Here is a 56,563-nt window from a genome sequence, read left to right as displayed (position 1 = left end):
CGCACCCTGTTCCAGGGTGCGGGCTCAGCGCCGCTGTGGGTTCCCGCCCGGTCCAGTACTATTCGCGGCCGGGAGGAGTTGAATTTCGTGGCTTTATTTCTGTGGATCGCCATGCTCGTGGTGGCGGTCCTGGCGTTCGCTGTCGTGTTGTGGCTGCTGATTCGCGCTTCGCGCAGGGGCAGTGCCCGGGGGATAGGGCTGGCGCTGGCGGGTCTGCTCGTCGCTGTCCTCGCCGGGGGAGCCGCCATCGCCGGCATGGTGAACACGCTCAACGTCGACGACCCGCGCCCGTACATCCAGAAGCACTACCAGCGTGCCGCGCAGTTGGACGACAAGCTGGGCGGGCAGGTCTACACCACCGCGCAGACTCCAGACCGCGTGCGCAAGGACATCGCCGCCAAGACCGACGAGACCGCGCAGTACAGCAGCGGGACATTGAGCTTCCTGCGCTATCCCGAATGGCTGGTCGTCGTCGCCCCGAACGGCGGCGGCGCCAAGATCGACGTCGACAGCTACGACAACGGCTACAAGCGCTACCGCGAACAACTCGCCGGCTCCGGCTGGCCGGCCAATGCCACCACCGGCAACGGCGGCAACAACTCGGGCAAGTAGTACAAGAGATTTCGAGGAGAAACACATGCTCGCCGATCTGGCCCACGACGGCGGTGCGGCCCTGGCCTACAGCGCCGTCGGCATCGTGCTGATGGTGCTGGGATTCGTCCTGGTCGACGTGATCACCCCGGGCAATCTGCGGCAGCAGATCTGGATCGATCGCAATCCGAACTGCGCGCTGCTGGCCGCGTCCAACGTGCTGTCCATGGGCATCATCGTGGCCATGGCGATCTGGACCTCCGAGGGCAGCATCGGCCGCGGTCTGACCGCCAGCGTGGTGTACGGCCTGATCGGCCTGTTCGTCATGGCGATCGCCTTCGTCCTGCTCGACCTGCTGACCCCGGGCAAGCTGGGCGAGCTGCTCGTCTCGGGCGAGGGTCTCAATCCCGCCGTATGGGTTTCGGCGGCAACGCATATCGCGGTCGCACTGGTCGTCGCGGCCGGCTTGTCGTAGATGGCGTTCCGGCGGCGAGCGGCGCGCCTGGGACTGCTGCTCACCGTATTCGTCTGCGCCTCCTGCGGATTGGTCTACGAACTCGCGCTGGTGACCCTGGGCAGCTTCCTCATCGGCGACACCGCCGTGCAGGCGTCCATCGTGCTCAGCGTGATGATCTTCGCGATGGGGATCGGGGCGCTGGCGGCCAAGCCGCTACAGCGCTGGGCCGCACCGGCTTTCGCCGCCATCGAGCTGCTGCTCGCGCTGATCGGCGGCTTCTCGGTGCTCATGCTGTACGCGGCCTTCGCCTGGCTGAAGATCTACACCGGCGCGCTCATCGGCGTCGCCCTGATTCTGGGAATGCTGGTGGGCGCGGAGATTCCGCTGCTCATGGTGCTGTTGCAGCGCATCCGCCGGCAGGCGGCGGGCTCGGCGGTCGCCGATCTGTTCGCCGCCGACTACATCGGCGCGCTGCTGGGCGGATTGGCGTTCCCGTTCTTCCTGCTGCCGGTCTTCGGCCAATTGCGCGGCGCCCTGGTGGTCGGCGCGGTCAACGCGCTCGCCGGAATCATCCTGGTGTTCACCGTCTTTCCCCGGGACCTGCGCCCACTGGTCCGCGCCGGACTCGGCGCGGCCACCCTGCTGGTGTCGCTGGCGCTGGGCGCGAGCTACCTCTACGCCGATCGCTTCGAGGCCACCGCCGAACAGGCGCTGTTCGCGAGTCCGATCGTGCGCAGCGTGCAGACGCCCTATCAGCGCATAGTCGTCACCGAGGCGGCCTCGCCGTTCCGCACCCGCGATACGCGCCTGTTCCTGAACGGCGATCTGCAATTCGCCTCGGTGGACGAGTACCGCTACCACGAGGCGCTGGTGCATCCCGCGCTGGCGCAGGCCCGCCGCAACGTGCTGGTGCTCGGCGGCGGGGACGGCCTGGCCCTGCGTGAGATCCTCACCTATCCGGACGTGGAATCGGTGACCCTGGTCGAATTGGACTCCGCCATGGTCGATTTGGCGCGTTCGTTCGAGACCCTCGCCGACCTCAACCGGCACGCCTTCGACGACCCGCGCGTCACGGTGGTGAACGACGACGCCTTCGGCTGGTTGCGCGAGTGCGAGTGCCGCTTCGACGCGGTGATCGTGGACTTCCCCGATCCCGATCAGACTTCGGTCGCCAAGCTGTACTCGCGCGAGTTCTACGGCCTGCTCGCGCGCACGCTGACGCCCGGCGGAACGGCGGTGGTGCAGTCGGGTTCGCCGTTCTACGCCCCGCATTCGTTCTGGTGCATCGAGTCCACGATCCGCGCGGCCGGGCTGTCGACCCTGCCGTACCACGTGAACGTGCCCAGCTTCGGGGACTGGGGCTTCGTGCTGGCGACGGGGGAACCGGCGCGGCTCGAGCTCGCACCGCACGCCCGTACGCGATCGCTGGACGCGGCGACGCTGGCGGCCGCGTCGGTGTTCCCGCCGGATCGCCGGGCGTCGGGGGAGGAGATCTCCACCCTGCTGCATCCGGTCATCCTCGATTACAACCGGAAGGAATGGTCAACGCGCTGAGGCGATCCCGGGCGACTCGGTCCGGCGCAGCGCGGGATCGAGTCCGTCGAGCATGCGGTCCAACTGGACCTCGAACGCGGTCATCCGGATCTGCTGCACGTCCAGGGTCGGCTGCTCGGCTTCGGCGGTGAACGCCGCGTAGCGCTTGTGCAGCACGGGGTATGCGGCGGTGGCGGCGGTGGCCGCGGGGGAGATCCGGCGGAACCATTCCTCCTCGGTGAGCCCGCTGCGCCGAATGGTCTGCTGCGACGCGGCGTCGGTGATGGCCAGTCCCAGGCAGTAGGCCCACAGCACGGTCAGCGTGATGTCTGCCTCGTCATCGGGAAAACCGGATTGCTCGAGCAGCGTCAGGGTGTCGTTGTTGAGTCGCAGCATGCTCGGCGCGAGGTAGAGCAGACCGACCTCGCCGACCACGGTCGCCAGCCACGGGTGCCGCATGAACGTGGCGTGCAGCCCCTTGGCCAGGGCCATCAGGCCGGCGCGCCACGGTCCGGGGGTGGGTGAGGGAACCTCGTCGAAGGCGGCGTCGGTGACCAGCTCCATGATCTCTTCCTTGTTCGTGACATGGGTGTAGAGCGAGGTGGCTCCGGCGCCCAGCTTGGTCCCGAGCTTGCGCATGCTCAGCGCCTCGACGCCTTCGGTGTCCAGCAGTTCCAGGGCGGCGGCGACGATCTGTTCGCGGCTCAGCGCCGGCTGATCGCGGCGGCGACCCCGCGGCTCTTCCCGGGTCCACACCGACTGAAAGGGCTGGTCCTGCTCGGCCACGGCTGTCTCCTTCTTCGACTGCGGCCAGCATAACGACTGCTAGAACGCTGTTCGCGCCGCCGAACACTGTGCTGTATTGCGAACAGTGTACGGAGACCGTACAGTGTGCGCTAACCCCGAACAGTGTTCGGTGACAGGCTTCGTAAGGGGATCGAATTGACTGCCAACCATCCGACCGCGGCTCCGGAAGAGCCTGCGGCCCAGCGCGATCCGAAGCGCTGGCTCATCCTGATCGTGCTCTGCCTGAGCTCGCTGGTGCTGGTGATCGACAACATGGTCCTCACCGTCGCCATTCCGCAGATCTCCACCGATCTCGGCGCGGGCGCCCAGGACATCCAGTGGATCATCGACTCGTACATCCTGGTCTTCGCGGGCCTGCTGCTGACCTCGGGCAGCCTGTCCGACCGGTTCGGCCGGCGGCTGGTCATGGTGCTTGGCCTGGTGCTCTTCGGCGCGGCCTCGCTGCTCGCGGCCTACGCGAGCTCGCCCGAACTGCTGATCGCCGGCCGTGTCGTGATGGGCATCGGCGGCGCGCTCATCATGCCGAGCACCCTGTCCATCCTCATCACCGTGTTCGACGAGCGGGAACGTCCCCGGGCCATCGCGGCCTGGAGCGCGGTCGCGATGATCGGCATGGTGGGCGGTCCGGTCATGGGCGGTGTACTGCTGCAGCACTTCTGGTGGGGTTCGGTCTTCCTGCTGAACGTCCCGATCGCCGTCGTCGCCATCGTGGCCGCGCTCGCGCTGATGCCGGAGTCCAAGGGGCCCTGGACGAAGCCGGACCTGTCCGGCATGACGCTCTCGATCATCGGCACGACCGCGCTGGTGTGGACCATCATCGAACTGCCGCACCGCGGGATCGGCGGCGTCTGGCCCGGAATCCTGGTGGCCGCAGCCGGTTCGGCCGCATTCGTGGTGCGCGAGCTGAAGGCCGAGCACCCGATGGTGCCGCTGCACCTGTTCCGCAATCGCGTGTTCACCGGTTCCAGCTTCTCCCTGGTGCTGGTGACCTTCGCCAATGCCGGTCTGCTGCTGGTGCTCACCCAGTACCTGCAGTTCGTGCTCGGCTACTCGCCCATGAAGACCGCCCTGGCCCTGACCCCGATGGCGTTGAGCGCCTTGGTCTTCAACGGCGTCGGCGCGGGCCTGGTGCCCAAGCTCGGGGTCCGGGTCGTCACGATCGCGGGCCTGCTGGTGCTGGCCGCCGGTACGGGCCTGCTGTGCACGCTCACCGCCGAGTCGGGGTTCTGGCTGCCCGCGGTGGCGATGACCCTGGTGGGCGCCGGCGCCGGCCTGGCCATGCCCGCCGCGATCGGCGCGCTCATGGGCGCGGTGCCACCCGAACAGGCCGGCGTCGGCTCCGCACTGAACGACACCATTCAGCAGACCGGCGGTGCGCTGGGCGTGGCGATGCTGGGCGCGGTGCTGGCGCACACCTATACCGCCTCCATGCCGGACTCCGCCCCCACGGCGGCCCGCGAGAGCGTCGCCCCGGCCATCGCGAGCGGGGACGGCGCGCTGGTCGAGGCGGCCCGCGAGTCGTTCACCACGGCCATGTCCGCCACCTTCGGCGCGGGCGCGGTCTGTGTGCTGGTCGCCGCCGCGCTCGCGTTCGTTCTCATGCGTGGCGCGAAAGGCGCTGCCCCCGAGCAGCTTCCGTCGGACGAGGCCGGCGCGGCCGAACTCGAACCGGCCCGCTGAGCGGCGGCCCCGCAAACGAACTCCGCCCCCGGCCTCAGGTGCCGGGGGCGGAGTTCGTGGCGCCGCGGTCAAGCGTTGCGATTGGAACTGGGTAGTGCCGCGCCGACCAGGGCGATGATCAGTCCGAGCGTGCCTATGGCCAGCCCGGTCACGGGCTGGGCATCATCCGCCCAGGTCAAAACAACGAAATTCAAATCGAGTACCTGGAGTAACACCGAGCCGAAACCCAGGACTATGAGCCATAAACCAATGCGAATCATTCGTGTCCCCCGTGGTTTACCTTCTGTTGCCGCGCAAGAGCGTATAGAGGGTTGCGCGTACTCGCGCGTAACAGGTGACGGATCACGAAAACTTGGCCACCGGAGTCGGTTTCGAGCACACCGGGGCCCGGGGAGAGCTCGCCGCGGTGCGAGCGGGACGAGCGGGAGTAGCGGTGGCGGCCGTCGCGGCCGCGCGTCAGCGTATGAGACCGAACCAGTAGATCACGCAGGCGAGTACGAAGACGACCACGCTTTCCATCGTCTACTCCAATCTCCTTGGCGCACTTACCTCCATGATGCTCCGTCGGGGGCGAAATCGACCAGGATTGGCAGAACAAGATCGCCGATCGTTAGCTCGCCAAGACAAAGAACCCGCCGGACCTGACACCCCTCGTGGTCAGGTCCGGCGGGTTCTTCGCGGCCTGCCGCCCCCTTCGCGGCAGGACATCTTCCTCGTGACCGGGCGGCTGTTCGCCGAACCCGGCCCGTCACCCCTCGTGGACGGGCCGGGTGCGGCGTGTCCCACCCCGGCGGTGGTTCCTACTTGCAGACCGAGAGCGTGGCCAGCAGCGTGCGGCCGTCCTTGATCGCGTAGCTGGTCGCCTCCACGTTCAGCTCGGCCAGCGGGTTCTCCTGGTCGGCGGAGAGCCATTCGATCTGCTGGTAGACGTGGTACTGGTTCGGGTCGTTACGCAGGACCTTGACCTTCGCGTCGTCCAGTTTCGCGGCGTCGGTGGCGGTGGCCTTGCCCGTCGAGTACTCGGTCACGGCGGCGACGGTGCCCTGGGCCTCGTCGATGACCACGGTGCGGTACCGGATGGTCTGGTGCTCGCCGGGCAGGTAGCCGGGCTGGGCGTAGACCTTCGGCGCGTCCATGGTGATCTCGATGTCGTTGTTCTTGTGCTTGCAGGTCGCCGCGGCGACCACCGTCTGACCCGGGGCGCCGAAGTCGGCGGCGGCGGCCGCGCCGGTCGTGCCGAGCGCGAGTGCGGCGGTCGCGGCGGTGAGGGCGATTCCGGCGGTGAGTTTCGCGATCATCGTCGTGTCTTCCTTCGGTTCCGGGTTTTTTTCCGGTGGGTTCCGGTGTTGACGACAACGATGTCGGTCGGTGCTTGGCACGGCCTTAACAAGATCTTGCGGTGCTCGACGGGAGATACCGGCCGCCGTGCCGGGACGCCAGGGCCGCGCCGTGATCATCTGGCGCGGAACAGGTTTCGGCCCGGGCGGGCAACCCGCCCGGGCCGGAGCCGGGATGTGCGGTGCGCCGGCGGTCAGGTCCGGATCTCGCGGCCCAATTTCAGCGTGTAGGCGAACGCGGCCAGCGCGGTGAGCGCCAGCAGCCAGTAGCCCAGGGTGTAGTCCGAGCGCGAGCTGTACACCAGGCCCATGACCAGGGGTGGGAAGTAGCCGCCGAGGCCGCCCGCCGCGCCGACCACGCCGGTGACCGAACCGACCTTGGCCGGATCGACCAGTTTGGCGATGAGCGCGAAGACGCCGCCGGTGCCCAGGCCGAGGAAGAACGCCATCAGGATCAGGCTCGCTCCGGCCGGAATCTCCGGCGCCGGTTCGAATCCCAGCACCACGGCCATGATCGCGGTGCCCGCGAACGACACCGCCAGTACCCGGTCCGGCCCGACGCGATCGGACAGCGTGCCGCCGATCGGGCGGGCCAGCACGCCCGCGATCGAGAAGCCCGCGGTGCGCAGCCCCGCGTCGGACTGCGCGAAGTCGTACACGTTGCGCAGCACGGTCGGCAGGTAGGTGGAGAAGGCGACGAAGCCGCCGAAGGCCACCGCGTACAGGAACGATCCCTGCCAGGTTGCCTTGAGCCCCAGCGCATGCCGGATGCGCGGCAGGGCCGGCTCGGTGGCCGGGGACCAGTCGGGGGAGTTGCGGCTGAACACCAGCATGACCACGCCCATGACGGCCAGCGCGACGGCCATCAGGATGTGCGTCTGCGCCCGTCCGAGGTGGTCGACCAGGCGCGGGGTGAGCAGCGCCGACAGCGCGGTGCCGCCCATGCCGGCGCCGAACACGCCGGTGGCGAAGCCGCGCCGGGCCGGTTCGTACCAGGCGCTGACGAAGGGCACGCCGATCGCGAACGAGGTGCCCGCGATACCCAGGAAGAACCCCCAGAAGATCAGTGCGCCATAGGAATTCGACCACCCGACGAGCAATGTCGGAATGATCGAGATGAAGCAGACGACGGCGAACATGAGGCGTCCGCCGAACTTGTCGGCCAACACGCCGACGGGAATGCGACCCAGCGAGCCGACCAGGACCGGCGTGGCCACCAGCATCGACGTCTGCCCGGGCGAAAGTCCGAGATCGTCTGTGTAACTACTGGATAGCGGTCCAATGAGGTTCCACGCCCAGAAGGTCAGGGCGAAGGCCAGCGTAGCGAGCGTGAGGTTTCTCGCATTCATCCCATTTGTCTAGCAGAAACGCCGGTAAAAGTGACTAAATTCGGCCAGCTCGGCGAGCCTTTCGTGTGTCGCGCGGCCTCCGTTCACTATGTCTGCTGTTGAGTTGCGGAATTCCAGGAGGTGCGTTGTGAGGTTGTGGCGATCGCGCTGGTACCGGGCTGCGATACTGCCCGGGCTGGCGGGTGCGGTGGTGCTGGGCGGGCCGGTGGCCCGGGCCGACGCACGCACCGACTATCCGCTCATCATCGACGTGAGCACCCCCGCCGATCGACAGTGCGACGGCCCGCTGCGCGGCACCACGGCGGTGTTCTATCCGCCGGGCGTGCCCGCCGGGGCCGATGTCGAATGGCGCATCCTGGCCGGTGAGCAACCCATCCGCAGCGGCATCACCCCGGCCAGCAGCGAGGTGGTGACCGTCGGGTTCGATATCCGCCCCGAGGAGCTACCCGCCGACGGCCTGCTCCGGATCGATGCCCGCGCCCGGATCCCCGGCGGGCAGGTCGGCGGCTACGGCAAGCCGTGGAACTTCCGGGTGAGCCGCGAATGCAGCCCGCTGCACGTGGTGTCGATCGGCGACGCGGTCACCTGGGGGCAGGGCCTGGGCGGGGACCGCAAGTTCGCGCACCTGACCGCCGAGACCCTGGGCAGCAGAACCGGGCGCGGGGCGCAGGTCCACGACTACTCGGTCCCGGGCGCGGTGCTGGACGCTCCCGGACTACCCGCGGGCAATGACGACAGCGCCTGCCCGCCCGCCGGCGCCGACCTCATGCCGGACGTGTTCTGCCAGCTGAACCAGGCCGCCGCCGACGCGAGAGCGCACGACTACACCGTCGATCTCGTGCTGCTGACCGGCTGCATCAACGATCTGGACCCGCTCTTCGGCATTCCGGTCGGCGTCACCCCCGGCACCCAGGATCTGGACGCGGCCGTGCGCCGCGAATGCGGGGGCGAAGGCGCCGAACCCGAGAACCCGGCCGCACACGTGCCCTACTTCAGTGGCGCCAAGGACGGCTACGGCGGACGCGGCATGGCCGCCGCCATCACCGCCGCGCATCAGCTGCCCGGCAGCCCGAAGGTCATGGTGGGCAACTACTTTCACGGACACGACACCGAGGACGCCCCGGACGGGCTGCGGCAGCGCTGGTCCGAGTTCGTGCGTTCGTCGGCGGAGGTCTTCCGCCGGGCCGCGGCGCGGGCCAACGCGGAGGCGGGCCGGACGTTCGCGGTCGCCGCGGACGGGCTGTCCACCGCGGACACCGATCTGCGCGGCGGCGCGCCGTGGATGAATCCGCTCGGCGACGAGGCCGTATCACTGCGCCTGCTGGCCTGCCCGCAATGGAGCGAACTTCCGCCGCAGTGCCGCACCGACGCGGGGAAACGGCGTGATGTGCGCGGCGCGCAACAGTACGCCGACGCCTTCCTCATGAATCCGCGCGTGCGCGACTGGTTCGGCGGCGGCGGGCCCGGCGGCGAAGGCTTCCTGGCCTCGCGGGAATCCGGCCCGGCCGGGGTCACCGTGGATTTCGACGCCGCACTCGCGGGCGGCGCGATACGTCAGTACGAATGGCATTTCGGCGACGGCGATCGGGTGGTCACCACCGCGCCGGTGGTCGCGCACGTCTATCGCGGGCACGGGCCGCATCTGCCGCGGCTGGTGGTCACCGATATGACCGGGCATCGCAGCCTCTACGAACTGCCCCGTCCGATAGTCATCGGCTGAGGGGCGGGTGTGACGAGGTAGCCGCGTGATGTCGTTCGAAATCCTCTGGCACGGAACGAGAGACAGCCCCGGGCTCGCGAATTCTGCGGGTCCGGGGCACCTGTTTGCAGACCCTCTTTCAGTCCCGATGCAGCAGTGCGGCCAGCTCGGCGACGGACTCGTCGCGGACCGAGTAGCCCGGGAAGTAGCAGCACACGCGCGCGATGTGGTCGCCGTAGCGTGCGCGGATCTGCCCGGCGCATTCGGCCGGGGTGCCGGAAATGGTGAGAGCGTCGACCATCTCGTCGTCGATCAAGCCCGACATCTCTTGCCAGCGGCCCTGTTTGGAGAGCGCGTTCAGTTCGGGCTGCAACTTCGCCCAGCCCTGTACCTCGAGCACCGGCCGATAGGCGGGGGTGGAACCGTAGAACGCCAGCAGGTTTCGCACGGCGCGGCGCGCGGTGTCGATCTCGGCCGCGGAATCACCCATGGCGCAGATGGCTTCGGCGATGATCTGGAAGGGCCGCTCCGAGCCCGCCCGGCCGCGCGCCACCGCGGGCAGGGTGCGCTCGTGGAAGTGCCGCTCGGTGTTGAACGGCATGACCAGCAGCCCGTCGGCAACCTGCGCGGTCATCTCGGTCATGCGCGGCCCGAGCGCGCCGACCAGCACCGGCGGCGGTCCGTACTCGTTGGGACCCGGGTCGAACTGCGGCGGCATGAGGGTGTGCCGCCAGAACCTGCCCTCGTGGCGCAGGCGCTCGCCGCTCTGCCAAGCGTGCAGGATCGCCTGCACGGCCGCGACCGTATCGCGCATGCGCTCCACCGGTTCGGACCACACGCTGCCGTAGCGCCGTTCGATGTGGGTGCGGATCTGACTGCCGAGCCCGAGCCGGAAGCGGCCCCGCGACAGCGTGTGCAGATCCCACGCGGCGTGCGCCAGGTGCACCGGGCTGCGCGGGAACGCCATGGCCACATTCGTCATGACGTCCAGGCCGGGCACGGCGGCCGCGGCCAGGGTCAGCGGCGCGAAGACGTCGTGCGCGCCCTCGAAGGTGAAGACGCCGTCCACCCCGAGCTCGCGCAATCGGGCCGCGCGCGTGGCGGATTCGGCCAGTGGGGCGTTGAGCCACACGTCGATGGGCAGGGCAGCCATCGTTCCTCCGGGGGAAAGGCCGCGCCCCCGCGCCCGGAATGGGCGCGAGGGCGCGGCGGAGCGATGTCGTGGTGGCAAGGGAAGAAACGGCACCACGGCACCGCGGTTTCAGCGCCGCGGGCCGGCGCCCGTTTCTACACCTCGATGAACTCGGCGCACTTCTCGCCGATCATGTAGCTCGGAGCGTTGGTGTTGCCGCCGGTGATGCTCGGCATGATCGAGGCGTCGGCGACCCGCAGGCCCTCGATGCCGATGACCTTGAGCGTCGGATCGACCACGGCGCGCTCGTCCACGCCCATGCGGCAGGTGCCGACCGGGTGGTAGATCGAGTGCACGCGGTTGGGCAGTTCGGCGCGCAGGGCGGTCTCGTCCTGCAGGGCGGGTCCGGGGGCGAGCTCCTCGGTCCAGTCCTTGGCGATGGACTCGTGCGCCATGATCTCGCGGATGATCCGGATGCCCTCGACGAGGAATTCGGTGTCGCGCGGATCGCTCAGGTAGCCCGGGTCGATGTACGGCGCGGCGAACGGGTCGTTCGACAGCAGCTTCATCTCGCCGCGGCTCTTGGGGTAGATCAGGCTCGGGAAGATGGTGAAGCCGGGACGGCGGTCCACCAGGTGCAGCTTGTCCTCGTCCTGGTTCGGGATCGGGTAGCTCCACGGCAGGGTGTGGATCTGCATGTCCGGGTAGTCGCCCTCGGCGAACTTGGTCTTGATGAACCCGCACGCCTCGAAGACGGTCCGGCCCATCCAGGAGCTGCCCGGACGGCGCAGTTCCTGCAGGATGCCGCTGGCGAAGTGGGTCGGAATGCCGCGGTGGATGGCCTTTTTCGAGATGTAGGTCATCGGCACGAACAGGTGATCGTGCAGGTTCTGGCCCACGGGCAGGTCCGCGACGACCTCGATGCCGTGCTCGCGCAGATGCGCGGCCGGGCCGATGCCCGAGAGCATGAGGATCTGCGGGGAGCCGATGACGCCGGCCGAGACGATGACTTCCTTGTTCGCCTTGACGATGCTGCGGCTGCCGTTCTTGGCCGCGATCTCGACGCCGGTGGCGCGGCCGTTCTCGATGACCACGCGGGTGACGTGGACGCCGGTGCGCACGATCAGGCCCGAGTCCGGGCGATCGGTGATGAAGCCGCGCGAGGAGCTGTAGCGCAGGCCGTTCTTGACGGACTGCTGGAAGATCGAGATGCCTTCCTGCGACTCGCCGTTGTAGTCCTCGATGATCGGCGCGCCGGTGGTCTCGGACGCGGCGACCATGAAGGCCTGGGCGATCGGGGTCAGCTCCTGCTGGCGGGTGACCTCGATGGGGCCGCCCGCGCCGCGCACGTCGCTCGCGCCGTCCTGCCAGTTCTCCAGGCGCTTGTAGGCCGGCAGGACGTCCTCGTAGCTCCAGCCCGTATTGCCTTCCGCGGCCCAGGAATCAAAGTTCGCCTTGTTGCCGCGCACGTAGAGCATGCCGTTGACGGAACTGGATCCGCCGAGCACCTTGCCGCGCGTCATGGGGATCTTGCGATCGTTGGCGTGCTTCTGCGGGGTGGAGAACTGCTTCCAGGTCACGCGCTTCTTCAGCTGCGGGACGGTGTGCACCATGCTGATCGCGCCGGGCATGGTGACCAGGCGGGTGTTGTCCTTGCCACCGGCCTCGAGCAGGATCACGCTGGCGCCACGCTCGGCGAGACGTCCGGCCACCACGGCGCCGGCGCTGCCCGCGCCTATGACCACGTAGTCGGCTTCGGTTGCGGCGTCCGCGCTGCGTGGAGAAGCGGTCATTGTTCGTTACCTCATCTTCGAGAGTGCCTGCGGTCACTGTAGAACAAGTTCTAGTCTGTGCCCAGACTGGACATGATGTCCAGCCACAAGATCGACCTCAGGGCACGAAATATCCCAGTACGTGCGTCCGGTAACAGGTTCTAGGAGTGCTGGGAGATAACTGGCTGGTGGGGGTGGGTGCGACGGCAGATCGCCCCGTCGAAAGCGTGTCCCACGTCACGATGCGCGTGGTTCAATCACTGTGAAACACGTTACAATTTCGTGCGCATTGCGGCAAGATGCCCGAGGAGGAACAGTGTCTGTTCCATCGCTACCGGCCGGCTTCGATTTCACCGATCCCGCACTCTGGGCCGATCACAGCCCCGTCGAGGAGTTCGCGGCCCTGCGGCGCACCGCGCCGGTCTGGTGGAACGCCCAGACCCCCGAACAGGCGGCCCCCTTCGACGATTCCGGTTACTGGGCGATCACCAGGCACGAGGACGTGAAGGAGATATCGCGCCGGCCGGACATCTGGTCCTCGCACGAAAAGGGCGCGATCATTCGAATGCCCGCGGATTCGCTACCCGAACAGCTGCAGCTGTCGCGGAATGCGTTGCTGGTCAATATGGATCCGCCCAAGCACACCAAGATTCGGCGAATCATCTCGCAGGGTTTCACCCCGCGCGCGGTCGAGGGATTGCGCCGCGCGCTCACCGAACGCGCCGCGGCCATCGTGGCCGAGGCGAAATCGGCCGGCGGCGGTGATTTCGTGGAGCAGGTCGCCTCGGAACTGCCGTTGCAGGCCATCGCCGAATTGCTCGGGGTGCCGCAGCACGATCGGCACAAGCTCTTCGCCTGGTCGAATCAGCTGCTGAACTACGACGATCCGGAGTTCGCCGGGGCGAACATGACCGCCAACGCCGAACTGCTCGGCTATGCCTACAACCTGGCCGAACAGCGCCGGGCCCGGCCCATGGACGATATCGTCACCCAGCTCGTCACCGCCGACATCGACGGCGAGGCGCTGGGTTCGGACGAATTCGGATTCTTCGTCATTCTGCTGTCGGTGGCGGGCAACGAAACCACCCGCAACGCGATCACGCACGGCATGAAGGCCTTCGTCGACCATCCCGAGCAGTGGGCGCTCTATCGCGAACGCCGACCGCGCACCGCGCCGGACGAGATCGTGCGCTGGGCGACCCCGGTCACCTCGTTCCAGCGCACCGCGCTGTGCGACACCGAACTGGGCGGGCAGCGCATTCGCGCCGGGGACCGGGCCGGATTGTTCTACAGCTCCGCCAATTTCGACGAGGCGGTGTTCGCCGACCCGTTCACCTTCGATGTGCTGCGTGATCCCAATCCGCATGTCGGATTCGGCGGCACCGGCGCGCATTTCTGCGTCGGCGCGAATCTCGCGCGGCTGGAGATCGACCTCATGTTCAATGCCATCGCCGACGTCATGCCCGAACTGCGCGAGGTCGCGCCGCCGGAACGACTGCGGGCGGGCTGGATCAACGGGATCAAGCATTGGCGGGTGCACTATGGCTGAGCGCCCGCTCGCGACGGCGGAACCGGTGTGGTCACCGAACTCGTTCTACTATTCGTTCTCGTGACCAATCTTCGCGAAATTCCATTGCGCACACTGTCCGACAAGCCCACCACGCTGGCCGAGTTGGCCGGTGACAAGGTCGTGCTGCTGGTCAACGTGGCCTCCAAGTGCGGACTGACCCCGCAGTACACCGGCCTGGTCGAACTGCAGCACGCCTACGGCGGCCGCGGTTTCACCGTCGTCGGGGTACCCAGCAATCAGTTCCTCGGCCAGGAGCCCGGCACCGCCGAGGAGATCGCCGAATTCTGCTCCACCACCTACGGCGTCGACTTCCCGCTGCTGGAGAAGACCGAGGTCAACGGTGAGGGGCGGCACCCGCTGTACACCGAGCTGACCGCCGCCGCCGATGCCGAGGGCGCCGCGGGGGACGTGCAGTGGAACTTCGAGAAGTTCCTCATCGGGCGCGACGGCGCGGTGCTGGCGCGCATTCGCCCGCGCACCGAGCCCAAGGACCCGAGCGTCGTCGCGGCCATCGAAGCGGCGCTCTGAGCCGATCGCTCCGAGTCGATCGCTTCGAGTCGACTTCGCCCGCCGGACGGCGCGCTCGTAACGCGCTGTCCGGCGGAAACTCTCGCACGCCCGGCGCGAACGCGCGGACCTCGCGTCCGGCCGGGACTCAGCCGGCCAGGATGCGCGCGCCGGCCTGTTCGAGCCGCTCCGCGATCTCCGCGTACGAGGCGTAGCCCATGCCCGCGCGCACCAGCGCGCCCGCGTAGAGCAGTTCCAGCGTCTCCACGATCTCCATGTCCGGCGCGCCGCCGAGGGCGTCGATGAGCCGGCGGCGGATCTCGTTGCCGATGCGCAGGCGCAGGTGCGCCACGTCCGGGTCGGTGCCCAGCAGCGCACTGGTGACCGCGCCCGCCAGCGCCGGTTCGTCGGCGACGAGCATGGCGATCTGCCGCAGCACCGCCAGGGTGCGCGCGGTGCTGTCCTCCTCGGTTCCGTCCGGGGCCGGGGTCGCGGCCAGGCGTCGCCAGAACATCTCGGCGACCAGGTGTTCCTTGGAGGAGAAGTAGGTGTAGGCGGTGGCCGTGCCGACCCCGGCGGCCGCGGCCACCATGCGCACGGTGAGCCCGGCGAAACCCTCGCGGGCGAGCACGTCCATGGCGGCCCGGGTGAGGCGGTCGACGGTATCGGCCTGTTTCTCGGTGAGCCGGCGCCGGGTCGCCTCCATGCTGACAGGTTCCATGTTCACGGCCTCCATGTTCGCCGACTACCGGGCGGAAGGGTAATCAGACACGTGTCCGGATGCTATTATCGGGCAGCTCGCCGGGCAACCCGCTGATGTGTGTTGCGCATCGATCCGGTTGTCCCAGAAAGGTTTTCGAATGACGCAGGCCGAAACATCCGCCGCGACCGGCGAATTGCTCACCTTCGCGGACGAGGCGCGCGGATTCATGCCGCCGCACGAGGGCCGGGCGCTCTACGAAGCCGCCCGCGCCTACGCGGGGGACGGGGTGATCCTGGAGATCGGCACGTACTGCGGCAAATCCGCCGTCTATCTGGGCGCGGCCGCTCGCGAGACCGGGGCCGTCGTGTACACCGTCGATCACCACGGTGGTTCGGAGGAGCATCAGCCGGGCTGGGAGTACCACGACACCACCCTCGTCGATCCCGAGACCGGGGTCTTCGACACGGTGACGGAGTTCCGCCGCACCATCGTCCGCGCCGGGCTGACCGACACGGTCGTCGGCGTGATCGGCTCCTCGGCGACGGTCGCCCGGACCTGGCGCACCCCGCTGCGCCTGCTGTTCATCGACGGCGGGCACACCGAGGAAGCGGCCCAGCGCGACTACGACAACTGGGCGCACTGGGTGGCGGGCGGCGGGCTGCTGGCCATTCACGACGTGTTCCCCGACCCCGCCGACGGCGGGCAGGCGCCGTACAACATCTATCGCCGGGCCATGGACAGCGGGAAGTTCCGCGAGCTGTCGGTCACCGGTTCGCTGCGCATCCTGCAGCGCACCGCCGCCTGCAACTGATCGCGGTGCGCCCGCGGGTGTGAGGTTGCTGCCGGCAGCCGGGCCGATCGGCTTCGCCGCCGCGGAATCACATGCGCACGCGGCGTTTTCGCTCGGGGTGCGGGCGCATGGCGTCGAGGTGGGCCAGGGTCGGGGGCGGGAACAGCTGGCGGGGGAAGCTCTGCGACAGGGTGCTGTCGATGCGCACGACGCTGTCGAGCACGGCCACGTTGCCGAGCCAGTCGTAGCGGAAGCGGGTGCGGCTGGGGCCGATGTGGATGTCGAAGGCGTCGGGACCGAAGCGGGTGGCCATGCTCGTTCCCGGGGGCATGTCGCGTTCGAGATCCGCCGTCACGCGGCGAATCGTGTAGCGGGAGCGCAGCATCTGCGCCGGAACGAGCACCGCGATGACGCCGAGCGCGATGGCGACCGCGGTCCAGCCGCGCAGGAACCACAGCAGCGGCAGATACGGCGCGGCCACGATGAGCAGCAGACCGCGCAGGCCGAGGGAGTTCTCCTTCTCGAGGGTCTCCGCGATGCGCCGCGCGGTGCCGGGCCGGACCGTGAAGGTGGCGGTGGGACCGTCGAGCGGGGGGATGGGCGGCAGCGGCGGGCGGGGCAGGGTGGCCTGGTCGGGGGCGCCGGCGGACACCATCTCGAGCAGGTCGATCACCTCCTGCGGGAACAACTCTCGCGGATAGGCGTGCAGCAGATCGTCCCGGGTGAACAGCACCGTGCGATCGTCGACGCGCAACCGTGAGATGCCCGCGTACCGCACTCGCCGATGATGACCGTCGCCGATCTGCACGTCGAACGATTCGGGTCCGAAACGGGTGGCCATGACGGTGCCGGGCCCGGCCAGGGTCCGCCAGAACGCCTCGGACTCGGCGCGCCGCCGCTTGCGGCCCGGGAGCCGCCACCACAGCAGCACGCACAGCGCCAGCCCGATTCCCGCGCCGATCCAGCCCCACAGCGTGGCCAGGAAAAGGCAGGCCACCGTGAGGATTCCGGCCCCGGTGGACCAGCGGGCCAGCCGCCTGGAGGGGTACCCGGCCCCCGCCGCCGCCAGCATCTCGGGCGTGCTCGCGCGGGCGACGTACACCGCGTCCGGATCGACCAGGAAGGGCATCGGCGCCAGCGGCCCGAACTGTTCCGGGTGCACCGCTCCGGCAGCCGATCCCGGGCCACCCGGCCCGTCGTGAAGCGCCGAGGATCTCGAATGCTGCTCGGGCCCCGAGTGTTCCGGCCCGCCGATCACACCACCCACCGCGCGAGCATAACCGCCACCCCCACCCGCACAGGGCGGGTTTCGCCCCTTGCCGTGCGCGCCCGCACCCACCTCGGCCCGCCGATTGCTCCCGATTCACCAGCCAGCTGCGGTGGCGGCGCACGCGCCGCCCACCCCGCCCCGTCAACCCCTCTGACCACCCGGCGGCCGACACCCGCCGCCGCGGGGGACTTTCGCCGGGCGGTGCCGGAGCGATCCGGCCGGGGCGTCGCGCGGCTCGGCGGGGCAGGGGGTCAGGGGCGGGGGACGGTGGCGGCGCAGTCGCAGGCGCGGGTCGTTCGGGTCGGTGGGGGGAGCAGGTCGCGGAAGATGTTGTTGGCGGGGGTGGTTCGGGACAGGGCGTCGGCGGCCAGCAGCATCGCGGCGGCGGTCCAGGTGGTGCGTTCCTCGGGCCAGCGTTTGCCGTCGGCGAAGACCAGGCCGGTCCAGTAGGAGCCGTCGGTCTCGCGCAGGTGCTGCATGTTCGTGAACAGCGCCAGGGCGCGGCGGTGATCGCCGAGCGCGTCCAGGGCCAGCACCAGTTCGCACGTCTCCGCGCCGGTGACCCACGGCTGGTCCGAGACGCAGCGGATGCCGAGGTCGGCGACGACGAAATCGTCCCAGCGGGAGGCGATTCGGTCGTACCCGTCCGGGCCGCGGATCGCGCCGCCCAGGATCGGGTAGTACCAATCCATGGAGTAGCGGTCCTTGTCCAGGAAGGCCTCGGGATGCGCGCGCAGGGCGTGGCCCAGCCGCAGCGCGGCCACCTCCCACTCGGGTTGCGGATCGCGGGCGTGCGCGGCCAGCGCCAGCGCGCAGCGCAGACTGTGGAAGATGCTGGAGCAGCCGGTGAGCAGGGCCTCGCCGGAGGTGCCCGAAGCGCCCACGGACCAGTGGATTTCGCCGAAGTGCCCGAGTTGCGCGCGCAGCACGAAGTCGATGCCCGCGCGCACCACCGGCCACATCTCGTTCGCGAACTCCGTGTCGCCGGTGCTGGTGAGGTAGTGCAGCACCCCGGTGGCGAGATAGGCGCAGAAATTGGTGTCGCTGTCGTGGTTCTCGATCACCCCGGCGCGGAACTGCGTGGGCCAGGAGCCGTCCGCGCGCTGGGTCTTCGCCGACCACAGGTAGGCCGCGCGGGCCTGTTCCCACAGGCCCGCGGCGGTGAGCGCCATGGCGTTCTCGAGGTGATCCCAGGGGTCGGTGTGCCCGCCGGTGAACCACGGCAGCGCGCCGTCGGGTTCCTGGGTGGCGGCGATGGCCTCGGCCGTGGCCAGCGCCTGGCGGGCGCTCAGGACCCCGGGGATCTCGGGTAGGTCAGCGGGCGGCACTGCGGACCGCCGGCTTCGCGAAGTACAGCGCCACGCTCTTGCCGATGAGCGGATCGAGCAGGCGTTCGGCGGTGCGGGTGAGCGCGGGCGCGGACATCATGTCCCACACCAGCATTCGGTGGTAGGCGCTCACCAGCGCGTTCTTGTCGTTGTCCACCCCGACCGCGCATTTGAGCCACCAGTACGGCGCGTGCAGCGCGTGCGCGTGCGAGCTGTGGATGAATCGCACACCCCGCGCGGTGACCATGGCGCGCAGTTCGTCGGCCTTGTAGATGCGCACATGCCCGCCCTCGTTGGCGTGGTACCTGTCCGAGAGCGCCCAGCAGATGCGCTCGGGCAGCCAGCGCGGCACCGTGATGGCCAGGGAGCCACCGGGTTTGAGCACCCGCACCAGTTCGGCGATGGCCCGCCCGTCCTGCGGTACGTGCTCGAGGATCTCCGAGGCGATGACCACGTCGAATTCGCCCTCGCCGTAGGGCAGGTCGAGCGCGTCGCCGCGCACGGTCTCGGCCTTGGCGTAGTCCGGCGCCTCCCCGACCTCGGCCATCGCGCCGAACATGGTCTCCACCTCGGCCAGATCATCGGCGTTCTGGTCGAAGGCCACCACGTCCGCGCCCCGGCGATACGCCTCGAACGAATGCCGACCGGCCCCGCACCCCACATCGATGACGCGGGTGCCCGGGCCGACGCCCAGGCGATCGAAGTCGACGGTCAGCATGTGTGCGCCTCCTGGGGGCTGGCGGGGCGGATACCGAAGGCGGCGATGGCCGGGCGGGATCCGTGACGGGCAATGGCATGTTCGTACACGGACACCGTCTGCGCGGCAACGGCTTCCCAGCTGAAAATGGTGAGCGCCCGGTGGCGTCCGGCGCGGCCCAGCGCATGCCGTCGTTCGGGTGAGTCGAGCAATTCGCCCAGCACCCGGGTCAATTCGCCGACATTGCCGGGTTCCACCAATTCGGCGCAGTCGCCCGTCACCTCCGGCAGCGCCCCGGCCCGGCTGGCCACCAGGGGCGTGCCGCTGGCCATGGCCTCGACCGCCGGGAGCGAGAAGCCCTCGTACATCGAGGGGATGCAGGCGATCTCGGCCGAGGCCAGCAGTTCGGCGAGTTCGGTGTCGGACAGCCCGCCGGCCGCGGTCACGATATCGGCGAGACCGAGTTCGGCGATGAGCTTCTCGGTCGGACCGTTCGGCTCGAGTCTGGCGACCAGCCGCAGTTCGATCTCGTGTTCCCCGCGCAGCCGCGCGACGGCGTGCAGCAGGTGCGCGATGCCCTTGAGCGGTTTGTCGGCACTGGCCACCGCGACGACGCGGCCGGGCACGCGCGGTACGTCGCGGGGCCGGAACAGGTCGGTGTCCACCCCGAGCGGCACCGTGCGCAGCTGCTCGGGCAGCACCCCGAAGTCGGTAACGATGTCGGCGGCCGAGGACGAGGAGACGGTGATCAGTTCGGGAATCCGCCGGGCCACCCGGCGCTGCATGCCCAGGAATCCGTACCAGCGGCGCAGGAACGGTTTTCGCCGCCACGGCGCGGCCGCGAGATCAACCGCGCGGTCGCGGGTGATGGGATGGTGGATGGTGGCCACCAGCGGCAGGTGCCCGGCGATGTCGAGCAGGCCGGAGCCCAGGCACTGATTGTCGTGCACCACATCGAATTCCGCGGCGCGCTCGCGCAGCACCCGGGCCGCGCGCAGGCTGAAGGTGCGCGGTTCGGGGAAGCCCGCGGTCCACATGGTGGCGAGTTCGAGCAGATCGATCCCGTCCCGGATCTCGCCCGGCGCCGGGGTGCGGAAGGGGTCCTCGTCGCGGTACAGATCCAGGCTCGGCACCTCGGTGAGCCGGACGCGCGGGTCCAGGTGTTCCGGGTACGGCTGTCCCGAGAACACCTCGACCTCGTGCCCGAGTTCCGCCAGGCCCCGGCTCAGGTAGCGCACGTAGACCCCCTGGCCCCCACAGTGGGTCTTGCTGCGGTAGGACAGCAGGGCGATACGCACGTCACAGCCTTTCGGGGGCAGGCGAAACTTACCGGGGGAGAGTGGTATTCGAAGGCGGCGGGTCGCTCAGGCGTCGATGCCGAAGGCTTCGAGTTTGGCCGCCAGTCGATCCAGGTAGGCGAAGACCTCGGCGTCGGATTTCTCCGGCACCCCGTACAGCGCGTCGGTCACCCCGGCCGCGGCCCAGCGGGTCAGCTTCTCCGGGTCGGGCTTGCCGTCCAGTGCCACCACGCGCGGGGTTCCGGTGCGACCGGCTTCCTGCCAGTGCTTGTAGAGCAGCGCCGTGGACGCCTGCACGTCGGATTCGTACGGGGTGGTGATCCAGCCGTCGGCGGACTTCGCGATCCACTTGAAGGTCTTGTCGGTGCCGCCCGCGCCGATCAGCAGCGGGACGTGCGACTGCACCGGCTTGGGCCACGCCCAACTCGGCCCGAAGGACACGAACTCACCGGAGTAGCTCGCCTCCTCCTGGGTCCACAGCGCGCGCATGGCCTCCATGTACTCGCGCAGCGCGGTGCGCCGCTTGTTGCCGGGGATGCCGTGATCGGTGAGCTCGTCGGTGTTCCAGCCGAACCCGGCGCCGACGGTGACCCGGCCGCCGGACAGATGGTCCAGCGTCGCAATGGTTTTGGCGAGGGTGATGGGATCGCTCTCGGTGGGCAGCGCCACCGCGGTGGACAGCTCGATGCTCGAGGTCACCGCCGCAGCGGTGGCCAGGGCCACCCAGGGGTCCAGGGTGCGGGTGTACCGGTCGTCGGGCAGCTCCGCGCCGCCCGTGAGCGGATGCGCCGCTTCACGTTTCACCGGGATGTGGGTGTGCTCGGGCACGAAGAACGAGCGGAACCCGCGCTCCTCGGCCGCCTTGGCCAGCACCGCCGGCGTCATGCCGCGATCGCTGGTGAATTGGACGATGCCGTATCGCATGTAGCGCTTCCTGTCTCAGTTGTTCTTCGCGGCGGCCACGCCCGCGCGCCGGCCGTAGAAGCTGCCGTCACCCAGCGAGCAGCCCGAGGCGTACCCGCCCGCGCAGATGCCCGAGGTGACCCGGCCCGCGGCGAACAGGCCGGGGATCGCGGAGCCGTCCACGTGCAGCACGCGCGAATCCAGGTCGGTGCGCAGGCCGCCGAGGGTGAAGCCGCCGGTGTACCCGCGCAGGTCGTAGGCCCCGAGCGGGCTGCCGATGGGCTTGACCCACTCGGACTTCTTGTGCAGGAACGGATCCTGTCCGTTCGCCGCGTGATGGTTGTACAGGTCGATCGTGCTGGACAGGGTGTGCTCGGGCAGTCCCATCTCGGTCTCGAGCTCGGCGACCGTCTCGGCCACCCAGGTCGGCGCGATGCGCAGGAACGACATGGCGGACAGGGTCTCGAACGCCGCTTCCAGCGCGGTCTCGTCGATGATCAGGTAGGCCTGGTTGTCCTGGTCCTGCAGCACGGCCTGGCCCATCCGCCCGGGATAGGTGTCCTCGGTGACGAAGCGCTGGCCGCGCCCGTTCACCAGGATCCCGCGCACGATCACCTGCGGGTCCGCGATGAGGGCGACCTCGGTGGCGTCCATGTGCGCCACGTCCGCGCCCAGGGCCTGCGCGACCCGGATGCCGATGCCGTCGTGCTCCTCCACGGTGGCGGCGGGGCGGCCGAAGATCTTGGGCGCGAACTGCTCGACCATGTCGTGCGCGTAGGCGAAGCTGCCGGTGGCCAGCACCACGCCGCGCTCGGCGCGCACGTACACCGGCTTGCCGTAGCGGGTGGCGGCCACGCCGACGACGCGACCGGCGTCGTCCACGACGAGCCGGCGCAGGCGCACGTCGTATTCGTGTCGCACGCCCAGCTTTTCGGCCGTCTGGGCGAGCGGCTCCATCAGCATGTAGCCGCCGCCCTTCTCACCCAGCTTCTTGTCCTTGGTCCAGGCGAGGTGACCGCGCGGCGCGGGATCGGCGATGGTGTTGAACGGCGCGGCGTTCTCGCCGCCGGAGAACATCAGGCCCTGGTCGGCCGGCGGCTCGTAGCCGGGCTCGCCCCAGAACTCCTCCTTGAACGGAACACCCTGGGCGACAAGCCAGTTGTAGTGCTCCACGCTGCCCTGGCAGTAGTCGTGGATCTTGGCCTTGTCCACGCCGGGGCCGAGCGCGGCGGTCAGGAACTTCTCCATGTTCTCGGCGGTGTCCTCGAAGCCGAGGGCGCGCTGCAGCGGGGTGCCGCCGCCGAGGTAGATGAAGCCGCCCGACATGGCGGCCGCGCCGCCCCAGCCGCCGGTGCGCTCGAGCACGAGGGTGTCCGCGCCCGAGCGCGCGGCCTCGATGGCGGCGCAGGCCCCGGCGACGCCGAAGCCGATCACGACCACATCGGCCGTATGGTCCCAGGTTTCGACCTCGCCGGCGTGCAGCGGTCGTACGGAGGGGGTCTCGGCCATTGTTCTCAGTGTTCCTTACCGATTCACTCGTTTGCCGTGGAAGACACGGCTCCCACGCTGTCCGGACACGTGTACGGAACTATAGGTTCGCGTCCGGAAGGCGCGCAAGAACATGTTTCAGTTCTGGGATCGTCGCGAACGCGAAGTTTTCGGTTTCCATTGTCAGGCCCCGCCCGCGCCAGTAGTGTACGGACACATGTCCAGCTAGGTGTCTCACGGGTTGGACAGCCTTCATCAGAGTCGATGAACGCGTTATCGAATCGAGGTGCACCAGCCATGACCGCAGCCTCCCTCGAGCCGCTGCTGTTCGATCCGTACGACTACGGCGTCCACGAGGATCCCTACCCCATCTACGAGCGGCTGCGCGCCGAGGCGCCGATCTATCACAATCCGGAGATCGACTTCTGGGCCCTGTCCCGGCACGCCGACGTCGGCGCGGGCTTCCGCGACAACATCCGGCTCTCCAGCGCCAACGGCGTATCGCTGGACCCCGCCGCCTGGGGTCCGCACGCGCATCGCACCATGTCGTTCCTGGCCATGGACGATCCCGCGCATCTGCGCCTGCGCAAACTGGTCTATCAGGGCTTCACCCCCCGCCGGGTCACCGAGATGACCGATCGCATCCGCGAGATCACCCTGCAGCACCTCGAACCGGCCTTGGCCGCAGGCGAATTCGACTGGATCGACGACGTCGCGGGCAAGCTGCCCATGGACGTGATCTCCGAACTGCTCGGCGTGCCCGAGGCCGACCGCGCCGAGCTGCGCCGGCAGGCCGACCTGCTGCTGCACCGCGAAGAAGGCGTTCTCGACGTGCCGGTCCCGGCCATGGAGGCCGCGATCTTCCTCATCGGCTACTACGCCGACATGCTGGCCATCCGTCGCAAACAGCGCACCGACGACCTGACCTCGGTGCTGCTGGACGTGGAGGCAGACGGCGACAAGCTCACCGACGACGAGATCCTCGGCTTCATGTTCCTGATGGTGGTGGCGGGCAACGAGACCACCACCAAACTGCTCGGCAACGCCCTGTACTGGGCGGGACGCAATCCCGAGCAGTACGCCAAGGCCGCCGCGAACCCCGAACTGGTGGGGGACTGGGTCGAGGAGACGCTGCGCTACGACGCGTCGAGCCAGATCCTGGCGCGCACCGCGGCGGTCGACCTCGAGTACTACGGCCGGACCGTGCCGCAGGGGTCCAAGGTGCTGCTGCTGATCGGCGCGGCCAACCGGGACTCCTCGGCCTTCCATGATCCCGATCGCTTCGACATCGAGCGCGCCGACAAGGGCGGGCTCATCAGCTTCGGCAAGGGCGTGCACTTCTGCCTGGGCGCGCACCTGGCGCGACTGGAGGCGGGAATCGTGTTGCGCGAGTTCACCGATCGGGTCGCGGCCTACGATCTGCGGCCCGGCAGTGAACGGGTGCACTCGGTGAACGTGCGCGGTTTCGCGAAACTGCCCGTGACGGTGGAGGTTCGGTAATGCCACGTTTCGCACCACATCCCGCGCGCCGCCCGGTGCTGATCGCCGGGGCATCCTCCGGGATCGGCGCGGCCACCGCGACCGCGCTGGCCGAACTGGGCTATCCGGTGGCGCTGGGCGCCCGGCGGGTCGAGATCTGCGAGACCCTCGCGGAGAAGATTCGCGCCGACGGGGGCGAGGCGTTCGCGCACCGGCTCGACGTCGGCGACACCGCGTCGGTGCACGAGTTCGTCGAGGCCGCCGAACAGGCGCTCGGCCCCATCGAAGTCGTGGTCTCCGGGGCGGGCGACCTCGAATTCGGGCCGGGCTGGGCCATGGATCCCGCGGTCTTCGAGGACCAGCTGCGGGTGCATCTGGTCGGCGCGCAGCGGCTCGCGCACCGCGTGATCCCCGGCATGATCGAGCGCAGGCGCGGGGATTTCGTGGTCATCGGCTCGGACTGCGCCGACCGGGCCCGGCCGAGCGTCGGCGCGTACAACGCGGCCAAACTCGGGGTCGAGGCGTTCTCGCGGCAGTTGCGGATGGAACTCGAGGGCACCGGCGTGCGCTCGTCCATCGTGCGGCCGGGCCAGACCCAGACCGGCATGGGCATGACGGCCGCACCCGAGGTGGTCGGGCCCATGCTCGAGGAATGGGTGAAGTGGGGTTTCGCCCGGCACCCGTACTTCCTGCGCGCCTCGGACATCGCCGCGGCGGTGGCCGCGGTCGTCGGCACCCCGCGCGGGGCGCACCTGGTGCTGGTCGAGGTTCAGCCCGAAGCGCCGCTGCGCCCGGTCGCCGAGGCCACCGGGGGCGAGTGATGCGACTCGTCGTCGACAGCGACCTGTGCCAGGGCCACGCCGTCTGCCAGGACGAAGCGCCCGAACTCTTCCGCGTGCCCAAACGCGGCACGGTCGAACTGCTGGCCGCCGACCCCGGCGCCGATCTCGCCGCGGCGCGCGCCGCCGTGCGGTACTGCCCCACCGGCGCCCTGTCCCTGCACGAAGACACCCCCGCCGACTGAAGGAATCGCCATGTCCCGGTCCCCCGACGAACTCGGCGAGATCACCCTGCCGCGCAGCAGATATGACGAGCTCGACCGCGAGCAGCTGGCGATTCTGGTGCCCGAGCTGCTGCTGACCGGGCACCTCATCGATCGCTCCGGCATGGCGCACGCGATCGGCGCGTTCGGCCGCGCGGGCATGACCGAGGTCGCCATCGAGGAATGGCGGCTGGCCAGTCCGATCTACACGCGGCGCATGCGGGCCGCGCTGGGCATCACCGGCGACGGCGTGGAGACGATCTTCAAGGGCTTCCAGCTCGATATCGGTGCGCCGCCGCAGTTCATGGACTTCCGCTACACGGTGCGCGATCACGGGCACGGCGAGTTCAACCTCGCGCACTGCGGCGCGCTCGCCGACGTGGAACCCATGGGCGAGGACTACGTGGTCGGCATGTGCCACCACATCGAGGACCCCACCTTCGACGCCACCGCCTGGGCCACCAACGCCCGGGCGCGGGTGCGGCCGGTGCACCGGCCGCCCCGGGTGCCCGCGGACCGGACACCGGTGTGCGCGTGGACCGTCGAGATCGACCCGGACATCGATCCGATCGAGCTGCCCGCGTCGGCGCGGGTGCTGGAGACCTCGCGCGCCGCCCGGGTGGAACTGGCCGCGATCGACCCCGCCGATCCGGGGCGGCCCGACTACGCGGGCCCGCTGCTGAACGATCTGCGCTTCGGCGACTTCTCCCGCTCGGCGCTGATCCGCATGGCCGACGAGGTGTGCCTGCAACAGCATCTGCTCACCCTCGGCTTCCGGCACGCGGTGGAAGAGCGCGCGGATTCCGTGGCGGCCCTGGCGATCATGCGCAAGCAGTTCGCGGGCATCGCCGGACTCACCGCCGAACGACTGCGCACCGCACTGGGACTCGGCGATGACCTCGCCGCGCTGGCTCGGGTCCTGCGCCTGCATCCGGCGCTCAACCCGTCGGCCTACGTGGATCTCGACCTGCGCACCGTGGAATCCGATGCCGGAGAACAGGTTCTGCACCTGCGGCTGGGGCAGGACTGCGGCGCGATCGCGGACGGGGCCTGGGCGCAACTGCTCACCGCCGACCAGCTCGCGCCGCTCGACGCGCTGGTGCGCGGGGTGAACCCCCGCTTCCACACCCGGGCCGGCGTCGTGCGCGATCGAACCCTGTCCGTCGAAATCGCCCTCGCGGCCGCCCCGTTCAGGGAAGCTACCGAGGTAGCGATCACTCGTTTCAGCACCGGAGCGGCATTCACCTTCACGGATCGGGGCGCACCCCTGCCGCTCACCGTCCTGTAGCTCGACCAGGTGCGCCCGAGGAGAAGTGATACCCGTGGCCAGCAACTTCGCCGACCTCTACGAACACGCCGCCGACGCCGTTCCCGAGCGCCTCGCCGTCATCGAGGGGGAGCGCAGGCGCACCTTCGCCGAACTCGACGCGCGGGCCAACCGGCTCGCGCACCACTTCCTCGACGCCGGCGCCCGCCCGGGCGCGCACATCGGCTTCCATATGCACAACGGCATCGAGACCCTCGAAACGCTGCTGGCCTGCTTCAAGATCCGGGCCGTGCCGATCAACATCAACTATCGATACCGGGCCGAGGAACTGCGCTACGTCTACGACAACGCGGACCTGGAAATGGTGGTGCACCACCGCTGCTACGCCCCGGTCATCGAAGAGGTGCGCCCGCTGCTGCCCACGCTGCGGCACGCGCTGGTCGTGGAGGACGAACAGGGCGGGACCGGCCTGCCCAGCCGGTCCACCCCGTACGAGTGGGCCATCGAGAACTGTTCCCCCGACCGCGATTTCGACGAGCGCAGCGCCGACGACCTGTTCATCATGTACACCGGCGGCACCACCGGACTGCCCAAGGGCGTCATGTGGCGGCAGGAGGACATGTGGCGCGTCCTGGGCGGCGGCATCGACTTCTACACCGGCGAACCGGTGACCGACGAGTACCAGCAGTCCCGCGCCGCCGTCGAGAATCAGCCCACCCGCTGGTTCGTGCTGCCCCCGCTCATCCACGCCGCCGCCATGATGCCCACCTTCACCGCGCTGTGGTCGGGCAACACCGTGCTGTTCGAACCGCGGTTCGACCCCGAGCGGATCTGGGCGACGGTGGCCCGGGAACAGCCCAACATCATGGTCATCACCGGTGACGCCCTGGCCCGCCCGCTCATCGACGCCTACCGGGCCGCGCCGGTGGACGCCGCCTCGCTGTGGTCCATCGGCTCCGGGGCCGCCCAGCTCACTCAGCCGGTGAAGAACGAACTGCTGGAACTGTTTCCGAGCACCCTGGTGACCGAATCCATCGGCTCCTCCGAAACCGGCTTCGGCGGAATCGGATTCGCGCAGAAGGACGACGACCCGACCCGCGCGCCCCGGGTCAACACCGGCCGCGGCGCGGTCGTGGTGGACGAGCAGGGGCAGCCGGTGGAGCCGGGCCACGAGGGCTGGCTGGCCAAGACCGGCAACGTGCCGATCGGCTACTACAAGGATCCGGTCAAGACCGGCAAGCTCTTCCGCACCGTGGACGGGCGGCGCATGGTCGTCACCGACGATCGGGCGCGCGTCGAGGACGACGGGTCCATCACCCTGATCGGGCGCGGCAACATGGTGATCAACACCGGTGGCGAGAAGGTTTTCCCGGAAGAGGTCGAGTCGGTGCTGAAGGCGCATCCGGCGGTCTACGACGCGGTGGTTATCGGCCTTCCGCACGAGCGCTGGGGGCAGCAGGTCGCCGCGGTGGTGTCGGCGGCCTCGGGTCCGGTGGACATCGCGGCGCTGGCCGAGCACGTGCGCACCCATCTCGCGGGATACAAACTGCCGCGCCGGATCTGGGTGGTCGGCACGGTCGCCCGCACCCCGAGCGGCAAGCCCGACTATCGGGCGGCCAAGGCGCTCGCCGAATCCCGGGACCCCGATCACGAGGTGTGATAACCGGTTCTGGAATCCGGCGCGACAGTAGGGTCCGGCCATTGGGATACCTGGCCGGAACCTATGGCGTAAGTCACTGCAACCTGTTCTAATTTGGGAATGGCAGAGGCGCATACCGTACTGGGCGAACAGGTCCGGATGCCGGTGCAGATTCGGCAGGCCGACGCCAGCTCGGCGCTGTTCCTGGTCGATCTCGACGCCGCCCGCGACCTGGTCGCCGGCACCGGACTGGAACCGCTCGCCACGCTCGGGCGGGCGATCCTGTCGCTGGCCTTCGTGCGCTACGTCGACGGCGATCTCGGCCCGTACCACGAATTCGCCTTCTCGCTCATGACGCGGCAGCCCGGGCGCAAGGACAGCACCGGGGCCTACATCCACTGGCTCCCGGTGAATCAGTCCTTCACCTGCGAAGCGGGACAGTCGATCTGGGGCTTCCCCAAGCTCATGGCCGACATCGACATCACCCCCGTGCGCGGCGGCCACCGCTGCGAGGTGCGGGTCGACGGGCAGTTCGTGATCGGCCTGCGCGTGGCCGACGGCCTGCCCATGCCCGGCGGCGCGGGCGGCTCGTCCATCGACGCCTACACCTCGCGCAACGGCGTGCTGCGGCGCACGCCCTGGCTGATGAATCCCGGTGCGGTGCGCGGACGGCCGGGCGGCGCGCGGGTCGAACTCGGCGATCATCCGATCGCCGCGCAGCTGCGGGCGCTCGGGCTGCCCAAGCCCGCGCTGTTCGCCAGCCGAATCGGCACTCTGCGCATGACTTTCGAGGACGCCGCGACGGTACTGCAGACCCGGGAGAACCGATGACACAGACAGCCCTCGTCACCGGTGCGGCCAGCGGCATGGGCCGCATCGTCGCCCAGCGCCTGGCCGCCGCCGGCCATCGGGTCGCCGCCCTCGACATCGACCCCGAGGGCCTGCGGGTCACCGCGGACCGCTCGCCCAACACCCACACCTACCTCTGCGACGTCTCGGACCCCGAACAGGTGCGTGCCGTGGTGGACAAGGTGCGCGGCGAACTCGGCACGATCGACCGGCTCGTGCACGCCGCCGGCATGGCGCACGTGCACGCCTCGGCACTGAATCACGATGTGGCGCAGATCAAGAAGATGATCGACGTCAACTACATCGGCACCGTGAACCTGTGCCAGGCCGTCATCCCCGCCATGAAGCAGGCCGGGACCGGCACCGTGGTGCTGTTCGCCTCGGTCGCGGGCTGGCTGCCCTCGCCGGGCATGGCGGGCTACTCGGCGTCCAAGTTCGCGGTCATCGGCTTCATCGAGAGCCTGTCCTACGAACTGCGGGACAGCGGGGTGCGCCTGCTCGGACTGTGCCCGCCGGTCGTGGAGACCGCGTTCCTGGACAAGGTGCGCGCGGAGAACGAATCGGTGCTGGGCGGTGCGAGCGGCATGAGCCCCGAGGCCGTCGTCGACGCGCTGGAGCGGGCGCTGGCCAAACCCGCCAATCCGCTGTTCGTCTTCCCCGGTCAGGCCTACCCCACCTATCTCGTGCGGCGCTTCGCGCCCGGCTTCCTGCGCCGGGTCGTGGCTCGCATGGTCAAGCCGACGGAGTAATTCGTCGTGCGGGACACCGGCTCGTGCTCCGACCGGTGAACCGCGAACGGCGCTGGGTGATCGGGGCTCTGCGATCGCCCAGCGCCACTCTCTCGTAGCTATTCTTCGGCTAATATTCGCTGGCCCGCCGCTCGCCCGCGCGGGACGATATCCCTTCTGCACTGCTCGAACACCATTCGAGAGAGGGGACGGATGAGCTCACGCGCGCCTGCGTTGAAACTGGTTTTGCGCTATTACGGGCGAGAATTCAAGAAACGAAAGTTGTTGTCGGCCATAGCTATGCTGGGCCCGGCACTCGGAAACATCTGTCAGAACTACATCGCCGCGCTGCTGGTCGCCGTCCTCGTCGGACGGGTGGCCGCGGGCGGCGACTCCGGCGCGGGCGCACTCGCGCCCTTCGTCATCGGCTTCGCCGCGATATTGCTGATCGCGGAAATACTGTGGCGCATAGGAATTCACTGCCTCAACCGGATCGACGCCTACGGTATCGAGAATCTCTACATCACCGCCATGGACGAACTGCTGGCCAAGGACGCGGCGTTCTTCCACGACAACTTCGCCGGATCGCTCACCAAGCGGGCGCTGAGCTTCGCCACCCGTTTCGAGCAGTTCGTCGACACCATCGCCTTCGAGATCGTGGCCGCCCTGCTGCCGCTGACCTTCGCGGCGGTGGTGCTGTGGCGCTACGACCCGATGCTGGTGGTGGTGCTGATCGGGATGATCGCGCTGACCTGCCTGGTCATCACGCCGCTCATCCGGCGCCGGCAGGAGCTGGTCGACGACCGCGAGGCGGCCATCGCGCTGGTGTCCGGGCACGTCGCCGACAGCCTGGCCAACATGCAGGTGGTGCGAGCCTTCGGGGCCGAACCCCTGGAGGCGGCCGAACACCGGCGGCGGGTCGCGTGGCAGCGGCGCAAGGCCATTCGGTCCTGGGACTACGCGAACCTGCGCATCGACACCGCCATCGTGCCGCTGGTGGTGATCACCAATGTCCTCGGCCTGCTCATCGCGGTGAACATCGGCGGCGGGCACGCGCGCGTCGAAGTGATCATGGTGGCCTTCACCTACTACTGGAACGCGACCGGGCTGATGTTCCGGTTCAACCAGATCTACCGGCGGCTGGAGACCGTGCTCACCGAGGCTGCGCAGTTCACCGAACTGCTTTTGCGGCCGCCGACGGTGGTCGACGTGCCCGATCCGGAACCGCTGCTGCCCAAGGGTTCCGGCGTGCGCTTCGATCGGGTCGACTTCTCGCACGCGGGCAACAAGCCGCTGTTCACCGGACTGGATCTGGACGTCCCCGCCGGGACCAAGCTGGGCTTGGTCGGGCGCTCGGGCGGCGGCAAGACCACGCTCACCCAGCTGCTGCTGCGCATGATGGACGTCGACGGCGGGACGATCAGCATCGGCGGGCAGGACATCTCGCGGCTGCGGCAGCAGGAGCTGCGCAGCCAGATCGCCTACGTGCCACAGGATCCGGCCATGTTCCACCGCACGTTGCGGGAGAACATCCGCTTCGCCCGGCCCGGGGCCAGCGATGCGGAGATCCTGCGCGCCGCCGAGGCCGCGCACGTCACCGAATTCGCCGAGTCGCTACCGCAGGGCATGGAGACCCTGCTCGGCGAGCGCGGGGTGAAACTCTCCGGCGGGCAACGCCAGCGGGTCGCCCTCGCGCGGGCGATCCTGCGGGACGCGCCGATCCTGCTGCTGGACGAGGCCACCAGCGCCCTCGATTCCGAGAGCGAGAAGCTGGTGCAGCAGGCGCTCTGGGAACTGATGGATGGGCGTACGGCGCTGGTGGTCGCGCACAGGTTGAGCACCGTCGCCGGTATGGATCGGCTGGTGGTGCTCGATCACGGGCGAATCGTCGAGTCCGGCACCCACGATGACCTGCTGCACGCGGAAGGGATGTACGCGCAGCTGTGGAGTCATCAATCGGGTGGCTTCCTCGGCGAGGAACTCATCGCCCGCTAGGCGCACCTCCTGCAGGGTGGAGGTGCGCCCGGTGGGTCGGGGCCGCCGGGGGAGAGAAGGGAAATCCCCGGCGGTCCCGTTCATTCGGGGATCGCCCCAAAGTTCTTACTGGCCGGTGAAGTTGGGCTTGCGCTTCTCGGCGAACGCGCGCGGGCCCTCCTTGGCGTCCTGGCTGCGGAAGACCGGCAGGCCGACCTTGGCGTCGATCTTGAACGCCTCGTCCTCGTGCAGGCCCTCGGTGTCGCGAATGACCTTGAGGATCGCCTGCACGGCGAGCGGGCCGTTGTTGTTGATCAGCTCGGCGATCTCCAGGGCCTTGTCCAGCGCGGTGCCGTCCGGCACCACGTGGCCGATGAGGCCGAAGCCGAGCGCCTCCGCGGCGGTGATGTGCCGGCCGGTCAGCAGCAGCTCCGCGGCCACGGTGTACGGAATCTGGCGCGGCAGGCGCACGGCCGAGCCGCCCATCGGGAACAGGCTCCACTTCGCCTCTGAGACACCGAACTTGGCGCTCTCACCGGCGATGCGGATGTCGGTGCCCTGCAGGATCTCGGTGCCGCCGGCGATGGCCGGGCCCTCGACCGCCGCGATCAGCGGCTTGCTCAGGCGGTAACCCTTGAGCAGACCGGGCATGCGGGTCGGATCGAACACGCTGCCGCTCGCCATGCCCGCGCTCGGGTCGTTCTTGGCCATGTTCTTCAGGTCCGCGCCCGCGCAGAACGAGCCGCCCGCACCGGTCAGGACGCACGAGCGAATCGTGGGATCGCTGTCCACGCGCTCCCACGCCTCGGTCATGATCGCGAGCATCTCGCCGGTGAGCGCATTGCGAGAGTTCGGGCGGTTCATGGTGACGATGAGCGTCGCCCCGCGCTGCTCCACGAGGGCATGGGGCTCGGTATTGCTACTTGTTTCAGTCGTGGCTGTCGTCATCGCCGACCTTTCTTTCCGCGTGTTCGGGGACGAAAGTACCCCGCGCCGTTGTCCTGAACAATAACGTGTTCTAGTTTGGATCATGGGTGACCGCCGTCACGGGCGGCAAGTTATGGAGAGAACGCCATGAGCACAACGAGCACGCAGCGCGGCTCCCGGGCCAAGCTGCCCCCACGCGTCACGGAATCCCTGGTCAACCGGCTCACCGCCATGGTTACCGCGGGCAAGGCGGGCGATGCCCGCGATCCGTACGACATGATCGAGGTCTACACCGGAGACGTTGTCGGGCAGCTGCCGCAGTCCTCGCCCGAGGACGTGCTCCTCGCCGTCGAGACCGCCCGCGCCGCGCAGGCCGAATGGGCCCGCCGCCCGCTCGAGCAGCGACTCGAAGTGTTCGAACGCGCTCACGAACTCATCCTCTCCGAGATCGAGACCATCGCCGATCTGATTCAGATCGGCTGCGGTAAGGCTCGTCGCATGGCGATCGAAGAAGCCTGCGACACCCCGATGGTCATCGCGCACTACCTCAAGACCGCGAAGAAGACCCTGCGCTCCCGCAAGCGCAGCGGACCCATGCCGGTCATCACCAGCTCCACCGAGGAGCACCGGCCCAAGGGCGTCGTCGCGGTCATCGCACCGTGGAACTTCCCCTTCGCCATCTCCATGTCCGACTCCGCGCCCGCGCTCATGGCGGGCAACGGGCTCGTGCTCAAGCCGGACAACAAGACCGCGCTGTGCACCCTGTTCGGCATCGAACTGCTGCACAAGGCCGGGCTGCCGCGCGGGCTGGTCCAGGTCGTGTGCGGCGGCGGGCCCGACGTCGGCCCGACGATCATCGACAACGTCGACTTCGTCATGTTCACCGGCTCCACCAACACCGGGCGCACCATCGGCGCGCAGGCCGGGCAGAACCTCATCGGCTGTTCGCTCGAACTCGGCGGCAAGAACCCGATGCTGGTGCTGGACGACGTGAACCTCGACGAGTGCATCCCCAGCGCCACCTTCGCGGTGTTCGGCAACACCGGGCAGGCGTGCATGCACATCGAGCGAATCTATGTGCAGGAGAAGGTGTACGACGAGTTCCTGCGCCGATTCGTCGCCGCGGCCGACGAACTGGGCGCCAAGGCCGGCGCCACCTACGACTTCGACCCCGAGATCGGCTCGCTGGTCTCGGTCGAGCACATGGAGCGGGTCTCCGCGCACGTCGAGGAAGCCCGGGAGAAGGGCGCGACCATCGTCACCGGCGGCAAGCCCCGGCCCGACATCGGCCCCGCGTTCTACGAGCCGACCGTGCTCACCGACGTCACCCCCGACATGTCCCTGGCCACCCTCGAGACCTTCGGGCCCGTGGTGTCGATCTACAAGTTCGGCACCGACGAGGAGGGCATCCGCCTGGCCAACGACACCGCGTACGGACTCAACGCCAGCGTGTGGGCGGGGGATCTGGAACGGGCCGGGCGCATCGCCGCCAAGATCGACTCCGGGGCGATCAACATCAACGATGGCTTCGTGACCACCTACGCGGCCAAGGGCACGCCCTCGGGCGGGGTCAAGGCGTCCGGCGTCGGCACCCGGCACGGGGCGGCGGGGATCCTGAAGTACACCGACACGATCAACATCGGCGTGCAGAAGAAGCAGATCCTGGCCGCGCGCGCGGGGATGCCGTACGAGAAGCAGCTCAAGAGCACGCTCATGACGCTGCGGCTGATGAAGCGTCTGCATCTGGGCTGAGTGCCCTGTCATCTGGGCCGAGTGCCTCGTCGCGACAGCGACCCCGCAGCCGGAATCGTCTGCGGGGTCGCTTGTTTCGGGCCCTGTCACGTCCGGAACGGTCTAATTCACTCGCGCGTTGCGAGGCAGGCCGGATAGTGTGAGGCGAGCATGGGGTAGCTCAGTGGTAGAGCTCTCACAGACAGTGTGAAGGCGCGGGTTCGATTCCCGTCCCCATGGCTCAGAATCTTTGCCGTACAGGCTACTTCGGCTGTGTTCCGGATGCCGTTCAAGGGCGCTGCGCGGTCGCAGTCAACTGCCCCGCGCCGATGATGTGGCCGCTCATCGAGAACGAGGCCGCCGCGGGCGAGGTTGAGGCCGGGGTGCCCAGTTGTGCGGTATCCAAGGCCAGCACCGTGATTCGGTAGGTGTGCGCCCTGTCGCCCGCGGGCGGGCACGGGCCCAGGTAGCCGGTCGCCCCGGCGTCGTTGGTGCCCTGCACCGCGGCGTCACCCGGCTTGAATTCCGCTGCGCCCGAGGCGATGTCCCAGGTCATCCAGTGCCAGAAGCCGCTGCCGGTCGGGGCGTCGGCGTCGAACATGGTGATCGCGAAGCTCTTCGCGGCTGCGGGCGCGCCGGACCAGCGGATGGTGGGGACCTTGTTCGCGGCGGTGCAGCCGAAGGCGGCGGCGAAATTGTCCGGGCCGAAGGTGTTGTCCGCGCCGATGTCCGGGCTCGTGACGGTGAAGCGCGCGGCGCCGGAGGGGATGACCTCGCGGACCGTGACGCCGGTTTCGGGGGCCGGAGCCGGGGCGGGAGCCGCGTCGGATCCGCAGGCCGCCGTCGCCAGTGCGGCGGAGGCGACCACGGCCGCGGACATGATTCGTGCGATGTTCTTCACGGCGATCCTCCGGGATGTCGGTGTTTCATTTGCTGGGATCAGCGTCTCGTATTCCGGGATAGCCAGGAAGGCTGTGCGCATCCTGGTATCGGGGATGCCACCTTCGCGGGGCAGAACTGTGCGGGTGCGGGGGAGGAGATGCCGGCGGCGGGCAGTCCCCGGTGCGGCGGCGTCGGCGCCGGGCCATCCGGTCCGGCGGCCGGTCCGAGGTGGTCGCGGGCGATCGGCCAGTATGGGGTGGTGGAGAGAGTGGATTCGGGCGCCGAACTCGGCGCGTTCCTGCGGGCGATGCGCGAACGACTGTCTCCCGCCGACGCGGGCCTCCCCGTCACCGGCCGCCGCCGCACCCCCGGCCTGCGCCGCCAGGAGGTCGCCGAACTGGCTGCGGTGAGCATCGACTGGTACATCCGCCTGGAACAGGGCCGCGCGGTCACCCCCGGCGCGGCGGTCCTGGACGCGGTGGCCGCGGCCCTGCGCCTGTCCGAGGCGGAGCGAGCCCACCTGCACCTGATCGCCCGCGGCGCCCAGCCGCCCCCGCGCCCCGCCTCCGCCGCCCTGAGCCCGTCCGTCCAGGCGATCCTCGACGGCATGCCCCTGCTCCCGGCCTACGCCATGGACTATCGTTGCGACGTCCTGGCCCGAAATGCCGCCGCCGCGGCCCTTTTCGGCGATTCCTTCGCCCCCGGCGTCAACACGGCCCACCTCCTGTTCCTGGACCCCGCCACCCGAACCGCTCAACTCGACTGGGATCGCGTGGCCCGCGAAACGGTCGGCAACCTCCGCCTGCACCAGGCCCGCCACCCCGACGACCCGCGCCTACACGAGGTAATCGACGAACTCCGCACGACCAGTAGAGATTTCGCCACCTGGTGGAACGACCACGCGGTCCAGGACCGCTCCCACGGCACGAAACGCATCCACCACCCCACCGAAGGCACCCTGACCGTCACCTACGACACCCTCCTGATCCCCGGCACGTCCGACACCCGCCTCTACGTCCTGACCCCCGCCACCCCCGCCACCGCCCACGCCCTGGCAACCCTCCTCACCGCCCACGCCCACCGCCACGGCACAACCCGCCTCCACCCCGCCGCCGTCTGAGTTCTACCTCCGGCACCGGAATTCGGTGGCCCGCCTCCACGCCCCCGACACTCCACTGGCAGAAGCGCTCACCTGGAGGCTGCATCACCGAACACGGCGCGGGATGAAGACCGAGGAAGCCACTGCTGCTCGAATAACCCGTATCGAGCGCCACATCGGATGACCTACCGAGGTATCGCCGATGGCTTCAGGGGCGCTGTCGGTCGCGTCACCCGCTCGCTTCAACGGCTGCGGCGATGAGCTTCAACAGTTCCCTGGACACCCCGCTCGTGGCTGCAACGGTGTCGGCAGAGGCGAAAGTATGGGCCACACCGCAGAAATCGGTCACCGTGGCCCCCGCCTCGCGGGCGATGAGCACTCCCGCGCCGGTGTCCCAGGGCTTGTTCGAATTGATGACACAGGCGTCCGTCCGCCCCTCGGCAACCCACGCGAGGTCCAGCGCCGCCGACCCGAACATGCGCACGCGCTCGACCGATGCGGCCAGCGCGGCCGTCAGCGCGATCCGACGCACGTTCTTCTCGGTCGCTGCGGCGCCCGTCGCGTAATCGCCCAGAGACACAATGGCATCGCGCAATGCCGTTGTAGTGCTCGCCCGAATGGGGAGACCGTTGCAATACGCGCCGCCGCCCGCGGTGGCGTAGTACTCCAGCCCGAGGAACGGTGCGGATACGACTCCGATCGTCGGTGTTCCACGCTGGGCGAGGGCGAGCGAGACGGCTGAAAGGGGCAGCCCATGAATGAAATTCGACGTTCCATCGATCGGATCCAAGATCCATACGGCGTCGGCAGTCTCCGGGTCCGCGTCCGGTCCGCCGACTTCTTCGCCCAGGAACTCGATGCCGGGTGTTGCCGTGGCGAGAAAGTCCCGCAGTGCATTCTGGATCCGGCGATCGACCGCCGTGACGAAGTCCCGGTCGCTCTTCTGCTCGATCTGTTCCGGCGTGGAACCCGCCAACAATCCGGCCCCGAGGGCCACCGCCCTGCGGGCGATATCGAGCAACTCGCCCGGTTCCGCGCTCATTCGCCGACGACATCCTTCCCACTCACCCACATGGACTCGAAGACCTGGGCGAAGGTATCGAAAATACCCGGCTGATCGCCTCGTCGAGCGACGAAGGTCGGGGACTCGACGCCTCGTGCGCTCGGCAGGTACGGCTGCGTGATGCATGTCCTACGGTCGATGACGGTGATATTGAACCGGATGGGCTGGTCGTAGGTGCGGAGCAGAATCTCGCCGCTCTCGCGTTCGCGCACCTTATTCCGCGCTCGGATCAGGCCCCGAATATTGATCTCGGTCAAGCTCGACAGGACGCCGGGATCGTGGCCCTCCTCCTGCTCTCGGGCAGTGATGTGCAGTCCGTGCGGTTCGAGGAACAAACATCGAATCGTGGTGCCCGACGCGACCAGCTCGGCCAGATCCCGGTCCGAATACTGCTGGCAGAGCGTATTGAGCGACAGGCCCGCCATGTCGATGGTTTGCGCATTCTGGAAGAGCTCACGCGGAGGCATGGCCTGGATGAACTCGGCGCGCGTCGCGAATACTGCTTCGACGTCGGCGAATTGGTGTCGTGGCGAGGATTCGGGCCACAGATGTTCTTCCGACTCTCGCAGCAGAGCGGCCAGCCGAAACCGATGCTTCGGATACGGAACACGCTGCTGGGTGATCCAGCGTTCGACCGTCTTGGCGTCCACCCCCAGCGATTCCGCGACCGACTGTGCGGTGTGGCCGTTGCGAAGCAGCGCGCTGCGGAGTCGTTCGTTCGCCATGCTCCACCACCTTCGAAAGGGGGCATCCAGGGACGATTCTAGACGTCTCCAGACGTCCGGAGAGGGCGAACGCGGGGGTGATGGCGTCCCCCTCCGGTCGGCGAATCTGCTGGTGTCCAGGAAAGTCGAACAGGGAGACGTTATGACGACTCGGCGACTCGAATCGGGTACGGGCGCATCGCCGGCGTCGGCCGTGTCAGATCGTGAATTGCTGCCGACGGATACGGCCGTCCCCGAACAACTCTCACGATTCGTGAGCTTTCCGGCCGGCGTGCTGGAGCTTGGCGCCGCCCAAGGCGGCGATGGTTCGGGTATCTACGCGGCGACCGGTGTTCCCGATGCTGCTGCCGGGCAATGGAGCAGGAGCGAAACCCGCTTCCGGCCGACAGCCCTGGGTTATCTGCGCGTGGACGTTTCCGGGATCGGTCAACTCTGGGACGAGGCCTGCATCCGCAGGCTGGCGACCCGCCTCGGCTACGACTTCGCGGCACTGGTGATCTACGACCCGAACTCCGGCCGCCCACCGCTGTCCAGGGTGAAAGCGCAGGCCACACGCCTCGCCGCCGAGGCGGTGATCGTTCCCGGCCCGGCCCACTTCCCAGGGGCACGGATTCCGTTGGCGCTGCTGGACCGGCTCGACGTCATAACCTGCACGCCGGAGGAAACCCATTCTCGCCGCCCGTCGTTGCTCCCCGACCAGCCACGCTTTCGGCGGCGGCCTTGATCGCGGACGAAGCGAACATGGCAGTACGCGCCGGGCTACCCCAGCCGCCGCCGGGGTCTGTTCAGCGTCACGCTTCTACTGCCGCGCCGGCCGCCATGCCCTCGCGGTAGCTCGGGTAGGTGGGGGTCCAGGCCAGGGCGATCCGGGACTTCGTGTTGTCGGCGCGGAGGGTCGTGTCGAGCATCAGGGGGCCGAAGTAGGGGACCATCCGGCGGAGCCAGGGAGCGGGGATCCGGACCGGGTGGGCGGCGGGGCGGGCCGCGGCCGCCACCTCCAGCCAGGTGGCGGGGGTGTCGTCGACGACGTTGTAGGCGTGGCCGGGGGAGCCGTGCTCGAGGGCGGCGACGGTGGCCGCCGCGGCGTCGTGCACGTGGATCCAGGAGACAGTGCCGCCGCCGCGCCAGGGGACCAGGGTGGGGCGACTGCCGGGGGCCGGGTCGAACCAGGTGCCGGGACCGTAGAAGAGGCCGTAGCGCAGGGCAATCCCGGCCGCGTGGGGAGCGGTGAAGGTCTGGTGTTCGGTGGAGCGCAGCCCTTCGATGACGGGGTCCGCGGCGTTGCCGTGCGCGATCGCGAACTCGTCCTGCTCGGTCAGGATGCGGTCGCCGTGATCGGTGTAACCGTAGCCCAGCGCCATCGACTGGGTCAGAAACCGTTGCGCGCCAACGACTTCGGCTGCCGCCAGCAGGTTCGCGGTGCCGACCGTGCGCAGCAGGGTGCTCGGATCGTTCGCGTCCAGGATGCGCTTGGGCTTGGTGAGCGCGGTGAGCTCGTGGATGACCGCGTCCGCCCGCACCCCGGCCAGGGCTCGCAACAACCCGTCCCGGTCCATGGCGTCGGCCCGCACCGCTCGCGCACCCAGAACCGCTGCGGCACCGGCGGTCTGCTCACTGCGCGCCAGCGCCAGCACTTCGTGCCCACCCGCCACCAGCGCCCGGGTCAACGGCCGCCCGATCGCACCGGTAGCTCCCGCCAGCAGAACTCTCATGCCGCACATCCTCGGATCGCCGTGTCGATGACGGAAACTAGACGTCCGGGCAGGCCGGAACGTGACGGCCCGCGCCTGTGATCCGGGTCTCGTGATCGCGCCGGTGGAGTCCCCGGACAAGCAGAAAGGCCCTGACCAATGGTCAGGGCCTTTCTTGTGTCTCAACCAACACGTCGGGGTGACAGGATTTGAACCTGCGACCTCTTCGTCCCGAACGAAGCGCGCTACCAAGCTGCGCCACACCCCGTGAGGCGAACCTGCAGTAGCTTAACCGATGGGTGGGGTTGATGGTAAATCGGGTGTTCAGGGGGCTAAAACAGGCGGAGGGTGGCGAGTAGGCGGCGGGCGAAGTCGCGGGTTACCGAGCGGTCCACGCCGGTGTCGGCGCCGATCGCCAGGACCAGGGCGCCGGCGCTGCCGCCGGAGACCGCGAAAGTGTGCACGGCGAAGGTCTTGGCGCAGCTCGCGTCGGCGGCGGTGAACGTCCCGGTCGTCTCGAGGTAGACCCCGTGCAGCGCGTGCGAGGACGAATCGAACGGCTCGGCCGTGCCGGGAACGATGGAAGTGTTTGTCGTCCAGCCGATCCGGGCCATCCGGGTGGCGATGTCGGCGGCCGCCGCGGCGGTGTCCGCGATCTTCGTCTGGGTCAGGAACATCTGGGTGCGGACGTTGTCGGTGCAGTAGCCGACCCCCTCGTAGGCCAGCCCGGCGACCGGCACCGAATCGGTGGCCGAATTCATACTCGAGTGGCTCGTGTCCACGGTCCAGTCCTTCGGCACATCCCAGGCCGCCCGCAGATCGTTCGGCACCACCGTCTGGTACCCGGCGATGACCGGGGCGGGCGTGGTGCTCGTCGCCGTCGTGGTGCCGGCCGAGGTGCTCGTGGTCGTCGTGCCCAGCCCCTGCTGCCCGCCCGAATCGCGAGTGACGACCACGACGGCGGTCACCGCGACCAGCGCCACCACGAGCGCCCCGAGCCCGGCGAAGAGCCACACGTGCGCGGTGCCGGGGGTCCGCCCGGACCCGTAGGGCGGCTGCGGATTCCGATACGGCGGCACCGAATTCGGCCCGGTGGCATACGGTCCCGTGCCGACGCGCGCGCCGGTGGTGTACCCCGGAGGCGGCCCCGCGTGCGAATGCGGCCCCGTACGAACAGGATTGGGCCGACCCGGGGTGACGGGATCGGGCTTCCCCGCCGCGATGGAATTGGGCGGCCCCGCCACACCGGGACTCGGCCGCCCCGCCGTATACGTCCGCGGCGGCCCGGTATCCGGCGGCGGCACGAACGGCTGCTGCGTGGTCGGCTCGGCCCGGCGCGCAGGCCCCGGACCCGGCCCGGGCGGACCCGGCGGCGGTGGTGGCGGTTCCACACCGCGCGCGGGCGGCACCGTGTGCGGCGACTCCCACCGCGAACCCGGCGCCGGCGGCCCCTGCCACCAATCCGCCTGCACGTCGGTCCGATCCGGATCACTCCGGTCTCGTTCGTCACCGGTCATCACGGACCCCCTTCCGGACGATCCCCGCCCGGCCCCGCCCGCTAGATCGGGCGGATCGAGGCGAGCAGTTTCTTCGCCGTCGCCGTATCCACCGAGCCCGCCACCCCGGTGTCGGCCGCGATGGTGAACACGAACGCGCCCTCCTCACCCGGGAAGGCGAAGGTGTAGACGGTGAACGTGGAAGCGCAGCCCGCGGTCTGCACCGGCGCGCTGCCCTTGAACTCCTGGTAGATCCCGGACAGCTCACCGCCGGACGAGGAAAACGCCTCGGCCGCACCTGGAGTCGCGCCCGTGGTGGTCGGCCAGCCGATCCGGCTCAGCTTCGTGCCGATGTCCGCCGCGGCCTTGCCCGGATCGGTTTCCACCGACTGACTCAGAAAGATGTTGGTGCGCACGTAATCCGGGCAGTAGTCGACGCCGTCCTGCGCCAGCCCCGCGATCGGAATCTGATCGGCGCCCTCGCCGATCGTGGACTGCGCCGACCGATCGACCGCCCAGCTCTTCGGAATGTCGTACGCCGCACCGTTATCCGGAATCGACACCACCTGGTAGCCGGGGATCACCGCTGTCGGCGCACCCGCCTTGGTGGTGCTGGACTTGGGCGCGGTCGGCTTGGCCGACGGCGAATTCTCGGTGGTGAGCGCGCTGATCAGCGAGGGCGTCGTCTTCGACTGCGCCGACGGCTCGTCCGAGCTCCCGTTCACCAGCACCACGGTCACCACCGCGCCGATGATCGCCACCACCAGCACGCCGATGCCCGCGAACAACCAGCCCTTGTTGCCGCCGCCGCCACCGGGAGGCGCGCCGTACGGCTGCTGCGGCGGCTGCTGCCCGTACCCCGGCTGCCCGTACGCGGGCTGCTGCCCGTACCCCGCCCCGTAGGCCGGTTGCGCCGGCGCGGACTGATACGGCTGCTGCCCCGAATACGGCTGCTGCTGATACGGATCGGGCCCCGGCCCGTACTGCTGCCCACCCGGGAACGGCGTGGTCGGCTGCGCCACCCAGGTCGGATCAGCCTGCTGCGCACCGGGATTGCTCCCCGACGGCGGATTCTGCTGCCACGGCGAATCCGCCGCGGGCGTACCCTGCCACCAGTTCGGATCCGGCCCGCCGGCGGCCGGATCATCATTGCGGTCATTACCACTGGTCACGGTTTTGTCCCCGTCCTCGACTACATACCGCGTTGTATATCGCTGTAAACGCCTATCGCGCGACAGCCTCCGGCGCGGTACGCCCGCGGCCCGATTCCGAGACCGGCTTCTTGGGCGGAGCGCCGACCAGGGTCACCAGGGTCGCCTCCGGACGGCAGCAGAAGCGGTACGGCGCCCACGGCGAGGTGCCGAGCCCGGCCGAGACGTGCAGGCGCATATGGGCGCCCCACTTCGACGGCCCCTTGACCCGCGCCCGGTCGATCCCGCAATTGGTCACCAGCGCGCCGAAGCCCGGCAGCACCAGCTGGCCGCCGTGCGTGTGCCCGGCCATGACCAGGTCGTACCCGTCGGCCGCGAAGCGATCCAGCACGCGCGGCTCGGGGGAGTGGGTGAGCCCGATGCTCAAGTCCGCAAGCGGATTCGGCGCCCCGGCCACCGTGTCGTAGCGATCACGCCGCAAATGCGGATCGTCCACGCCCGCCGTCGAGATCCGCACCCCGGACACCTCGATGTCGCGGCGCACGTGCGTCAGATCCAGCCAGCCCCGCTCGGTGAACGCCGCCCGCATGTCCTGCCAGGGCAGCGGATCACCCATGACCCGCTTGTGGTCCTTCTTGAAGTACTTCAGCGGGTTCTTGGGCACCGGCGCGAAATAGTCGTTGGACCCGAACACGAACAATCCCGGCCGGCCCAGCAGCCCGCCCAGCGCCTGCACCACCGCGGGCACCGACTTCATGTGCGAGAGATTGTCGCCGGTGTTCACCACCAGGTCCGGTTCCAGCCGGTCCAGTTCGCGCAGCCAGGCCTGTTTCAACTTCTGGCCGGGCATCATGTGCAGGTCGGAGATGTGCAGCACCCGCAGCGACGGCTTGCCCGGCTCCAGCACCGGCAGCGTCGCTTCGCGCAGGGTGAAAGCGTTGCGCTCGATGAGCGTCGCGTAACCGATTCCGGCGACGGCGGTCCCCGCGGCGCCCAGGGCGGTACGGCGGAGGGTGGCGGTCGAGATGACGGGCATTCGCCCAGAATAGGCGACCCGCAGAAAATGCGTACAGCGTCGCGGGTGTTCAGCGGTACCGTGGCGGCCATGTCGGAACTCAAATCCAAGCTGCGGGCCGATCTCACCACCGCGATGAAGGCCAAGGACGCGCTGCGCCTGAACACAGTGCGCATGCTGCTGGCCGCCATCCAGACCGCCGAGGTCGCGGGTTCGCAGGCGCGGGAACTCTCCGATACCGAGGTGCTCGCGGTGCTGGCCAAGGAGGCCAAGAAGCGCAACGAAGCCGCCGTCGTCTACGAGCAGGCCGGGCGTGGTGAACTCGCCGCCAACGAGCGCGCCGAAGAGGCCGTCATCGACGAGTACCTGCCGACCCAGCTCACCGAGGCCGAGGTCGCCGACATCGCCGACACCGCCATCGCGCAGGTTGCCGAGGAGAACGGCGAGCGCCCGGGCATGCGCCAGATGGGCCAGGTCATGAAGATCGCCACCGCGCTGGCCGCGGGCCGCGCCGACGGCACCCGCGTCTCCAAGGCCGTGAAAGACCGGCTGTGAGCTCGAACACCCGCGCCTGAAGGCCGCGAACGACCGAGGCCCCTCGCCAGTGGCGAGGGGCCTCGTGTCATCTCGGGAACCGGTGTCCGCGCCGGTGTGCCGGGCGCGGTCTCCGGTCAGCGCGGAATCGGGATCGGAATCGGGATCGGCGGCAACCGGGGAATGGTTATTCCGGGCAACCCGGGCACCGAGGGCGCCGGCTGATCCGGTTGCGGCGCCGGCCGCATGGTGCCGTCGCTGACGTAGATGGTGATCACCGAACCCGGGATCGCCGACCCGTCCGGCGACATGCTCACCACGGTGCCCTTACCCGCGCCGGGCGCCGAGGCCACCGACACCTGGAAGCCCGCCGCGATCAGCTTCGCGTTCGCCTCGCCCTGCTGCAGGCCGATGACGTCCGGAATCTGCGCGTTGTTCGAGCCGCGCACGTACTTGTCGTCCAGCGGCGGCAGCCCCGGCGGCGGGAACTTCCCGAGCACGTCCCGGACCGCGGCCAGCCACGATCGAGCCGGCTCGTTACCGCCGAACAGGTCGCCGCTGCCGCAGTTCCGCAGCGGGAACGAGCAGATCTCGCCCGGGGTCGGGCTGTCGCCGTAGATATAGGCCGAACCGGCCAGCGAGTTGGTGAACGCCAGGAACGCCGAGGACCGGTGGCTCTCGGTGGTACCCGTCTTGGCCGAGAGCGGCGCGTTCCAGTTCACGGCCCGGGCCGCGCCCGCCGCCGTGCCGCTGATGTCGTCCTTGCTCATGGCGTTGGCCAGGGTGTTGGCCAGACCCGGCTCCACGACCTGCTCGCACGCCTGCTGGGTGAGCGGAACGTTCTTGCCGCTGCGATCCACCACCTCGCGGATCGGGGTGGGCGGGCACCACTTGCCGCCGGAGGCGATGGTCGCCGCCACGTTCGACAGCTCCAGCGGATTGATCGCGACCGGACCCAGGGTGAACGAGCCCAGGTTCTGGTCCTTGATCATGTCCGCCAGGCTCTGGTTGCCGTGGCCCGAGGTGCCGGGCTGGGTGTAGGACCGCATGCCCAGGCGCACCGCCATATCGACGGTCGGGGCCACGCCCACATCGCGAATCAGCTTGACGAACGCGGTGTTCGGGGAGGTCGCGAGCGCCTCGGTCACCGACATCGGCGACTTGTACTTGCCCGCGTTCTCGACGCAGTAGGTCGCGGCCGGACAGCCCTTCGCGCCGCCGTTGCCCATGCCCTGGGCCTCGAAGCGGCCGGGCACGTCCAGCTGGGCGTTGATGCCCAGGCCCTTCTCCATGGCCGCGGCCGTGGTGAAGAGCTTGAAGATCGAGCCCGCACCGTCGCCGACCAGCGAATACGGCTGCGGCTGCACGGTCTGATTGGCGTTGCCGTCCAGGCCGTAGGTGCGGCTGGAGACCATGGCGAGCAGCGGATGCGAATCCTGGCCGGGGCTCACGATGTTCATGACCTGGGCGATGTCGCCGAGGTTCGGATCGGCGTTCTGCACCACCGCGGCCTTGGCCGAGTTCTGGACGTCGGGGTCCAGCGTGGTGCGGATCAGGTAGCCGCCCTTGTCGATCTGATCCCGGGTGATGCCGGCGTTGGCCAGGTACTGCAGCGCGTAATCGCAGAAGAACCCGCGATCCTGCGCCGCGATGCAGCCGCGCGGCAGGCCCTTGGGCTCGGGCAGCACGCCCAGCGGCTCGGACTTGGCCGCACGGAACTTCTCGGCCTGATTCGGGACGTTCTGGATCAGGGTGTCCAGCACGGTGTTCCGGCGCTCGAGCACGCCCTTGGGGTTGGTGTACGGGTTCAGTTTGGAGCTGGACTGCACCATGCCCGCGAGCATCGCCGACTGCACGATGTCGAGGTTCTTGGCATCGATGCCGAAGTAGGTCTGCGCGGCGTCCTGGATCCCGTAGGAGGAGTTGCCGAACGGCACCAGGTTCAGATACCTGGTGAGGATCTCGTCCTTGGTGAGCTCCTTCTCCAGCGTCATCGCCATGCGGATTTCGCGGATCTTGCGGGCGGGGGTGGTCTCGATGGCGGCGCGGCGCTCGGCGTCGGTCTTGGCCACCACGAGCAGCAGGTAGTTCTTCACGTACTGCTGGTCGATGGTGGAACCGCCCTGCTGGACCTCGCCGCCGGAGGTGTTGGTCAGGAAGGCCCGGAAGGTGCCCTGCCAGTCCACACCGCCGTGGTCGGCGAAGCGCTTGTCCTCCACCGAGACCAGCGCGAGCTTCATGTCATTGGAGATCTGGTCGCTGGGCACCTCGAATCGGCGCTGCTCGTACAGCCACGCGAACGGCGTGCCGTTCACATCGACCATCGTCGACACCGCCGGGACCGTGCCTTCCACCAGTTCGGCGGAGACATTGTCTACGGCGTCGGCGGCTCGGTTGGAGATATACCCGAAACCGCCGGCGAGGGGGAACAGCAACCCGGCGAGGAGGACGGCTGCCAGCGTGCAGCTGCCGGCCAGTCTCGCGAGCGTTCGTGTGATCGGCACGAGCCCTAGCCTAATTGCCCTTTCCGTCGCCCGGCGTCCGCCCGGGGCGGGTGTCCATTCGCCGTAAAGGTGCCGACTGACCGGTTTTTGGTGACGAATGCGTGGACGGGCGTACCAGAAAATCTCGGGACGGTCTTGCGCTTGCCACGCCTCATTACCTAGATTGAGAACCCAGTGTGATAGAGCTAACACTCAAAGTGGAATGTGGTGCAGTTCGCAGTGGGGTTGGGTATCTGCGCGCTGCACACGCGATTCTGGAGCGCCGTGACCCGGTGTTCGGACTGCAAAGGGGCACACCAAATGCATATGACTACCCCGATCGCTCGACTGGACGTGGAGCAGGCCGAAGCACGTATTGCCTGGGTTGCCCAGGCCCGATGCAAGGAAGTGGATCCCGACCAGCTCTTCGTGCGCGGTGCAGCGCAGCGCAAAGCGGCCACCATCTGCCGGCACTGCCCGGTCCTGATGGAGTGCGGCGCCGATGCCCTCGACAACCGAGTCGAGTTCGGCGTGTGGGGCGGCATGACCGAACGCCAGCGCCGGGCGCTGCTCAAGCAGCACCCGGAGGTGACCTCCTGGTCCGACTTCTTCCGGGTCCAGAGGACGCAGAAAGTCGCCATGTAACTCGTATTCCCCAAAGCAGAACGGACCGAGCCCGCGATTGCGGGCTCGGTCCGTTTCCGGGACAAGAACGGGCAAAAACGCCTCTTCGGGCACTCAGCCCCCGGTTTGCCAGACCGGTTGACGCTTTTTCACGACGCCCGTCACGCCGGGCGTGTCGCGGTACCCGCGGCGGCCAGTTGATCGGCGACGGCGCGCAGCGCCTCGACGTCGGCGACCTCGAACGGGAGCGAGGTCACCGCCGCGATCGGCACCCGCGGGTGCGCGCCGGTGAACCGTTGCAGCAGATGCTGTTCGCGCTTGGCGGTCAGCGCCCGCTGCGCGTGGATGCGCAGGACGGCGGCGGCCAGCGCGGCGGGCGACTCGGCGTCCTCCTCGGCCGCCCCCGCCGGAGCCAGCCGATCGGCGGCGACCTGTGCCTGCTCCGCCGAGAGCGAGCTGAGCACCGGGTGGGTGCGGTTCAGCACCAGCCCGGCCAGCGGCATCTTGTCGGTGGAGAGCCGGTCCACGAAGAACGAGGCCTCGCGCAGCGCGTCCGGCTCGGCCGCCGCGACCACGATGAAGTGCGTGCCCGGGCGCGACAGCATCGCGTAGGTGCGGTCCGCGCGATCCTGGAACCCGCCGAACATGGACTCCAGCGACTGCAGGAACACCGAGGCGTCCTTGAGCAGTTGCCCGCCGACGATGGTCGAAACGCCGCGCAGCGCCAGGCTCATCGCGCCGGCGACCAGCTTCCCGACCCCGCGGCCCGGGGCCATGATGACCCGGATCATCTTGCCGTTGAGGAAGTTACCCAGGCGCTTGGGCGCGTCCAGGAAGTCCAGGGCGTTGCGGGACGGGGGAGTGTCGACCACGATCAGGTCCCACTCCTTCTTGCTCGCCAGCTGTCCCAGCTTCTCCATCGCCATGTACTCCTGGGTGCCACCGAAGGAGGACGCGACGGTCTGATAGATCGGATTGGCGAAGATCTGCTCCGCCTTGTCCGGGCTGGTGTGCTCGAGCACCATCTCGTCGAAGGTGCGGCGCATGTTCAGCATCATGGCGAACAGCTGGCCCTTCGCGCCCTCGGCCAGCTCGACCTGCTGCGGCGTGTTGCCCAGGTCGCTGACCCCGAGCGACTGCGCCAGCCGGCGCGCCGGGTCGATGGTCAGCACCACGACCTTGCGACCCGCCTCGGCGGCCCGCAGCGCGATGGCCGCGGCGGTGGTGGTCTTGCCGACGCCGCCGGAGCCGCAGCACACCACGATGCGCGCGTTCGGGTCGGCGATGACCTTGTTGATGTCCAGGGGGACGGTGGCAGCCGGAACGATCATGGTCAGCGGACTCCCTGTGCGCTCAAGTGCTCGGCCAGCTCGTAGAGCCCGCCCAGGTCGATGCCGTCGGCCAGCGACGGCAGGTACAACCGGGAAACATCGACCCGCGCGAGATCGGCGGCGTTCTCGTCCTGCGCCTGCAGTCGCGCGGAGTGCTCGACGGTCTCCTCGACCAGGCCCTGGAAATCGTCCTCGGACAGCGTGATTCCGGCCTCGGTGAGCCCGGCGCGCAGTGCGTCGGTGTCGAGCTGGCCCTCGGCGGCCTTGGCGCGCAGCTCGCGCGGGAGCAGTCCCTCGCTGGCGCGGTTCACGATGACGGTGCCGATGTTGAGGTCGTTGGCGGTGAGCTCGGCGACCGCGTCGGCGGTCTCCTGCACCGGCAGCGCCTCGAGCAGGGTCACCAGGTGGATCATGGTCTGGGGCGAGTGCAGGAGCTTGGAGACCCCGTCCGCCTGGGTCTGGATCGGCCCGCCGCCGGCGATCTCCGCCATGGCCTGGGTGACGTCCAGGAAGCTCGCGATACGGCCCGTGGGCGGGGCGTCGATGACTATTTCGTCATACACCGGTTTACCCGCCTTGTCGGCGCGGACGGCGCACTCCTTGATCTTGCCGGTCAGGATGACGTCGCGCAGGCCCGGTGCGATCGTGGTGACGAACTCGATCGCGCCCACCCGGCGCATGGCCCGGCCGGCGAAGCCCAGGTTGTAGAACATGTCCAGGTATTCCAGGAAGGCGTGTTCCACGTCCAGTGCCAGGGCGAGTACCTCGCCGCCGCCGTCGGCGGCCGCGATGCGAGTCTCGGTGGGCGGCAAGGGCGGCAGGTCGAAGAGCTGGGCGATGGACTGTCTGCCCTCGACCTCGACCAGCAGCACGCGGCGGCCCCCCGCCGCGAGTGCCAGCGCCAATGCGGCCGCGACGGTGGACTTCCCGGTTCCCCCCTTTCCGGACACGTAGTGCAGGCGGGCCTTGTCCGCCCGCTCCGGCCAACCTGCTTCGACCCCCGGCTCAACCGAAACGGGCACTGCTATCGGTACTCCCACGCTCGCGAGCCTATAACCCGTTCCTCGTTCCTGCCCATAGGTGACGCCAACTGTCTGATACACCACTTCTGAAAATCGGATTTCCCGATGGCGCAGCGCAGTCCGGAGGTCCCGGGGAATCCGACCGGCCCGGCCGGGGCTAACCTCACCTCATGAGTGAGTTGACCGCTTGGGAATACGCGACCGTGCCGCTGTTGACGCATGCCACCAAGGCGATCCTGGACCAGTGGGGCTCCGACGGCTGGGAGCTCGTCTCCGTCCTGCCCGGGCCGACCGGTGAGCAGCACGTCGCCTACCTGAAGCGCCCCAAGAAGTGAGCGCCCCCGCGACCGAGTGGGCGGCGAACCTCGACAAGCTCGGGTTCGCCATCCCCGCGGTGGCCGCGCCGGTGGCCTCGTACATTCCGGCCATCCGCACCGGCAACCTGGTCTACACCTCGGGTCAGCTGCCGTTCGTGGACGGGCAGCTCTCGATCACCGGCAAGGTCGGCGCCGAGGTGAGCACCGAGCAGGCCGCCGAGGCCGCGCGGCTGTGCGCCCTCAACGCCCTGGCCGCGGTGCACGCGCTGGTCGGCCTCGACAACGTGGTGCGGATCGTCAAGGTCGTCGGATTCGTGAACTCCGCACCGGGTTACACCGATCAGCCGGTCGTCATCAACGGCTCCTCGGACTTCCTCGGCGCGGTCTTCGGCCCCGCGGGCGTGCACGCGCGCTCGGCCGTCGGCGTCTCCGAGCTCCCCAAGAACACCCCGGTGGAAGTCGAACTGATCGCCGAGGTTCGCTGACGTTTCACCCGGCGCACGTCACGCGTGGCGTGCGCCACCCGCCAATCTAATTGGCGCACAATAGAAGCGCAGTGAGACAAAGCATGGACACGCAGCCTCGCCCGCGTTAGGACCAAGGTATGACCCTCACTCACCCCGCGTATGAGCAACTGCGGCAAGTGACCCCGTCCGCCGCCGTCGTGCTGGCCGACAATCCCAGCGGAATGACGTTGCAGGGCACCAATACCTGGCTCCTGCGCGCACCCGGCCACACCGGCTGGGTGGTGGTGGACCCGGGGCCCAAGGACCGCGAGCACACCGCCGCGATCGTGCGCGCGACCGGCGGCGACGTCGCGCTGATCCTCATCACGCACGAGCACGCCGATCACACCGGCGGCATCGATCACCTGGTCGAGGCCACCGGAAGTCCGGTGCGCGCCAAGGCTTCCAAGTTCCTGCGCGGCGCGGGCACGAACCTGTCCGACGGCGAGGTGATCGAGGCCGCCGGCCTGCGCATCACCGTGCTGGCCACCCCCGGCCATACCGAGGACTCGCTGAGCTTCCTCGTCGACGGCCCGGACGACGCCGACGCGGCCCTGATCACCGGCGACACCGTCCTCGGTTCGGGCACGACCGTGCTCGAATCCCGCGACGACGCCCTGGCCGATTACCTGGAGTCCCTGCGCCGCCTGGCCGAGGCCGCCCCCGGCCGCGTGCTGCTGCCCGCGCACGGCCCGGACCACGCGGACGCGCTGCCGGTCATCGACTACTACATGAAGCATCGCGAGGAGCGCCTGAACCAGGTGCGGGCCGCGCTCGCCGAACTCGGCCCGGACGCCGGATCGCTGCGCATCGTCGCCAAGGTCTACGCGGACGTGGACAAGCGGCTGTGGCCCGCGGCCCGCAGCTCGGTGAAAGCTCAACTCGCCTACATCCGCGCCCACGGCTGATCCACCCACGCGGCGGTATGCCGCCGAAACCGGATCGGCCGTCACCTGATCCGGGCCGTGCGTTTCGGCCCGGCTGCCCACCTCGGGGGTCGAGGCGGATCGATCGCCGCGGTCGCAACCGGCGTGCAAACATGTCTGGACCGGCCGCCAGCTCTGATGGCGACCGGTCCAGAGACGTTGTGCGAGTTGTAGCTACCGCGCGCGGCGGGCCAGGCGCTCCGAGTCGGAGATCAGCACGCTCTTGCCCTCGAGCCGCAGCCAGCCGCGATGCGCGAAGTCGGCCAGGGCCTTGTTCACGGTTTCGCGCGAGGCGCCGACCAGCTGGGCGATCTCTTCCTGGGTCAGGTCGTGGGTCACGCGCAGCGCGCCCGCTTCCTGGGTGCCGAACCGCTGGGCGAGCTGCAGCAGCGCCTTGGCAACACGACCGGGCACATCGGTGAAGATGAGGTCGGCCAGGTTGTTGTTGGTGCGGCGCAGACGGCGGGCGAGGACCCGCAGCAGCTGCTCGGCGATCTCCGGGCGCTGGTCGATCCACGCCTTGAGCGCGTCCCGGTCCATGGTGACCGCGCGGACCTCGGTGACGGTGGTGGCCGTCGAGGTGCGCGGGCCCGGATCGAAGATCGACAGCTCACCGAACATGTCCGACGGGCCCATGATGGTCAGCAGGTTCTCACGACCGTCGGGGGACCGACGGCCGATCTTCACCTTGCCGGAGGTGATGATGTAGAGCCGGTCACCGGGCTCGCCCTCGTTGAAGATCACGTGACCGCGCGGGAAGTCCACTGGCTGAAGTTGTTTGGCGAGAGCCGCCACCGCGGTGGGCTCGACGCCTTGGAAGATGCCTGCTCTGGCGAGGGCCTCGTCCACGAATGTGCTCCTTATGGGAAATGGCTCTGTCCTCGACCGAAGCGAGTCGGCCGACAGTGCAGTCTACTTTGCAATATGTCCGGGTAGTGATAGACACCACGCAGCGCGCCCATTCTCCGACACGCGGCGCCCGTTTACCGGACACGCAAAGACGGTTTTCCGACACGCGAGGTTCAATCTAGCGACACGCCGTCGGCGCGGTGTGAGGAAGATCAGAATACGTGCTGTCGGATCGCACCGGACACCCCGCGGGCCGGGCGGGGGAGCACCGGGAAAATCGACGGAAATCGGCTCAGCTGGCCTGGGCCACGTCGAGGCCCTTGGCTGCCGGGCGAGCCCGGCGCGGGCGCGCGGCCGCTGCCGGCAGACCCAGTTTGGTGAGGTCGTTGACCTCGGCATTCGTGGCTCGGTCCAGGTACTGCTGGACCTCGGGATCGGGCTCGAGGAGCTTGCGAAGCCGGTTCTCGACCCGTTCCATCACCAACGCGAACAGCATGAGCGCTATCGGAAACAGCACCACGGCGAGTCCTTGCATAGGGGTGAGTAAACACGCCGAAGGTCTCAGATGGAACACGGGGAGTGCGCAGCCCGGTTGATGCGTCCGGGTGGTTCCGTAAGGTGGACGCGTGCGTGTCTCACCATCCAGCGCGGCCGCTCCCGGGGCCGATTCCGGCCCGTCCGCCGTCCCTACCAGCGACGCGGCGGTTCCGGCGAAAACGGCGCGCGGTGCGCTCACACCCGCCGGCGGCAAGGCGAAGTCCCGCGCGAAGGAAACGCACACCGGACTCGTCCGCCGGGCTCGCCGGATGAACCGGACACTGGCCCTGGCTTTCCCGGACGCCCACTGTGAGCTGGACTTCACCACTCCGCTGGAGCTCGCGGTGGCCACGATCCTGTCGGCCCAATGCACCGATGTGCGCGTGAATCTGACCACACCCGCGCTTTTCGCCAAGTATCGCAGCGCCCGCGACTACGCCGAGGCGAACCGGACCGAGCTCGAGGAGTTCATCCGGCCCACCGGTTTCTACCGGAACAAGACCTCCTCGTTGATCGGCCTGGGCCAGGCGCTGGTCGAGCGCTACGACGGCGAACTCCCGCACACGCTGGCGCAGCTCGTGGAGCTGCCCGGCATCGGCCGCAAGACGGCCAACGTCATCCTCGGCAATGCCTTCGGCGTGCCCGGCATCACCGTCGACACCCACTTCGGCCGGTTGGTGCGGCGCTGGGGCTGGACCGCGGAAGAGGATCCGGTGAAGGTCGAGCACATCGTCGGCGCGCTCATCGAGCGCAGGGACTGGACGATGCTCTCGCACCGGGTGATCTTCCACGGCCGCCGTGTGTGCCACGCCCGCAAGCCCGCGTGCGGCGCCTGCGTGCTGGCCAAGGACTGTCCGTCGTACGGGACCGGCCCGACCGATCCCGCCACGGCCGCCGCGCTGGTCAAGGGTCCCGAGACCGAACATCTGCTCGAACTGGTGGGCCTGTGAGAGCTGTGTTCTCCCGGAACGGCGTTCGCGGGGGGTGGGCGGTGGCGGCGGTGTGCGCGGTGCTGGCCGTTTCCGGCTGCGGCGGCGCGGCCGAGAGCCCGGCCGGTGGCGGCGGCCCGGCTCCGGCGGGCAAGAGCGTGACCGACGAGGAACGAGCCTTCGCGAAACTCGCGCCCTGCCCCGTGCCCTCCGGTGCACCGGCCGACGCGGGCTCTCCGCTGGCGGGCCTGACCCTGGAATGCCTGGCGGATGGCAAGCCGATGCCGCTGACCACCGCTTTGGCCGGAAAACCGGCGCTGCTCAACCTGTGGGCCTACTGGTGCGGACCGTGCGCGGAGGAACTGCCGCTGCTGCAACAGTTCTCGGATCGGGCGGCCGGCGCGGTCACGGTGCTCACCGTGCACAGTGATCCCGGGGCGGGCAAAGCGCTGTCCCGGCTGATCGGTCTCGATAATCATCTGCCCGGCGTGCAGGATCCGAAGATCGAGGTGCGCAAGGCGATCGGCGCACCCGCGGTACTGCCCATCTCGGTGCTCGTGCGCGCCGACGGTTCCGTCGCCAAACTCGTGGTGCGCCCGTTCAAGAGTGTGGACGACATCGCCGACACCGTCGCGGCCGAATTGGGCGTGCGGGCGTGAGTGGCTGTGCGGCAGCCGGGTTCTCCCGCGCCGAGCGCCCCCGCGTACGGGCCTGTTCCGGCCGAACGGTCACCGTGTGAGTGCGCCCGCTGCAGGATGTAGACGTAGTACTTTGTGCTGCTTGGTGTTCGCCGGTTACTCCGGTGCAAACGTGGGTTCGGGAGTGTGGGCATGAGACCAGAGGCGCCTGCGGGCCCTGTTCCGGAGTGGTTGCGCGGGGTGGCCGAGCACGAACCGGCCGATCCGACCGGCGTCAATCCGGTCCTGCGCCGCAGCACCATGCGCCGCTTCGCCGCCGCGGTGACCTCTCCCCGCGAAGCCTCGGTCCTGGTGCTGTTCGGCGGTTCGCCGGACCCGGATCCCGAAGCGCTGGGCGGACTTCCCGCCGACGCGGACGTGCTGCTGACCCAGCGCGCGGCGACCCTGCGCCAGCACAGCGGTCAGGTGGCCTTTCCCGGCGGCGGCGTCGAGCCGCAGGACGACGGCCCGATCAGCACGGCGCTGCGCGAAGCGGAGGAAGAGACGGGGCTGGATCCGGCGAGCGTGCAGCCGCTGTCTATTCTGCCCAAGATCTTCGTGCCGCCTTCGCGGTTCGATGTGACGCCGGTGGTCGCGTATTGGCGAACCCCCGGCGAGGTGGGTGTGGTGAGCGAAACCGAGGCTTCGCGCGTGGTGCGCGTGCCGATCGCGGACCTCATCGATCCCGCCAACCGTTTCGTGGTGCGACATCCGCTGGGTTACATGGGTCCGGCCTTCACGGTGGACGGCATGCTGGTGTGGGGTTTCACCGCGGGCGTGCTCGCCGGACTGCTCGCGGTGTCCGGCTGGGAACACGAATGGGACCATCACGATGTGCGTGATCTGCAGGCCTCGCTGGCCGCGGTAGGGATGACGTTATGACGGCCTCGGCCTGGCTCGACATTGGGATCGTGATTCTGGCGCTGCTGGCGGCCACCTCCGGGTGGCGGCAGGGCGCCGTCGCTTCGGCGCTGGCCTTCCTGGGCGTGGTGCTGGGCGCGGTGGCGGGCATCCTCATCGCCCCGCACATTCTCGTGCACCTGAGCGAGGGCCGCTCGCGGGTGCTGGTCGGCGTGCTGCTCATCGTGGCGCTGGTGATCGTCGGCGAGGTGGCGGGCATGGTGCTGGGCCGGGCGGCCCGCAGTGGCATGCGCGATCCGTTCACCCGCAGCGTGGACAGCGTGGTGGGCGCGGGCCTGCAGATGGCGGCGGTCATGGCCACCGCCTGGTTGCTGGCGCTGCCGCTGGCGAACTCCTCGCAGCCGGGAATCGCGGCCGCGGTCAAGAACTCCCGGGTGCTCATCAACGTGGATCATGTCGCGCCGGACTGGCTGCGCAAGGTCCCGAACGAGTTCTCCAATCTGCTCAATACTTCCGGGCTGCCGGATGTGATCGGGCCGTTCGGCCGGGTGCCCATCACCGCGGTCGAGCCGCCCGACGCGGGCATCCTGCAGTTGCCGGTGGCCCAGTCGCTGCAGGGCAGTGTGCTGCGGATCCGCGGCATCGCGCCGAGTTGCCAACGGCAGCTGGAAGGTTCGGGCTTCGTGGTCGCGCCCGAGCGCATCATGACCAACGCGCACGTGGTCGCCGGAACCACCAGCGTGAGCGTGGATACCGCGCGCGGCGCGCTCGATGCCACGGTGGTGCTGTTCGATCCGTCCAAGGACATCGCGATTCTGGCGGTACCGGGCCTGGACTCGCCGGTGATTCCGCTGGCTCCCGCGCCCGCCAACTCCGGGGAGAGTGCGATCGTGCTCGGCTACCCGGGCGGCGGCCGCTACACGGCCAGCGCGGCCCGCGTGCGTGAGACGCTGGAACTCAAGGGCCCCAACATCTATCGCGACAACAATGTCGAGCGCGAGGTCTACACCGTGCGCGGGCAGGTCCGGGCGGGCAATTCCGGTGGGCCGCTGGTGGATACCGACGGCAACATCCTCGGTGTGGTCTTCGGCGCGGCCGTCACCGACGACGACACCGGCTACGTGCTGACCCTCGAGGAGGTGCGCCCGGAGGTGAATGCCGCTCCGGGAGCGAATGCTTCGGTCGGAACGGGCAGCTGCGTGCTGAGCTGATCGACTACGCGCGAACGCGAGGCCGGGGATCTGGCCCCGGGGTCGACGGTGGTGCTGGTCGGCTACGGCCTGGCGCCCTCCACCCTC

At 69.1% G+C, this 56,563-nt stretch carries 54 protein-coding genes and 2 tRNA genes; 29 read left to right on the top strand and 27 right to left on the bottom strand.

Annotation, left to right across the window (positions count from 1 at the left end; all coding sequences use genetic code 11):
* The first annotated feature begins 87 nt into the window (after positions 1-87).
* The 3 genes from ABZ319_RS22480 to ABZ319_RS22470 are packed head-to-tail and all read left to right on the top strand — an operon-like array spanning position 88 to position 2,602.
* Positions 88-612 (top strand): DUF4247 domain-containing protein, encoded by a 525-nt coding sequence (locus ABZ319_RS22480; protein WP_354988415.1) that lies wholly within the window; start codon positions 88-90, stop codon positions 610-612.
* A gap of 25 nt (positions 613-637) precedes the next feature.
* Positions 638-1,066 (top strand): DUF350 domain-containing protein, encoded by a 429-nt coding sequence (locus ABZ319_RS22475; RefSeq protein ID WP_354988414.1) that lies wholly within the window; start codon positions 638-640, stop codon positions 1,064-1,066.
* The gene (locus ABZ319_RS22470) at positions 1,067-2,602 is read left to right on the top strand and encodes a polyamine aminopropyltransferase (RefSeq protein WP_354988413.1); all 1,536 of its coding nucleotides are present in this window, start codon (positions 1,067-1,069) and stop codon (positions 2,600-2,602) included.
* Here ABZ319_RS22470 and ABZ319_RS22465 read toward each other — a convergent pair.
* The gene (locus tag ABZ319_RS22465; RefSeq protein ID WP_354988412.1) at positions 2,591-3,367 is read right to left on the bottom strand and encodes a TetR/AcrR family transcriptional regulator C-terminal domain-containing protein; all 777 of its coding nucleotides are present in this window, start codon (positions 3,365-3,367) and stop codon (positions 2,591-2,593) included. The genes ABZ319_RS22470 and ABZ319_RS22465 overlap by 12 nt on opposite strands.
* 156 nt (positions 3,368-3,523) lie before the next feature.
* Here ABZ319_RS22465 and ABZ319_RS22460 point away from each other — a divergent pair, with 156 nt between their 5' ends.
* On the top strand, positions 3,524-5,068 hold the full coding sequence (locus ABZ319_RS22460; protein WP_354988411.1) for an MFS transporter: 1,545 nt from the start codon (positions 3,524-3,526) through the stop codon (positions 5,066-5,068).
* A 68-nt stretch (positions 5,069-5,136) separates the two neighbouring features.
* Here the strand turns inward: ABZ319_RS22460 and ABZ319_RS22455 are convergent, their stop codons facing one another.
* The 3 genes from ABZ319_RS22455 to ABZ319_RS22445 all read right to left on the bottom strand — a co-directional run bounded on the left by ABZ319_RS22455 (position 5,137) and on the right by ABZ319_RS22445 (position 7,754).
* A complete protein-coding gene (locus tag ABZ319_RS22455; protein ID WP_354988410.1) occupies positions 5,137-5,328 on the bottom strand; it encodes a hypothetical protein in 192 nt (63 codons plus the stop codon).
* 540 nt (positions 5,329-5,868) lie between these two features.
* Positions 5,869-6,366, bottom strand: coding sequence for a hypothetical protein (locus ABZ319_RS22450; protein ID WP_354988409.1), 498 nt, complete (start codon positions 6,364-6,366; stop codon positions 5,869-5,871).
* Positions 6,367-6,599: 233 nt separating this feature from the next.
* The gene (locus tag ABZ319_RS22445; RefSeq protein ID WP_354988408.1) at positions 6,600-7,754 is read right to left on the bottom strand and encodes an MFS transporter; all 1,155 of its coding nucleotides are present in this window, start codon (positions 7,752-7,754) and stop codon (positions 6,600-6,602) included.
* Between the two features lie 127 nt (positions 7,755-7,881).
* Between ABZ319_RS22445 and ABZ319_RS22440 the strand changes: the two genes are divergently transcribed.
* On the top strand, positions 7,882-9,474 hold the full coding sequence (locus ABZ319_RS22440; protein WP_354988407.1) for a PKD domain-containing protein: 1,593 nt from the start codon (positions 7,882-7,884) through the stop codon (positions 9,472-9,474).
* Positions 9,475-9,592: 118 nt separating this feature from the next.
* Here ABZ319_RS22440 and ABZ319_RS22435 read toward each other — a convergent pair whose 3' ends face one another.
* Positions 9,593-10,597: a TIGR03617 family F420-dependent LLM class oxidoreductase gene (locus tag ABZ319_RS22435; RefSeq protein ID WP_354988417.1), complete on the bottom strand. Its 1,005-nt coding sequence runs from the start codon at positions 10,595-10,597 to the stop codon at positions 9,593-9,595.
* 143 nt (positions 10,598-10,740) lie between these two features.
* Complete coding sequence (locus ABZ319_RS22430; protein WP_354988406.1) at positions 10,741-12,378, bottom strand: GMC family oxidoreductase N-terminal domain-containing protein; 1,638 nt, start codon at positions 12,376-12,378, stop codon at positions 10,741-10,743.
* Between the two features lie 295 nt (positions 12,379-12,673).
* Here ABZ319_RS22430 and ABZ319_RS22425 point away from each other — a divergent pair, with 295 nt between their 5' ends.
* Positions 12,674-13,906: a cytochrome P450 gene (locus ABZ319_RS22425; RefSeq protein WP_354988405.1), complete on the top strand. Its 1,233-nt coding sequence runs from the start codon at positions 12,674-12,676 to the stop codon at positions 13,904-13,906.
* A 60-nt stretch (positions 13,907-13,966) separates the two neighbouring features.
* Positions 13,967-14,455: a glutathione peroxidase gene (locus tag ABZ319_RS22420; RefSeq protein ID WP_354988404.1), complete on the top strand. Its 489-nt coding sequence runs from the start codon at positions 13,967-13,969 to the stop codon at positions 14,453-14,455.
* A 127-nt stretch (positions 14,456-14,582) separates the two neighbouring features.
* On the opposite strand, the gene ABZ319_RS22415 is transcribed toward ABZ319_RS22420, so the two are convergent.
* Positions 14,583-15,155, bottom strand: coding sequence for a TetR family transcriptional regulator (locus ABZ319_RS22415; protein WP_354988416.1), 573 nt, complete (start codon positions 15,153-15,155; stop codon positions 14,583-14,585).
* Positions 15,156-15,294: 139 nt separating this feature from the next.
* Here ABZ319_RS22415 and ABZ319_RS22410 point away from each other — a divergent pair, with 139 nt between their 5' ends.
* Entirely contained in the window at positions 15,295-15,948 is a 654-nt protein-coding gene (locus tag ABZ319_RS22410; protein WP_354988403.1) for a class I SAM-dependent methyltransferase, read from the top strand.
* 67 nt (positions 15,949-16,015) lie between these two features.
* On the opposite strand, the gene ABZ319_RS22405 is transcribed toward ABZ319_RS22410, so the two are convergent.
* From ABZ319_RS22405 to ABZ319_RS22380, 6 genes are all read right to left on the bottom strand, one after another.
* Positions 16,016-17,194, bottom strand: coding sequence for a hypothetical protein (locus ABZ319_RS22405; RefSeq protein WP_354988402.1), 1,179 nt, complete (start codon positions 17,192-17,194; stop codon positions 16,016-16,018).
* Between the two features lie 254 nt (positions 17,195-17,448).
* On the bottom strand, positions 17,449-18,525 hold the full coding sequence (locus tag ABZ319_RS22400; protein WP_354988401.1) for a prenyltransferase: 1,077 nt from the start codon (positions 18,523-18,525) through the stop codon (positions 17,449-17,451).
* The gene (locus ABZ319_RS22395; RefSeq protein ID WP_354988400.1) at positions 18,512-19,243 is read right to left on the bottom strand and encodes a methyltransferase domain-containing protein; all 732 of its coding nucleotides are present in this window, start codon (positions 19,241-19,243) and stop codon (positions 18,512-18,514) included. The genes ABZ319_RS22400 and ABZ319_RS22395 overlap by 14 nt, the downstream gene beginning before the upstream one ends.
* Complete coding sequence (locus tag ABZ319_RS22390; RefSeq protein ID WP_354988399.1) at positions 19,237-20,520, bottom strand: glycosyltransferase family 4 protein; 1,284 nt, start codon at positions 20,518-20,520, stop codon at positions 19,237-19,239. The genes ABZ319_RS22395 and ABZ319_RS22390 overlap by 7 nt, the downstream gene beginning before the upstream one ends.
* Before the next feature lie 66 nt (positions 20,521-20,586).
* A complete protein-coding gene (locus ABZ319_RS22385; protein ID WP_354988398.1) occupies positions 20,587-21,444 on the bottom strand; it encodes an LLM class F420-dependent oxidoreductase in 858 nt (285 codons plus the stop codon).
* Positions 21,445-21,459: 15 nt separating this feature from the next.
* Complete coding sequence (locus ABZ319_RS22380) at positions 21,460-22,932, bottom strand: FAD-dependent oxidoreductase (protein ID WP_354988397.1); 1,473 nt, start codon at positions 22,930-22,932, stop codon at positions 21,460-21,462.
* 276 nt (positions 22,933-23,208) lie between these two features.
* On the opposite strand from ABZ319_RS22380, the gene ABZ319_RS22375 reads away from it, so the two are divergent.
* The 8 genes from ABZ319_RS22375 to ABZ319_RS22340 all read left to right on the top strand — a co-directional run bounded on the left by ABZ319_RS22375 (position 23,209) and on the right by ABZ319_RS22340 (position 31,910).
* A complete protein-coding gene (locus ABZ319_RS22375; protein WP_354988396.1) occupies positions 23,209-24,411 on the top strand; it encodes a cytochrome P450 in 1,203 nt (400 codons plus the stop codon).
* Positions 24,411-25,211, top strand: coding sequence for an SDR family oxidoreductase (locus tag ABZ319_RS22370; protein ID WP_354988395.1), 801 nt, complete (start codon positions 24,411-24,413; stop codon positions 25,209-25,211). Before ABZ319_RS22375 ends, ABZ319_RS22370 begins: the two co-directional genes overlap by 1 nt.
* Positions 25,211-25,414 carry a ferredoxin gene (locus tag ABZ319_RS22365; protein ID WP_354988394.1) on the top strand — a complete coding sequence of 68 codons (204 nt, stop codon included), beginning with the start codon at positions 25,211-25,213 and terminating at the stop codon, positions 25,412-25,414. The genes ABZ319_RS22370 and ABZ319_RS22365 overlap by 1 nt, the downstream gene beginning before the upstream one ends.
* A gap of 10 nt (positions 25,415-25,424) precedes the next feature.
* On the top strand, positions 25,425-26,720 hold the full coding sequence (locus tag ABZ319_RS22360; protein ID WP_354988393.1) for a hypothetical protein: 1,296 nt from the start codon (positions 25,425-25,427) through the stop codon (positions 26,718-26,720).
* A gap of 34 nt (positions 26,721-26,754) precedes the next feature.
* Positions 26,755-28,359 (top strand): acyl-CoA synthetase, encoded by a 1,605-nt coding sequence (locus tag ABZ319_RS22355; RefSeq protein ID WP_354988392.1) that lies wholly within the window; start codon positions 26,755-26,757, stop codon positions 28,357-28,359.
* 99 nt (positions 28,360-28,458) lie between these two features.
* Positions 28,459-29,169: an acetoacetate decarboxylase family protein gene (locus ABZ319_RS22350; RefSeq protein WP_354988391.1), complete on the top strand. Its 711-nt coding sequence runs from the start codon at positions 28,459-28,461 to the stop codon at positions 29,167-29,169.
* Positions 29,166-29,936, top strand: coding sequence for an SDR family oxidoreductase (locus ABZ319_RS22345; protein ID WP_354988390.1), 771 nt, complete (start codon positions 29,166-29,168; stop codon positions 29,934-29,936). Before ABZ319_RS22350 ends, ABZ319_RS22345 begins: the two co-directional genes overlap by 4 nt.
* 264 nt (positions 29,937-30,200) lie before the next feature.
* The gene (locus ABZ319_RS22340) at positions 30,201-31,910 is read left to right on the top strand and encodes an ABC transporter ATP-binding protein (RefSeq protein WP_354988389.1); all 1,710 of its coding nucleotides are present in this window, start codon (positions 30,201-30,203) and stop codon (positions 31,908-31,910) included.
* A gap of 105 nt (positions 31,911-32,015) precedes the next feature.
* Here ABZ319_RS22340 and ABZ319_RS22335 read toward each other — a convergent pair whose 3' ends face one another.
* Positions 32,016-32,837 carry a crotonase/enoyl-CoA hydratase family protein gene (locus tag ABZ319_RS22335; RefSeq protein WP_354988388.1) on the bottom strand — a complete coding sequence of 274 codons (822 nt, stop codon included), beginning with the start codon at positions 32,835-32,837 and terminating at the stop codon, positions 32,016-32,018.
* Positions 32,838-32,963: 126 nt separating this feature from the next.
* On the opposite strand from ABZ319_RS22335, the gene ABZ319_RS22330 reads away from it, so the two are divergent.
* Positions 32,964-34,568, top strand: a complete 1,605-nt coding sequence (locus ABZ319_RS22330; protein WP_354988387.1) for a succinic semialdehyde dehydrogenase — start codon at positions 32,964-32,966, stop codon at positions 34,566-34,568.
* Positions 34,569-34,717: 149 nt separating this feature from the next.
* Positions 34,718-34,787 (top strand) — tRNA-Val (locus tag ABZ319_RS22325).
* Between the two features lie 49 nt (positions 34,788-34,836).
* Here ABZ319_RS22325 and ABZ319_RS22320 read toward each other — a convergent pair.
* Complete coding sequence (locus tag ABZ319_RS22320; RefSeq protein ID WP_354988386.1) at positions 34,837-35,448, bottom strand: YbhB/YbcL family Raf kinase inhibitor-like protein; 612 nt, start codon at positions 35,446-35,448, stop codon at positions 34,837-34,839.
* A 240-nt stretch (positions 35,449-35,688) separates the two neighbouring features.
* On the opposite strand from ABZ319_RS22320, the gene ABZ319_RS22315 reads away from it, so the two are divergent.
* Positions 35,689-36,549 carry a helix-turn-helix transcriptional regulator gene (locus tag ABZ319_RS22315; protein WP_354988385.1) on the top strand — a complete coding sequence of 287 codons (861 nt, stop codon included), beginning with the start codon at positions 35,689-35,691 and terminating at the stop codon, positions 36,547-36,549.
* 208 nt (positions 36,550-36,757) lie between these two features.
* On the opposite strand, the gene ABZ319_RS22310 is transcribed toward ABZ319_RS22315, so the two are convergent.
* Together ABZ319_RS22310 and ABZ319_RS22305 are read right to left on the bottom strand one after the other, a co-directional pair.
* Positions 36,758-37,570 (bottom strand): inositol monophosphatase family protein, encoded by an 813-nt coding sequence (locus tag ABZ319_RS22310; protein WP_354988384.1) that lies wholly within the window; start codon positions 37,568-37,570, stop codon positions 36,758-36,760.
* Positions 37,567-38,241 (bottom strand): DUF5919 domain-containing protein, encoded by a 675-nt coding sequence (locus ABZ319_RS22305; protein ID WP_354988383.1) that lies wholly within the window; start codon positions 38,239-38,241, stop codon positions 37,567-37,569. The genes ABZ319_RS22310 and ABZ319_RS22305 overlap by 4 nt, the downstream gene beginning before the upstream one ends.
* A 217-nt stretch (positions 38,242-38,458) precedes the next feature.
* On the opposite strand from ABZ319_RS22305, the gene ABZ319_RS22300 reads away from it, so the two are divergent.
* Positions 38,459-39,040: a hypothetical protein gene (locus ABZ319_RS22300; protein WP_354988382.1), complete on the top strand. Its 582-nt coding sequence runs from the start codon at positions 38,459-38,461 to the stop codon at positions 39,038-39,040.
* 67 nt (positions 39,041-39,107) lie between these two features.
* Here ABZ319_RS22300 and ABZ319_RS22295 read toward each other — a convergent pair whose 3' ends face one another.
* From ABZ319_RS22295 to ABZ319_RS22275, 5 genes are all read right to left on the bottom strand, one after another.
* Positions 39,108-40,028: an NAD(P)-dependent oxidoreductase gene (locus ABZ319_RS22295; RefSeq protein WP_354988381.1), complete on the bottom strand. Its 921-nt coding sequence runs from the start codon at positions 40,026-40,028 to the stop codon at positions 39,108-39,110.
* A 173-nt stretch (positions 40,029-40,201) separates the two neighbouring features.
* Positions 40,202-40,275 (bottom strand) — tRNA-Pro (locus tag ABZ319_RS22290).
* A 64-nt stretch (positions 40,276-40,339) separates the two neighbouring features.
* Positions 40,340-41,086 (bottom strand): hypothetical protein, encoded by a 747-nt coding sequence (locus ABZ319_RS22285; RefSeq protein ID WP_354988380.1) that lies wholly within the window; start codon positions 41,084-41,086, stop codon positions 40,340-40,342.
* A gap of 479 nt (positions 41,087-41,565) precedes the next feature.
* Positions 41,566-42,675 carry a hypothetical protein gene (locus ABZ319_RS22280; RefSeq protein WP_354988379.1) on the bottom strand — a complete coding sequence of 370 codons (1,110 nt, stop codon included), beginning with the start codon at positions 42,673-42,675 and terminating at the stop codon, positions 41,566-41,568.
* A 52-nt stretch (positions 42,676-42,727) separates the two neighbouring features.
* Positions 42,728-43,690 (bottom strand): metallophosphoesterase, encoded by a 963-nt coding sequence (locus ABZ319_RS22275; RefSeq protein WP_354988378.1) that lies wholly within the window; start codon positions 43,688-43,690, stop codon positions 42,728-42,730.
* A 69-nt stretch (positions 43,691-43,759) separates the two neighbouring features.
* Here ABZ319_RS22275 and ABZ319_RS22270 point away from each other — a divergent pair, with 69 nt between their 5' ends.
* A complete protein-coding gene (locus tag ABZ319_RS22270) occupies positions 43,760-44,224 on the top strand; it encodes a GatB/YqeY domain-containing protein (RefSeq protein ID WP_354988377.1) in 465 nt (154 codons plus the stop codon).
* 116 nt (positions 44,225-44,340) lie between these two features.
* Here ABZ319_RS22270 and ABZ319_RS22265 read toward each other — a convergent pair whose 3' ends face one another.
* Positions 44,341-46,707, bottom strand: coding sequence for a penicillin-binding protein (locus ABZ319_RS22265; protein WP_354988376.1), 2,367 nt, complete (start codon positions 46,705-46,707; stop codon positions 44,341-44,343).
* Between the two features lie 300 nt (positions 46,708-47,007).
* On the opposite strand from ABZ319_RS22265, the gene ABZ319_RS22260 reads away from it, so the two are divergent.
* On the top strand, positions 47,008-47,331 hold the full coding sequence (locus ABZ319_RS22260) for a WhiB family transcriptional regulator (RefSeq protein ID WP_354988375.1): 324 nt from the start codon (positions 47,008-47,010) through the stop codon (positions 47,329-47,331).
* Positions 47,332-47,471: 140 nt separating this feature from the next.
* On the opposite strand, the gene ABZ319_RS22255 is transcribed toward ABZ319_RS22260, so the two are convergent.
* Together ABZ319_RS22255 and ABZ319_RS22250 are read right to left on the bottom strand one after the other, a co-directional pair.
* Positions 47,472-48,641 carry an ArsA family ATPase gene (locus tag ABZ319_RS22255; protein WP_354988374.1) on the bottom strand — a complete coding sequence of 390 codons (1,170 nt, stop codon included), beginning with the start codon at positions 48,639-48,641 and terminating at the stop codon, positions 47,472-47,474.
* Positions 48,642-48,643: 2 nt separating this feature from the next.
* The gene (locus tag ABZ319_RS22250; protein ID WP_354988373.1) at positions 48,644-49,663 is read right to left on the bottom strand and encodes an ArsA-related P-loop ATPase; all 1,020 of its coding nucleotides are present in this window, start codon (positions 49,661-49,663) and stop codon (positions 48,644-48,646) included.
* Between the two features lie 170 nt (positions 49,664-49,833).
* Here ABZ319_RS22250 and ABZ319_RS22245 point away from each other — a divergent pair, with 170 nt between their 5' ends.
* The 3 genes from ABZ319_RS22245 to ABZ319_RS22235 all read left to right on the top strand — a co-directional run bounded on the left by ABZ319_RS22245 (position 49,834) and on the right by ABZ319_RS22235 (position 51,394).
* On the top strand, positions 49,834-49,998 hold the full coding sequence (locus ABZ319_RS22245) for a hypothetical protein (protein ID WP_354988372.1): 165 nt from the start codon (positions 49,834-49,836) through the stop codon (positions 49,996-49,998).
* A complete protein-coding gene (locus tag ABZ319_RS22240; protein ID WP_354988371.1) occupies positions 49,995-50,465 on the top strand; it encodes a RidA family protein in 471 nt (156 codons plus the stop codon). The genes ABZ319_RS22245 and ABZ319_RS22240 overlap by 4 nt, the downstream gene beginning before the upstream one ends.
* 119 nt (positions 50,466-50,584) lie before the next feature.
* Entirely contained in the window at positions 50,585-51,394 is an 810-nt protein-coding gene (locus tag ABZ319_RS22235) for an MBL fold metallo-hydrolase (protein ID WP_354988370.1), read from the top strand.
* A gap of 192 nt (positions 51,395-51,586) precedes the next feature.
* Here the strand turns inward: ABZ319_RS22235 and ABZ319_RS22230 are convergent, their stop codons facing one another.
* A complete protein-coding gene (locus ABZ319_RS22230) occupies positions 51,587-52,261 on the bottom strand; it encodes a Crp/Fnr family transcriptional regulator (protein ID WP_019044571.1) in 675 nt (224 codons plus the stop codon).
* A 292-nt stretch (positions 52,262-52,553) separates the two neighbouring features.
* On the bottom strand, positions 52,554-52,796 hold the full coding sequence (locus ABZ319_RS22225; RefSeq protein ID WP_354988369.1) for a hypothetical protein: 243 nt from the start codon (positions 52,794-52,796) through the stop codon (positions 52,554-52,556).
* Positions 52,797-52,887: 91 nt separating this feature from the next.
* Between ABZ319_RS22225 and nth the strand changes: the two genes are divergently transcribed.
* From nth to ABZ319_RS22205, 4 genes are all read left to right on the top strand, one after another.
* Positions 52,888-53,748 carry an endonuclease III gene (gene nth, locus ABZ319_RS22220; protein WP_354988368.1) on the top strand — a complete coding sequence of 287 codons (861 nt, stop codon included), beginning with the start codon at positions 52,888-52,890 and terminating at the stop codon, positions 53,746-53,748.
* A 59-nt stretch (positions 53,749-53,807) separates the two neighbouring features.
* Complete coding sequence (locus ABZ319_RS22215) at positions 53,808-54,386, top strand: TlpA disulfide reductase family protein (RefSeq protein WP_354988367.1); 579 nt, start codon at positions 53,808-53,810, stop codon at positions 54,384-54,386.
* 171 nt (positions 54,387-54,557) lie between these two features.
* Positions 54,558-55,286, top strand: coding sequence for a CoA pyrophosphatase (locus ABZ319_RS22210; protein WP_354988366.1), 729 nt, complete (start codon positions 54,558-54,560; stop codon positions 55,284-55,286).
* Positions 55,283-56,476 carry a MarP family serine protease gene (locus ABZ319_RS22205; protein ID WP_354988365.1) on the top strand — a complete coding sequence of 398 codons (1,194 nt, stop codon included), beginning with the start codon at positions 55,283-55,285 and terminating at the stop codon, positions 56,474-56,476. The genes ABZ319_RS22210 and ABZ319_RS22205 overlap by 4 nt, the downstream gene beginning before the upstream one ends.
* Positions 56,477-56,563: the final 87 nt, after the last annotated feature.

Source organism: Nocardia sp. NPDC005978 (assembly GCF_040614455.1).
In the GTDB taxonomy this organism is placed as follows: Bacteria; Actinomycetota; Actinomycetes; order Mycobacteriales; family Mycobacteriaceae; genus Nocardia.
Note: the sequence above shows the minus strand (reverse complement) of the source record. Positions and strands in the feature narration are given on the sequence as shown.

Coding starts and splice junctions, on each gene's coding strand:
- ABZ319_RS22475 (WP_354988414.1), top strand. CDS start 638: ATGCTCGCCGATCTGGCCCACGACGGCGGTGCGGCCCTGGCCTACAGC.
- ABZ319_RS22470 (WP_354988413.1), top strand. CDS start 1,067: ATGGCGTTCCGGCGGCGAGCGGCGCGCCTGGGACTGCTGCTCACCGTA.
- ABZ319_RS22455 (WP_354988410.1), bottom strand. CDS start 5,328: ATGATTCGCATTGGTTTATGGCTCATAGTCCTGGGTTTCGGCTCGGTG.
- ABZ319_RS22450 (WP_354988409.1), bottom strand. CDS start 6,366: ATGATCGCGAAACTCACCGCCGGAATCGCCCTCACCGCCGCGACCGCC.
- ABZ319_RS22445 (WP_354988408.1), bottom strand. CDS start 7,754: ATGAATGCGAGAAACCTCACGCTCGCTACGCTGGCCTTCGCCCTGACC.
- ABZ319_RS22430 (WP_354988406.1), bottom strand. CDS start 12,378: ATGACCGCTTCTCCACGCAGCGCGGACGCCGCAACCGAAGCCGACTAC.
- ABZ319_RS22415 (WP_354988416.1), bottom strand. CDS start 15,155: ATGGAACCTGTCAGCATGGAGGCGACCCGGCGCCGGCTCACCGAGAAA.
- ABZ319_RS22410 (WP_354988403.1), top strand. CDS start 15,295: ATGACGCAGGCCGAAACATCCGCCGCGACCGGCGAATTGCTCACCTTC.
- ABZ319_RS22395 (WP_354988400.1), bottom strand. CDS start 19,243: ATGCTGACCGTCGACTTCGATCGCCTGGGCGTCGGCCCGGGCACCCGC.
- ABZ319_RS22385 (WP_354988398.1), bottom strand. CDS start 21,444: ATGCGATACGGCATCGTCCAATTCACCAGCGATCGCGGCATGACGCCG.
- ABZ319_RS22380 (WP_354988397.1), bottom strand. CDS start 22,932: ATGGCCGAGACCCCCTCCGTACGACCGCTGCACGCCGGCGAGGTCGAA.
- ABZ319_RS22375 (WP_354988396.1), top strand. CDS start 23,209: ATGACCGCAGCCTCCCTCGAGCCGCTGCTGTTCGATCCGTACGACTAC.
- ABZ319_RS22370 (WP_354988395.1), top strand. CDS start 24,411: ATGCCACGTTTCGCACCACATCCCGCGCGCCGCCCGGTGCTGATCGCC.
- ABZ319_RS22365 (WP_354988394.1), top strand. CDS start 25,211: ATGCGACTCGTCGTCGACAGCGACCTGTGCCAGGGCCACGCCGTCTGC.
- ABZ319_RS22360 (WP_354988393.1), top strand. CDS start 25,425: ATGTCCCGGTCCCCCGACGAACTCGGCGAGATCACCCTGCCGCGCAGC.
- ABZ319_RS22350 (WP_354988391.1), top strand. CDS start 28,459: ATGGCAGAGGCGCATACCGTACTGGGCGAACAGGTCCGGATGCCGGTG.
- ABZ319_RS22345 (WP_354988390.1), top strand. CDS start 29,166: ATGACACAGACAGCCCTCGTCACCGGTGCGGCCAGCGGCATGGGCCGC.
- ABZ319_RS22335 (WP_354988388.1), bottom strand. CDS start 32,837: ATGACGACAGCCACGACTGAAACAAGTAGCAATACCGAGCCCCATGCC.
- ABZ319_RS22330 (WP_354988387.1), top strand. CDS start 32,964: ATGAGCACAACGAGCACGCAGCGCGGCTCCCGGGCCAAGCTGCCCCCA.
- ABZ319_RS22310 (WP_354988384.1), bottom strand. CDS start 37,570: ATGAGCGCGGAACCGGGCGAGTTGCTCGATATCGCCCGCAGGGCGGTG.
- ABZ319_RS22300 (WP_354988382.1), top strand. CDS start 38,459: ATGACGACTCGGCGACTCGAATCGGGTACGGGCGCATCGCCGGCGTCG.
- ABZ319_RS22295 (WP_354988381.1), bottom strand. CDS start 40,028: ATGAGAGTTCTGCTGGCGGGAGCTACCGGTGCGATCGGGCGGCCGTTG.
- ABZ319_RS22275 (WP_354988378.1), bottom strand. CDS start 43,690: ATGCCCGTCATCTCGACCGCCACCCTCCGCCGTACCGCCCTGGGCGCC.
- ABZ319_RS22270 (WP_354988377.1), top strand. CDS start 43,760: ATGTCGGAACTCAAATCCAAGCTGCGGGCCGATCTCACCACCGCGATG.
- ABZ319_RS22260 (WP_354988375.1), top strand. CDS start 47,008: ATGCATATGACTACCCCGATCGCTCGACTGGACGTGGAGCAGGCCGAA.
- ABZ319_RS22255 (WP_354988374.1), bottom strand. CDS start 48,641: ATGATCGTTCCGGCTGCCACCGTCCCCCTGGACATCAACAAGGTCATC.
- ABZ319_RS22245 (WP_354988372.1), top strand. CDS start 49,834: ATGAGTGAGTTGACCGCTTGGGAATACGCGACCGTGCCGCTGTTGACG.
- ABZ319_RS22235 (WP_354988370.1), top strand. CDS start 50,585: ATGACCCTCACTCACCCCGCGTATGAGCAACTGCGGCAAGTGACCCCG.
- ABZ319_RS22225 (WP_354988369.1), bottom strand. CDS start 52,796: ATGCAAGGACTCGCCGTGGTGCTGTTTCCGATAGCGCTCATGCTGTTC.
- ABZ319_RS22210 (WP_354988366.1), top strand. CDS start 54,558: ATGAGACCAGAGGCGCCTGCGGGCCCTGTTCCGGAGTGGTTGCGCGGG.
- ABZ319_RS22205 (WP_354988365.1), top strand. CDS start 55,283: ATGACGGCCTCGGCCTGGCTCGACATTGGGATCGTGATTCTGGCGCTG.